Annotated in this window: 54 protein-coding genes and 1 other RNA gene (2 of these 55 cut by a window edge); 31 read left to right on the top strand and 24 right to left on the bottom strand. The window is 67.0% G+C overall.

The genetic code is table 11. The features are described from left to right. The 11 genes from ACLD0W_RS14305 to uraH all read right to left on the bottom strand — a co-directional run. Positions 1–484 carry the start of a SulP family inorganic anion transporter gene (locus tag ACLD0W_RS14305; RefSeq protein WP_410308158.1) on the bottom strand. The gene continues 1,208 nt to the left of window position 1, outside the view, so only the first 484 of its 1,692 coding nucleotides appear in the window; its start codon is at positions 482–484; its stop codon lies beyond the left edge, outside the window. 150 nt (positions 485–634) lie between these two features. Next, the gene (locus ACLD0W_RS14300; protein WP_410308157.1) at positions 635–1,114 is read right to left on the bottom strand and encodes a nucleoside deaminase; all 480 of its coding nucleotides are present in this window, start codon (positions 1,112–1,114) and stop codon (positions 635–637) included. A gap of 1 nt (position 1,115) precedes the next feature. Beyond that, positions 1,116–1,883: an ABC transporter permease gene (locus ACLD0W_RS14295; protein WP_410308156.1), complete on the bottom strand. Its 768-nt coding sequence runs from the start codon at positions 1,881–1,883 to the stop codon at positions 1,116–1,118. Between the two features lie 10 nt (positions 1,884–1,893). Continuing rightward, positions 1,894–2,697, bottom strand: a complete 804-nt coding sequence (locus ACLD0W_RS14290) for an ABC transporter ATP-binding protein (protein WP_410308155.1) — start codon at positions 2,695–2,697, stop codon at positions 1,894–1,896. Between the two features lie 4 nt (positions 2,698–2,701). Beyond that, positions 2,702–3,694: an ABC transporter substrate-binding protein gene (locus ACLD0W_RS14285; protein ID WP_410308154.1), complete on the bottom strand. Its 993-nt coding sequence runs from the start codon at positions 3,692–3,694 to the stop codon at positions 2,702–2,704. Between the two features lie 93 nt (positions 3,695–3,787). After that, entirely contained in the window at positions 3,788–4,561 is a 774-nt protein-coding gene (locus tag ACLD0W_RS14280; RefSeq protein WP_410308153.1) for an alpha/beta fold hydrolase, read from the bottom strand. Next, positions 4,548–5,534 (bottom strand): isopenicillin N synthase family dioxygenase, encoded by a 987-nt coding sequence (locus ACLD0W_RS14275; RefSeq protein WP_410308152.1) that lies wholly within the window; start codon positions 5,532–5,534, stop codon positions 4,548–4,550. Before ACLD0W_RS14275 ends, ACLD0W_RS14280 begins: the two co-directional genes overlap by 14 nt. 29 nt (positions 5,535–5,563) lie before the next feature. After that, on the bottom strand, positions 5,564–6,928 hold the full coding sequence (locus ACLD0W_RS14270) for an 8-oxoguanine deaminase (protein ID WP_410308151.1): 1,365 nt from the start codon (positions 6,926–6,928) through the stop codon (positions 5,564–5,566). Positions 6,929–7,007: 79 nt separating this feature from the next. Beyond that, positions 7,008–7,748: a GntR family transcriptional regulator gene (locus tag ACLD0W_RS14265; protein WP_410308150.1), complete on the bottom strand. Its 741-nt coding sequence runs from the start codon at positions 7,746–7,748 to the stop codon at positions 7,008–7,010. 124 nt (positions 7,749–7,872) lie between these two features. Next, positions 7,873–9,063 carry a urate hydroxylase PuuD gene (locus tag ACLD0W_RS14260; RefSeq protein ID WP_410308149.1) on the bottom strand — a complete coding sequence of 397 codons (1,191 nt, stop codon included), beginning with the start codon at positions 9,061–9,063 and terminating at the stop codon, positions 7,873–7,875. A 2-nt stretch (positions 9,064–9,065) separates the two neighbouring features. After that, the gene (gene uraH / locus ACLD0W_RS14255; RefSeq protein WP_410308148.1) at positions 9,066–9,425 is read right to left on the bottom strand and encodes a hydroxyisourate hydrolase; all 360 of its coding nucleotides are present in this window, start codon (positions 9,423–9,425) and stop codon (positions 9,066–9,068) included. Between the two features lie 112 nt (positions 9,426–9,537). Between uraH and puuE the strand changes: the two genes are divergently transcribed. After that, on the top strand, positions 9,538–10,455 hold the full coding sequence (gene puuE / locus ACLD0W_RS14250) for an allantoinase PuuE (protein ID WP_410308147.1): 918 nt from the start codon (positions 9,538–9,540) through the stop codon (positions 10,453–10,455). Beyond that, on the top strand, positions 10,448–10,978 hold the full coding sequence (gene uraD / locus ACLD0W_RS14245; protein WP_410308146.1) for a 2-oxo-4-hydroxy-4-carboxy-5-ureidoimidazoline decarboxylase: 531 nt from the start codon (positions 10,448–10,450) through the stop codon (positions 10,976–10,978). Before puuE ends, uraD begins: the two co-directional genes overlap by 8 nt. Positions 10,979–10,984: 6 nt before the next feature. On the opposite strand, the gene ACLD0W_RS14240 is transcribed toward uraD, so the two are convergent. Then, on the bottom strand, positions 10,985–12,259 hold the full coding sequence (locus ACLD0W_RS14240) for an amidohydrolase family protein (RefSeq protein WP_410308145.1): 1,275 nt from the start codon (positions 12,257–12,259) through the stop codon (positions 10,985–10,987). A gap of 249 nt (positions 12,260–12,508) precedes the next feature. On the opposite strand from ACLD0W_RS14240, the gene wrbA reads away from it, so the two are divergent. The 18 genes from wrbA to ACLD0W_RS14150 all read left to right on the top strand — a co-directional run bounded on the left by wrbA (position 12,509) and on the right by ACLD0W_RS14150 (position 31,846). Continuing rightward, positions 12,509–13,180: an NAD(P)H:quinone oxidoreductase gene (gene wrbA / locus ACLD0W_RS14235; protein WP_410308144.1), complete on the top strand. Its 672-nt coding sequence runs from the start codon at positions 12,509–12,511 to the stop codon at positions 13,178–13,180. Positions 13,181–13,429: 249 nt separating this feature from the next. Further along, positions 13,430–14,428: an ABC transporter substrate-binding protein gene (locus ACLD0W_RS14230; protein WP_410308143.1), complete on the top strand. Its 999-nt coding sequence runs from the start codon at positions 13,430–13,432 to the stop codon at positions 14,426–14,428. Between the two features lie 227 nt (positions 14,429–14,655). Beyond that, the gene (locus ACLD0W_RS14225) at positions 14,656–15,678 is read left to right on the top strand and encodes an ABC transporter substrate-binding protein (protein WP_410308142.1); all 1,023 of its coding nucleotides are present in this window, start codon (positions 14,656–14,658) and stop codon (positions 15,676–15,678) included. Next, positions 15,675–16,613 carry an isopenicillin N synthase family dioxygenase gene (locus tag ACLD0W_RS14220; RefSeq protein WP_410308141.1) on the top strand — a complete coding sequence of 313 codons (939 nt, stop codon included), beginning with the start codon at positions 15,675–15,677 and terminating at the stop codon, positions 16,611–16,613. Before ACLD0W_RS14225 ends, ACLD0W_RS14220 begins: the two co-directional genes overlap by 4 nt. A 130-nt stretch (positions 16,614–16,743) precedes the next feature. Further along, positions 16,744–17,793 carry a Rieske 2Fe-2S domain-containing protein gene (locus tag ACLD0W_RS14215; protein WP_410308140.1) on the top strand — a complete coding sequence of 350 codons (1,050 nt, stop codon included), beginning with the start codon at positions 16,744–16,746 and terminating at the stop codon, positions 17,791–17,793. Beyond that, positions 17,790–19,151: an amidohydrolase family protein gene (locus ACLD0W_RS14210; protein ID WP_410308139.1), complete on the top strand. Its 1,362-nt coding sequence runs from the start codon at positions 17,790–17,792 to the stop codon at positions 19,149–19,151. Before ACLD0W_RS14215 ends, ACLD0W_RS14210 begins: the two co-directional genes overlap by 4 nt. A gap of 31 nt (positions 19,152–19,182) precedes the next feature. Further along, positions 19,183–20,172, top strand: coding sequence for an isopenicillin N synthase family dioxygenase (locus ACLD0W_RS14205; protein WP_410308138.1), 990 nt, complete (start codon positions 19,183–19,185; stop codon positions 20,170–20,172). Further along, on the top strand, positions 20,172–21,389 hold the full coding sequence (locus ACLD0W_RS14200) for a CynX/NimT family MFS transporter (RefSeq protein WP_410308137.1): 1,218 nt from the start codon (positions 20,172–20,174) through the stop codon (positions 21,387–21,389). Before ACLD0W_RS14205 ends, ACLD0W_RS14200 begins: the two co-directional genes overlap by 1 nt. Further along, positions 21,386–22,372 (top strand): Rieske 2Fe-2S domain-containing protein, encoded by a 987-nt coding sequence (locus ACLD0W_RS14195; RefSeq protein ID WP_410308136.1) that lies wholly within the window; start codon positions 21,386–21,388, stop codon positions 22,370–22,372. Before ACLD0W_RS14200 ends, ACLD0W_RS14195 begins: the two co-directional genes overlap by 4 nt. 629 nt (positions 22,373–23,001) lie before the next feature. After that, positions 23,002–24,036 (top strand): porin, encoded by a 1,035-nt coding sequence (locus ACLD0W_RS14190; RefSeq protein ID WP_410308360.1) that lies wholly within the window; start codon positions 23,002–23,004, stop codon positions 24,034–24,036. A gap of 83 nt (positions 24,037–24,119) precedes the next feature. Beyond that, complete coding sequence (locus ACLD0W_RS14185) at positions 24,120–24,917, top strand: cysteine hydrolase family protein (protein WP_410308135.1); 798 nt, start codon at positions 24,120–24,122, stop codon at positions 24,915–24,917. Beyond that, positions 24,917–25,342 (top strand): cupin domain-containing protein, encoded by a 426-nt coding sequence (locus tag ACLD0W_RS14180; RefSeq protein WP_410308134.1) that lies wholly within the window; start codon positions 24,917–24,919, stop codon positions 25,340–25,342. Before ACLD0W_RS14185 ends, ACLD0W_RS14180 begins: the two co-directional genes overlap by 1 nt. After that, a complete protein-coding gene (locus tag ACLD0W_RS14175) occupies positions 25,339–26,970 on the top strand; it encodes a CocE/NonD family hydrolase (protein ID WP_410308133.1) in 1,632 nt (543 codons plus the stop codon). Before ACLD0W_RS14180 ends, ACLD0W_RS14175 begins: the two co-directional genes overlap by 4 nt. Further along, on the top strand, positions 26,967–27,842 hold the full coding sequence (locus ACLD0W_RS14170) for an ABC transporter ATP-binding protein (protein ID WP_410308132.1): 876 nt from the start codon (positions 26,967–26,969) through the stop codon (positions 27,840–27,842). The genes ACLD0W_RS14175 and ACLD0W_RS14170 overlap by 4 nt, the downstream gene beginning before the upstream one ends. Further along, complete coding sequence (locus ACLD0W_RS14165; RefSeq protein WP_410308131.1) at positions 27,839–28,642, top strand: ABC transporter permease; 804 nt, start codon at positions 27,839–27,841, stop codon at positions 28,640–28,642. The genes ACLD0W_RS14170 and ACLD0W_RS14165 overlap by 4 nt, the downstream gene beginning before the upstream one ends. 27 nt (positions 28,643–28,669) lie before the next feature. After that, positions 28,670–30,022: an FAD-binding oxidoreductase gene (locus tag ACLD0W_RS14160; protein ID WP_410308130.1), complete on the top strand. Its 1,353-nt coding sequence runs from the start codon at positions 28,670–28,672 to the stop codon at positions 30,020–30,022. Beyond that, the gene (locus ACLD0W_RS14155; protein WP_410308129.1) at positions 30,019–30,831 is read left to right on the top strand and encodes a creatininase family protein; all 813 of its coding nucleotides are present in this window, start codon (positions 30,019–30,021) and stop codon (positions 30,829–30,831) included. Before ACLD0W_RS14160 ends, ACLD0W_RS14155 begins: the two co-directional genes overlap by 4 nt. A 25-nt stretch (positions 30,832–30,856) precedes the next feature. Then, a complete protein-coding gene (locus ACLD0W_RS14150; RefSeq protein WP_410308128.1) occupies positions 30,857–31,846 on the top strand; it encodes an ABC transporter substrate-binding protein in 990 nt (329 codons plus the stop codon). Here ACLD0W_RS14150 and ACLD0W_RS14145 read toward each other — a convergent pair. The 9 genes from ACLD0W_RS14145 to ssrA all read right to left on the bottom strand — a co-directional run bounded on the left by ACLD0W_RS14145 (position 31,825) and on the right by ssrA (position 40,475). Next, positions 31,825–32,532, bottom strand: coding sequence for a GntR family transcriptional regulator (locus ACLD0W_RS14145; protein ID WP_410308127.1), 708 nt, complete (start codon positions 32,530–32,532; stop codon positions 31,825–31,827). The genes ACLD0W_RS14150 and ACLD0W_RS14145 overlap by 22 nt on opposite strands. Before the next feature lie 26 nt (positions 32,533–32,558). After that, positions 32,559–32,945 carry an oxalurate catabolism protein HpxZ gene (hpxZ, locus tag ACLD0W_RS14140; RefSeq protein ID WP_410308126.1) on the bottom strand — a complete coding sequence of 129 codons (387 nt, stop codon included), beginning with the start codon at positions 32,943–32,945 and terminating at the stop codon, positions 32,559–32,561. Beyond that, a complete protein-coding gene (locus tag ACLD0W_RS14135) occupies positions 32,942–34,105 on the bottom strand; it encodes an amidase (RefSeq protein ID WP_410308125.1) in 1,164 nt (387 codons plus the stop codon). Before ACLD0W_RS14135 ends, hpxZ begins: the two co-directional genes overlap by 4 nt. Before the next feature lie 32 nt (positions 34,106–34,137). Beyond that, a complete protein-coding gene (locus ACLD0W_RS14130; RefSeq protein ID WP_410308124.1) occupies positions 34,138–35,421 on the bottom strand; it encodes a TRAP transporter large permease in 1,284 nt (427 codons plus the stop codon). A gap of 4 nt (positions 35,422–35,425) precedes the next feature. Beyond that, positions 35,426–35,932 (bottom strand): TRAP transporter small permease, encoded by a 507-nt coding sequence (locus ACLD0W_RS14125; protein WP_410308123.1) that lies wholly within the window; start codon positions 35,930–35,932, stop codon positions 35,426–35,428. 22 nt (positions 35,933–35,954) lie between these two features. Beyond that, positions 35,955–36,953 carry a TRAP transporter substrate-binding protein gene (locus ACLD0W_RS14120; RefSeq protein WP_410308122.1) on the bottom strand — a complete coding sequence of 333 codons (999 nt, stop codon included), beginning with the start codon at positions 36,951–36,953 and terminating at the stop codon, positions 35,955–35,957. A 299-nt stretch (positions 36,954–37,252) separates the two neighbouring features. Continuing rightward, positions 37,253–38,845, bottom strand: a complete 1,593-nt coding sequence (locus ACLD0W_RS14115) for a gamma-glutamyltransferase family protein (RefSeq protein WP_410308121.1) — start codon at positions 38,843–38,845, stop codon at positions 37,253–37,255. A gap of 9 nt (positions 38,846–38,854) precedes the next feature. Further along, on the bottom strand, positions 38,855–39,688 hold the full coding sequence (locus tag ACLD0W_RS14110) for a sulfite exporter TauE/SafE family protein (protein ID WP_410308120.1): 834 nt from the start codon (positions 39,686–39,688) through the stop codon (positions 38,855–38,857). Positions 39,689–40,117: 429 nt separating this feature from the next. Then, positions 40,118–40,475, bottom strand: a transfer-messenger RNA (tmRNA) gene (ssrA, locus tag ACLD0W_RS14105). Positions 40,476–40,715: 240 nt separating this feature from the next. Between ssrA and ACLD0W_RS14100 the strand changes: the two genes are divergently transcribed. Continuing rightward, complete coding sequence (locus tag ACLD0W_RS14100) at positions 40,716–41,006, top strand: hypothetical protein (protein WP_410308119.1); 291 nt, start codon at positions 40,716–40,718, stop codon at positions 41,004–41,006. 95 nt (positions 41,007–41,101) lie between these two features. Here the strand turns inward: ACLD0W_RS14100 and smpB are convergent, their stop codons facing one another. Then, on the bottom strand, positions 41,102–41,578 hold the full coding sequence (gene smpB, locus ACLD0W_RS14095) for an SsrA-binding protein SmpB (protein WP_410308118.1): 477 nt from the start codon (positions 41,576–41,578) through the stop codon (positions 41,102–41,104). A gap of 167 nt (positions 41,579–41,745) precedes the next feature. Here smpB and ACLD0W_RS14090 point away from each other — a divergent pair, with 167 nt between their 5' ends. Both ACLD0W_RS14090 and ACLD0W_RS14085 read left to right on the top strand, forming a co-directional pair. Beyond that, positions 41,746–43,146 (top strand): sodium-dependent transporter, encoded by a 1,401-nt coding sequence (locus ACLD0W_RS14090; RefSeq protein ID WP_410308117.1) that lies wholly within the window; start codon positions 41,746–41,748, stop codon positions 43,144–43,146. Beyond that, positions 43,139–43,438: an RnfH family protein gene (locus tag ACLD0W_RS14085; RefSeq protein WP_410308116.1), complete on the top strand. Its 300-nt coding sequence runs from the start codon at positions 43,139–43,141 to the stop codon at positions 43,436–43,438. The genes ACLD0W_RS14090 and ACLD0W_RS14085 overlap by 8 nt, the downstream gene beginning before the upstream one ends. Before the next feature lie 64 nt (positions 43,439–43,502). On the opposite strand, the gene ACLD0W_RS14080 is transcribed toward ACLD0W_RS14085, so the two are convergent. Next, positions 43,503–44,000, bottom strand: coding sequence for an outer membrane protein assembly factor BamE (locus ACLD0W_RS14080; RefSeq protein ID WP_410308115.1), 498 nt, complete (start codon positions 43,998–44,000; stop codon positions 43,503–43,505). 109 nt (positions 44,001–44,109) lie between these two features. Here ACLD0W_RS14080 and fur point away from each other — a divergent pair, with 109 nt between their 5' ends. Further along, positions 44,110–44,520 carry a ferric iron uptake transcriptional regulator gene (gene fur / locus ACLD0W_RS14075; RefSeq protein ID WP_410308114.1) on the top strand — a complete coding sequence of 137 codons (411 nt, stop codon included), beginning with the start codon at positions 44,110–44,112 and terminating at the stop codon, positions 44,518–44,520. 107 nt (positions 44,521–44,627) lie between these two features. On the opposite strand, the gene recN is transcribed toward fur, so the two are convergent. Then, positions 44,628–46,298 (bottom strand): DNA repair protein RecN, encoded by a 1,671-nt coding sequence (gene recN, locus ACLD0W_RS14070; RefSeq protein WP_410308113.1) that lies wholly within the window; start codon positions 46,296–46,298, stop codon positions 44,628–44,630. A gap of 158 nt (positions 46,299–46,456) precedes the next feature. On the opposite strand from recN, the gene hrcA reads away from it, so the two are divergent. The 7 genes from hrcA to carB all read left to right on the top strand — a co-directional run. After that, positions 46,457–47,506: a heat-inducible transcriptional repressor HrcA gene (hrcA, locus tag ACLD0W_RS14065; protein ID WP_410308112.1), complete on the top strand. Its 1,050-nt coding sequence runs from the start codon at positions 46,457–46,459 to the stop codon at positions 47,504–47,506. A 100-nt stretch (positions 47,507–47,606) separates the two neighbouring features. After that, the gene (gene grpE / locus ACLD0W_RS14060) at positions 47,607–48,188 is read left to right on the top strand and encodes a nucleotide exchange factor GrpE (protein ID WP_410308111.1); all 582 of its coding nucleotides are present in this window, start codon (positions 47,607–47,609) and stop codon (positions 48,186–48,188) included. A gap of 156 nt (positions 48,189–48,344) precedes the next feature. Then, positions 48,345–50,270 carry a molecular chaperone DnaK gene (dnaK, locus tag ACLD0W_RS14055; protein ID WP_410308110.1) on the top strand — a complete coding sequence of 642 codons (1,926 nt, stop codon included), beginning with the start codon at positions 48,345–48,347 and terminating at the stop codon, positions 50,268–50,270. A gap of 97 nt (positions 50,271–50,367) precedes the next feature. Continuing rightward, positions 50,368–51,495, top strand: a complete 1,128-nt coding sequence (gene dnaJ, locus ACLD0W_RS14050) for a molecular chaperone DnaJ (protein ID WP_410308109.1) — start codon at positions 50,368–50,370, stop codon at positions 51,493–51,495. 9 nt (positions 51,496–51,504) lie between these two features. Next, on the top strand, positions 51,505–52,329 hold the full coding sequence (gene dapB, locus ACLD0W_RS14045) for a 4-hydroxy-tetrahydrodipicolinate reductase (protein ID WP_410308108.1): 825 nt from the start codon (positions 51,505–51,507) through the stop codon (positions 52,327–52,329). 255 nt (positions 52,330–52,584) lie between these two features. Beyond that, the gene (gene carA, locus ACLD0W_RS14040; protein ID WP_410308107.1) at positions 52,585–53,721 is read left to right on the top strand and encodes a glutamine-hydrolyzing carbamoyl-phosphate synthase small subunit; all 1,137 of its coding nucleotides are present in this window, start codon (positions 52,585–52,587) and stop codon (positions 53,719–53,721) included. Positions 53,722–53,752: 31 nt separating this feature from the next. After that, positions 53,753–56,188 carry the 5' portion of a carbamoyl-phosphate synthase large subunit gene (carB, locus tag ACLD0W_RS14035; protein WP_410308106.1) on the top strand. 783 nt of this gene lie beyond the right edge of the window, so only the first 2,436 of its 3,219 coding nucleotides appear in the window; its start codon is at positions 53,753–53,755; its stop codon lies beyond the right edge, outside the window.

Here is a 56,188-nt window from a genome sequence, read left to right as displayed (position 1 = left end):
AGCCGCCGCCGTCCAGGCCCAGCAGTGCCGGTAGCTGGGACACCAGAATGATCAGGGCGGCGGCGTTGAGAAAGCCGGTGATCACCGCGTTGGAAACGAAATTGGCGATCAGGCCCAGGCGCAGGGCGCCGAGCAAGAACTGGATCAGCCCGGCATAGATCGCCAGCCAGATCGCCAGCGTCACCCATTCGCCGCTCTCCGGCGTGGCCATGGGGCTCAGCGCCGCGAAGGTCAGCAGGCTGGTCAGGGCCACCGGCCCCACCGCCAGCAGTGGCGAGGAACCCCACAGAATTCCCACCACGCTGGGCAGCAGGGCGGCATACAGCCCGGTGACCGGCGGCATGCCGGCCAGGGTGGCGTAGGCCAGCGCCTGGGGAATCAGTACCAGGCCCACGGTGACGCCGGCGAACAGATCCTGGCGCAGGGCACGGCGAGTGGGACGGGGCCAGCTCAAAAACGGCAGCAGGCGCGTCCAGAAGGTCATCGGTTACTCCGGCGAATCAACCACGATGGCGCCCGTTCCCCCAGGGACAGGGGCACGGCGCGGGAAGGGTAAAGAAAGTGGTTATATGTTAATGCCAAAGCGTTATCGTCGCCAGGGGCGGGACGGTGGCCGTCCCGGATCGGAGGATCGCTAGGCCCCGGTGCCCGCCCAGAAACGCTGGTGCAGGGCCGCCGCTTCGTCCTCCAGCAGCGGGCCGATCACCTCCACCGGCCGCTGGCCGGCGTCGAACACCCGCCGGCAGGGCAGGTCCAGGGTGGGGTTTTCCGGGTGGTCGCCGGTGAGCGCCTTCAGACGCTTCTCGGACAGGCCGTAGACCACCCGGCCGACGCCGGTCCAGTAGACCGCGCCGGCGCACATGGCACAGGGTTCCGCCGAGGTGTACATGGTGCAGCCGGCGAGAAAGTCCGGCCCCCAGGTGGTGGAGGCGCGGGTCATCAGCACCCGTTCGGCGTGGCCGGTCATGTCATGGTCCGGCAGAAAGGCGTTTTTCTGCTCCATCAGCACCTGGCCGTCCGGCCCCACCAGCAGGGCGCCGAACGGGTGGCCGCCGTCTTCCATGGCCTGTCGGGCCACCTGGAAGGTCAGGCGCAGGTAATGTTCGTGGTTCATCCTATTGCTCCGTTTTCGGCAGGCTCCAGGGGAACAGCAGCCGCTGCGTCAGCGCCACCAGCTGGAACAGCGCCAGGCTCAGGCTGACCAGCACCACCAGGGCGGCGAACGCCTGGGGCACCTTGAAGAAGGAGGTGGAAAAGGCGATGAAAAACCCCAGGCCGTTTTCCGCCGCCACGAACTCCGCCACCACCGCGCCGATGATCGCCAGCGTTACCGAGATGCGCAGCGCCGAGAAAATGTAAGGCACCGCGAACGGCAGCTGGATGTCGCGCACCGCCCGCAGGCGGCCGGCGCCCAGCGAGCGGGACAGCTCCATCATCGCCGGCGGCGTGGCCAGCAGGCCGGTGACCGTGGACACCACGATCGGGAAGAAGGTGATCAGAAAGGTGATCACCACCCGGGGCGCGTCGCCGGCGCCCAGCACCACCACGATGATCGGCGCCACCGCCACGATCGGCGTGGACTGGATGATCACCAGTTGCGGGTACAGCGCCCGCGACAGCAGCCGGCTGTTGGCCAGGGCCACCGCCAGCGGGATGCCGATCAACACCGCCAGGGCGTAGCCCTGCAGGCTGACCCTCAGGGTCGCCCAGGTGTGGTCCAGCCAACTGCTCAGCGGCACCTGGAAGGCGCTCTGCACGATGGCGCTGGGGGTCGGCAGCAGATAGGAAGGCACCGTCAGCAGCCGGCAGGCCACCTCCCAGATCACCAGCAGGACCAGGGCGGCCAGCAGCGGCGCGGCCCGGTCCAGGGCGCTCAGCAGCATCCGGCGCCGGTCAGGCCAGCGCCCCGGGCCGGAAGACCTGGGCGCGGATGTGGTTGGCGAGGTCATGGAAGCGCGGCTCCGACAGCGTTTGCATCGAACGTGGCCGGGCCAGGCCCACGTCGATGATTTCCCGCACCCGGCCGGGTCGCGCCGACATCACCAGGATGCGGTCGGCGAGCAGCAGGGCCTCGGGGATCGAATGGGTGATGAACAGCACCGTCTTGGGCCGCTCGGCCCAGATGCGCAGCAGCTCGAAGCTCATCTCGTCGCGGGTCAGGGCGTCCAGCGCCGAGAACGGTTCGTCCATCAGCAGAATGTCCGGGTCGTGCAGCAGCGCCCGGGCGATGCCCACCCGCTGCTGCATGCCGCCGGACAGTTCGTCCGGGCGTTTGTGGGCGAAGTCGCGCAGCCCGACCATCTCCAGCAACTCATCGGCGCGGGCCTTCTCGGCGGCGCTGACCCGGCCGTGTTTGTGCTTCATGGGGAAGGTCACGTTGTCGCGCACCTTGAGCCAGGGCAGCAGGGTGGGCTGCTGGAACACGATGCCCACTTCCTCCCGGGGGCCGGTGACCGGCAGGCCATAGATTTCCGCCTGGCCGTCGGTGGGCCGCACCAGCCCGGCGATGATCCGCAGCAGGGTGGATTTGCCGCAGCCGGACGGGCCGATCACCGCCACGAACTCGTGGCGGCGCAGGGTGAAGCTGACGTCGTCCAGGGCGGTGACGCGGCTGCCGTCGGAGGAGGTGAACACCTGGCCGACCCGGTCGAAACGGATCGCCGGGCGTTCGCCGCCGGGCTCCATGCGGGTGGTCATCGGCTTACTCCGGAATGAACTCGCGGGTCACCGCGTGTTCCGGATCCAGCGCGTCCTCCGGCAGGTCCTGGGCCTTGGCCACCCAGGTCCAGGTCTCCTTGAGCAGTGCCGGCTCAAAGGCGCCCAGGCCGTCCTGCTTGGCGATGTCGGTATTGATCAGTTGCGTGGAGACGGCGAATTCCTCGGCGGCGATGTCCGCGTCGATGTCCGGCACCATGGCCTTGAGGGCGGCGCCGGCCTTGGCGGGATCGGCCATGGCCATCTCCAGGGCCTGCTTGTAGACCGCCACGAATTTCTTCACCAGCGCCGGGTTCTCCTTGATCAGGCGGTCGGAAGCGAACATGGACAGGCCGTAACCGTTGAAGCCGTATTCCGACCAGGGCAGCACCTTGACGCCCTTGCCGGCGTCCTGGGCCAGGGCCTCGAAGGCGGGCAGCTTGGTGATCCAGTTGATGGTGCCGTCCACCCGGCCGGTGGCGAACATGGGGCCCATGGCGCCCGGGTCCACCTTGAGCACCTTGACCGCGTCCGGGGCCATGCCGTTGGCTTCCAGCACCAGCGGCCAGGTCACGTTGGAGGCCGAGAAAGTGGCGGTGGCCAGGGTTTTGCCCTTCAGGTCCTTGAGGCTGTCGATGCCGGCGCCCTCGGCGACGAACACCGCGTCCGGCTGCTTGGTGTAGATCGACATCACCGCGGTCACCGGCACCTCGGCGCCGGCCTTGGCCTGCATCAGCGCCGACAGGCCGCCGGAGCCCATGTCGCCGGCGCCGGTGCCGAGCTTGGTGACCACGTCGCTGGATCCGCGACCGGTCATGATCTCCACCTCGATGCCGGCGTCCTCGAACAGCCCTTCCTGCACGCCCAGATAGATCACCGCCTTGTCGCCGGCGGGCAGCCAGTCGTTGAGCCAGCGGATTTTATCGGCGGCCTGGGCGGTGGCCGCCAGGGTGCTTACCCCCAAGGCAAACAGAATGGATCGCAGGGCACGAGCCTTCATAGCGTCACTCCTCGATAGTGATGGTGGTCAGAGCCTGTTGGCAAAACCTGTATATCGAGTTGTATGCAATGGCCGTGCCGTTTCAGGCCGCTGTCAGCCGGTCCCCGCCGGGGGCTGGAAAAAGTCCGCAAGTACTTCCGCCAGCGCCGCCGGCGCGGCCACCTGGGGCGCGTGGCCGGTGTCCAGGGACACCACCCGGGCACCGGGCACCAGGGCTTGCATGCGGCGCTGGGCGGCGGGCACCACCGAGCGGTCGCGCAGGGCCTCCACGTACAGGCGCGGCACCCGGCCGAACCGTTCGGCGCTCCACACCGGCACCGCCGCGCGGGCCTTTTCCGGTTGCGGGGTGAGGCGCCCGGCGGCGTGCCGCGCGGCGGCCTCGGGCAGGTCCTGGAAGAAGAAGCGCCGGGCGGCGTCCGGCGGCACCCGGCTGGCACTGCGTGCCTCGTTCCAGAGCAGGTGCGGCACGATGCCGGCGGCGGCCGGATCGTCGGCCTTGAGGGGGGCGGTGAGGTCGGCGAAGCCGGTGCCGGAGGGCAGCATCATGCCGGCCACGAAGGCCACGCCGGCGATCCGCTCCGGCGCCCGTTCCGCCACCCGCGTGGCGGTGACGCCGCCGCCGGAATGGGCCACCAGCCCCACCGGGCCGGGCAGGGTGTCGAGCAGCGCCAGCACGGTGCGCTCGTAATCGTCGAGGCCGGCGTCCTGGTCGCCGTGGGCGCCGTGGCCGTTGCCCGGCAACTCCACCGCATGGGGCCGGAAGCCGGCCTGGCGCAGTGGCGCCAGCAGATCGTCCCAGACCCAGGCGGCGGCCCAGGCACCGTGGATCAGAATCAGGTCGCGGGCGGCAAGATCAGGCGGATGCATAGGTCCGCCGATACATTTCGATGATGTGCTGCTCCACCGTCACCGGCGGGTACTTGGGCTGTTCGCCTTGCGCCAGGCAACCGGGCAGGCAGCGCACCTCATGGTCCGGGTTGCCGGAATAGAAGAACGGCACCGAGTAGCGCTCCCGGCCGGAAATATTCACCACCCGATGCACCGTGGAGCGATAACGGTCGTTGGTCCAGCGGGCGATCATGTCGCCCAGGTTGACCACGTAGGTGCCGGGGATCGGATCGGCGTGCAGCCAGCCGCCGCCGGCCTCGTCCCAAACCTGCAGACCGGCGTTCTCGTCCTGCAGCAGCAGCGTGATGCCGCCGAAGTCGGTGTGCGCGCCACAGCCCTTTTCGTTGGGCGCCGGATTGGCCGGCTGCGGCGGGTAGTGCAGCAGGCGGACGATGGCCTGGGGCTCCACGCAGAAGTCCGCGAAGAAGTCCTCCTCCAGGTCCAGGGACAGGGCCAGGCCGGCCATGATCCGCTCACTGAGAGCGCTCATGGCCCGGTAGTAGGCTTCCATGGCCGGGCGGAAGTCCGGCACCTCGCCGGGCCATTGGTTGGCGCCGTGGTTGAACTTGCCGGCGCGCACCTTGGGGTCGTCCGGGCCGCGCTCCTCGCCGATGTAATAGCTCTCCTTCAGGTCCGGCGGGGCACCGGCTTCCAGGGTCTGGCCGCGCAACGGGTCGTAGCCCCGGTTGGCCGGGGAGTGCGCCATGTCCACCCGACGCTTGTGGTCCATGGGCAGGCTGAAGAACGCCCGGGACGCTTCGAACACGCGGGCCTGCAGGGCCGGGTCTATGCCGTGTTCGCGGATGTAGAAGAAGCCCTTGTCGGTGCAGGCGGCGCGCAGCGCCAGGCCCACGGCCCGCCGCTCTTCGGCGTGCGGCGAGCGCAGCCCGGAGATGTCGATGATCGGCAGGGCGTCCTGGCCGACCCGGAGGGCGTCGAAATCGGTGCTCATGGATTGTCTCCCGGGGTGGGCCGGCGCCCTCAGGCGCCGATCAATTGCCGTGACAGGCGGTTGTGGTTTTCCACCAGGCGGGGCAGGTCGACGGTGGCCAGTTGCCCCCGGTCCACCACCTTGCGGCCGTTGATAAAGCTGTAGCTGACCCGGCGCGGCGCCGAGAACAGCAGGGACGCCAGCGGGTCGATCTGGCCGCCGGCATAGGCGATGTCGTTCAGGTCGAAGGCGATCAGGTCGGCGCAATAGCCCGGCGCCAGCCGGCCGATGGCGTGGTCCCGGCCGAGCACCCGGGCGCCGCCCCGGGTGGCCAGCCACAGTGCTTCGCGGGCGCTCATGGCGGTGGGGTCCTCATGGCGCACCCGGGCCACCAGCATCGCCTGGCGGGCTTCGCCGAGCAGGTCGTTGCCGTCGTTGGAGGCGGTGCCGTCCACGCCCAGGCCCACCTTGACGCCGTGGTCGAGCATTTTGCGGATCGGCGCGATGCCGGAAGCCAGGCGCATGTTGGAGCAGGGGCAATGGGCCACGCCGGTGCCGGTGCGGCCGAACAGGTCGATACCGTGGTCGTCCAGGTGCACGCAGTGGGCGTGCCAGACGTCCTCGCCGACCCAGCCGGTGTGCTCGGCGAACTGCGCCGGGGTCATGCCGTAGCGCTCCTGGCTGAAGGCCAGGTCCTTGCTGTTCTCGGCGGTGTGGGTGTGCATCAGCACGCCCAGGTCGCGGGCCAGCAGGGCGCTTTGCCGCATCAGGTCGGGGGTTACCGTGAACGGCGACGAGGGGCCCAGGGCCACCTGGATCATGGCGTCGTCGGCGCGCTGATGGTGGGTCTCCACCACCCGCTGCATTTCCTTGAGCACCGCGTCCTCGTCCTGCTCCACCACCTGATCCGGCGGCAGGCCACCCTGGCTCTGGCCCAGGGTGATCGCCCCGCGCACGCCGTGGTAGCGCAGCCCCACCGCGTGGGCCGCCTCCAGGTTGTCTTCCAGGCGCGAGCCGTTGACGTACAGATAGGCGTGGTCCGCCGCCGTGGTGCAGCCGGACAGCACCAGCTCCGCCATGGAGGTGGTGGCCGAGGCGGTCATCATTTCCGGGGTGATGTTGCCCCACACCGGAAACAGGGCGCTGAGCCAGTCGAACAGCTCCGCGTTCTGCGCCGCCGGCAGTGCCCGGGTGAGCGACTGGAACATATGATGGTGGGTGTTCACTAACCCGGGAATCACCACATGGCCGCGCAGATCGATCACCTCATCGGCGCTGTGCGGCAGATCCGCGGTGGCGCCCACGGCGCTGATGCGGTTGTCGGTAATCAGCACGGCGCCGTCGGCGATCTCACCGTGGTCGTCGTCCAGGGTGGCGACCAGGGTGGCGTTCTTCAGCAGCAGGGTGCGGGGCATGCGTGGCTCCTTGGGGTGCAGGGATCGGACTGTATACAGAAATCGGGATCACTGACGACAAGCAGGAGCCGTGCCGGAATCAGGAAGGGGGGCGCAGAATACTGGCCAGGTCGATGGGACGACTGTCGTCGTTGAGGTCGAGCAGATTCTCCAGCGCCAGCAAGTGGTCGTGGGCCAGGGCCGCCGCCGCCTGACCGTCGCCCTTGGCGATCAGCGTCGCCAGCCGGCCGTGGTCGTCGCCCAGAAAACAGGCGGTGATGCCGGGGGATTTGTACAGGGCAATGACGATGGAGGTGCGCAAAACCAGGTCACGCATCATCCGCCCGAGCACCTGATTGGGGCAGTGCCGGGCCAGGAAACGATGCACTTCCATGGAGCAATGCACCCGGTCCTGATCGCGGCCGCTGTCGTGGGCGGCCTTCTCATCCTTCACCAGTTTGCGCAGTTCCTGCACCCGCGCCTTGCTCAGGGTGCCGGCGGTGAGGCGCATCACCTCGCTTTCCACCAGACGCCGGGCGGCGAAAATCTGGCGGGTTTCCTCCACGTCCGGGCGCGCCACCATGGCCATCTGGTTGGGGCGTTGTTCGATCACATGGTCGGAGGTCAGGCGGGTCAGCGCCTTGCGTACGATGGAGCGGCTCACGCCGAACATCTCGCTGAGCGCCACCTCCGGCAGCCGCGAGCCCGGCGGCAGCCGCTGGGTGAGCACCGCCTCGTAGATCGAATCGTAGATGGTCTGGTCACTGGCTTTGCGTGCTCCCCGGGCGGGAGCCAGGGTGGCGGCGGAGGGAAACTTGCCGGAGTCGGGAGCCGTGGCCATGAAAGGAAACCTCTGGGTCGAACCCGAAATGCGTCGAGCCCGAAATGTATACACCTTGCCCGGGCCGCGCAAGGCGGACGCCTTGCCGGCGGCCACCTGGCGGTACGTGAAAATAAGCGGCCCGTCAGGGCGCCGTCTGCTTCAGCCAGCGTTCCAGCAGCGCGCGCTCCTGGTCGGTGATGCCGGTAATGTTGCCCGGCGGCATGATGTGGGTGCGCACCGCCACCTGACCGATCTGCTGGCGGTGCTGGTGGATGGCGTCGTCGTCGTCCAGGCGGATGCCCTTGGGCGGCGCCGCGAAGCCACCGAAGGAGGGCCGGGCCGCGTGGCACACCGCGCAACGTTGCTCGATCACCGGGCGCACCTGGGCCAGCGGCACCGCCGGGCCGGCGCTGTCGCCGCCGTCTTTCCGGAACGCCACCGGCGCGGTGGCCGCCACGATCACCACCAGGCCGGCCAGGGCCAGCACCGGCAATGGCCAGTGACGGCCGGGCAGGTGGCGCACGTTGAAAAAGAGGCGGATGACGATGCCCACCAGCGCCAGCGCCACCAGGATCAGCCAGTTCCAGCTGCTGCCGTAGGTGCCGGGAAAATGGTTGCTGATCATGATGAACAGCACCGGCAGGGTCAGGTAATTGTTGTGCCGGGAGCGCAGCGCGCCGGCCCGGCCCCGGGCGCCGTCCGGGGCGCGACCGGCCTGCATGGCCGCCACCATGGCGCGCTGGCCGGGAATGATCACGAAGAACACGTTGGCCACCATGCAGGTGCCGATGGCGGCGCCCACATGGATGTAGGCGCCCCGCCCGCTGAACAGCTGGCTCAACCCCCAGGCCAGCAGCACCAGCAGCGCGAACAGCACGGTGGCCAGCGCCACCGGTTTGCGCCCCAGCGGTGAGCGGCAAAGGCCATCGTAGACCAGCCAGCTCGTCGCCAGGGTGGCCAGGCCGATCAGGCTGGCGGTGAGCGGTGACAGGTCGGCCACCGACGGGTCGATCAGGTTGGTGCGGGCGTTCAGATAATAGACCACCGCCAGCAGCAGGAAGCCGCTGATCCAGGTGTAGTAGGCCTCCCATTTGAACCAGTGCAGCCGCTCCGGCAACCGGGCCGGGGCCACCTGGAATTTCTGAAGATGGTAGAAGCCGCCGCCGTGGATCGCCCACAGGGTGCCTTCCACGCCCTGCGGCTTGTGGCCGTCGCGCTCCAGCTGATTTTCCAGCCAGTTGAAGTAGAACGAGGCGCCGATCCAGGCCACGCCCACGGTGATGTGCAGCCAGCGGATCAGCAGGTTCGCCCACTCATAGAGGTGCCCTTCCATGCTCAGGACCCCCGGTAGGTGCTGTAACCGTAGGGCGACAGCAGCAGCGGCACATGGTAGTGGCGGTCGGCGTCGGCGACCCCGAAACGCACGATTACCTCGTCCAGGAACGCCGGCTCCGGCAAGGCGGCCGCCGGGTTCAGGCCGCGAAAATAGTCGCCGGCGTGGAACAGCAGCTGGTAACGCCCGGGTGTGAACGCCTCGCCTTCCAGCAGCGGCGACGGGCAGCGGCCGTCGGCATCGGTTTTGCATTGTCCGATCAGGGACAGTCGTCCGTCGTCCAGGCGCCACAGTTCCAGGGCCAGGCCGGTGGCGGGCCGCCCGCTGGCGGTGTCGAGCACGTGCGTGGTGAGACGCCCCATGGGTCGCTCCTCGATATTGTGTTTTTCACTGTCGACAATAAAACCACAAAGATGTATACAGGTGCAATTCGATCCGGCCAGTGAAATCCGGCCAGTGAAAGGAGACAGGCAGATGGCGGCACAGCAGCGGGCGGGCGGTTACCCCCGTGATTTGATCGGCTACGGCCCCACGCCTCCGGACCCGCGCTGGCCCGGCGGCGCCCGGCTGGCGGTGCAGTTCGTGCTCAATTACGAAGAGGGCGGCGAGAACTGCGTGCTGCACGGCGACCCGGCCTCGGAATCCTTTCTTTCGGAAATGGTGGGCACCGAGGCACGCCCCGACGTGCGCCATATGAGCATGGAGTCCCTGTACGAGTACGGCAGCCGCGCTGGCGTCTGGCGTCTGCTGCGCCTGTTCCGGCGCTACCGGCTGCCGCTGACCGCGTTCGCCGTGGGCATGGCCGCGGAACGCCATCCGGAGGTGATTCGCGCCCTGGTCGACGAGGGCCACGAAATCTGCAGCCACGGCTATCGCTGGATCGACTATCAGTACGTGCCGGAGGCGGTGGAGGCGGAACACATCGGCCGCGCCGTGGAGGCGCTCACCCGCGCCGCCGGCCATCGGCCCCTGGGCTGGTACACCGGCCGCACCAGCCCCAACACCCGGCGGCTGGTGGTGGAACACGGCGGTTTTCTTTACGACGCCGATGACTACAACGACGATCTGCCGTTCTGGGCCCGGGTGGCGGACCAGCGTCATCTGGTGGTGCCTTACACCCTGGACGTGAACGACATGCGCTTCGCCTCGCCGGCGGGGTTCGGCGACGGCGAACCGTTCTTCCGCTATCTGCGCGACACCTTCGATTATCTGTACCAGGAGGGCGCGGAGGCGCCGCGCATGATGTCGGTGGGGCTGCATTGCCGGCTGGCGGGCCGCCCGGGGCGCGCCGCCGCCCTGGAGCGGTTTCTGCGCCACCTGCGCGCCCACCCGGATGTCTGGGTGGCCCGGCGCATCGACATCGCCCGACACTGGATGGAGCACCATGGCTGATACCGAGCGGCTGTCGCCGCGCCCCAGCGCGCTGGACGAGGACGCCTTCGTGGCCTGCTACGGCGACGTCTATGAACACTCCCCCTGGATCGCCCGCCAGGCCCACCGGGCCGGCCTGAGCGCGCGGGACGATATCGCCACGGCCCTGGCGGCGCGGCTGGCGGCGGTGTTCGACGCCGCCGAGGCAAGCGCGCAACTGGCGGTGCTGCGCGCCCACCCGGACCTGGCCGGCAAGCTGGCGGTGGGCGAGGCGCTCACCGCCGATTCCAGTGCCGAACAGGCCGGCGCCGGGCTGGACCAGTGCACGGTGGAAGAGTTCGAGCGGTTCCAGGCGCTCAACGCGGCCTATCGGGCGCGCTTTGATTTCCCCTTTATCGTGGCGGTACGCGGCCTGCACCGGCGCGAGATCCTGCAGGCTTTCGAGGCGCGGCTGAGCAACGACGCGGAGACCGAACGCACCACCGCCGTGGCCCAGGTCAACCGCATCGCGCGGCTGCGTCTGCTCGCCCGCGCCGGCGGCTGACCGGCCTCAATCCCAGTCCGGGGACGGCCAGTCGTCGTCCTCGTCGTCGAATTCCGTTTCCATGGGGCGCCCCTCGATCCAGGTGCGCAACGGGCGCTCTTCCAGATCCCGGGCTTCGCCGGCCAGCAGGGATTCAAACCAGCGGTCCGGCCCGCCGCCGCCGTCGGGCAGCGGCAACTCCACGAAGTCGGCCCGCTTGCCCGGCGCGAAGCTGCCGGCCCGGTCGCCCCGGCCGAGGCATTCGGCGCCGGCCAGGGTGGCATGGTAAAGCGCTTCCCGGGCGTTCACGTCCACGCCGGCGTCGCGGTGCTGGGCCAGAAAGCGCTGCATCACGTGCAGCATGCTGTGGCTGGGCCCGGCGCCCACGTCCGAGGCCAGGGCGTAGCGGATGCCGTGGCGGCGCACCGCCTGCAGGTCCATGCGGCCGCTGTCCAGCGCCTCGTTGGACGAGGGGCAATGGGCGATCCAGGCGCCGCGCCGGGCCAGGGTCTGGTGTTCCCGGGTGCTGAGATGAATGCAGTGGCCGAGCACCGAGCGCGGGCCTAGCAGGCCGGCCCGGTCGTACACGTCGGTATAGTCCTGGGCTTCGGGAAACGCCTCGCGGATTTCGCGGACTTCGTTCACCGATTCCGAGAGGTGGGTCTGTACCAGGGCGTTTTCCCGTCGGGCCAGATCGCCCAGCTCGCGCATCAGGCCGGCGCTGCAATTGAGCGCGAAGCGCGGCGTCACCGCGTAATGTTCCCGGCCCAGTTTTTTCAGCAGCGACGCCACCTGGTCGGCGTTGTCCGGGCTGGCCCGGCAGAGCGGCTCCGGCGCCGCCTTTTCCATGATCGCGTTGCCCAGCACCCAGTCGCCGATGGCTTCGCTGGCGGCGATTTCCAGGGCGCGCGCATGGGGGCTGGAATAGGCCATGCCCAGGGTGGTGCCGGCACGTACCGTGTCGTAGAAAAAATTCTGCGCGTGGCGGCGCGCGAACAGTTCATTGTCGAAGCCCATTTCCTCGGGCCAGATGTGGTTGCGCAGCCAGTCCATCAGGTCCCTTTGAAAACGCCCGCGCACGTGATGCTGCACCCAGTGGATGTGCACGTCCACGAACCCCGGCACCAGCAGGCTGTCCAGTTCCAGCATGGCGCCCACCGGCTGCTGGCGGAATTCGCTCATCGAGCCGACGCCGAGGATGCGACCTTCATGCACCAGCACGCCGCCGTCCCGGTAGAAGACCCAATGGTCGGCGTCCACCGGATTGAGCAGGCTGGCACGGATCAGAAGGGGCTGCGCCATCGCGACCTCTTGTTTGGGGGAATGTATACACCTTTTTAGTCGCTCTGCCGGCGTGCGGCAAGCCTTGCCGGAGTGGGGCCGGCGTGGTGCGAAACGGCGTTTCAATGCGCCGGGGTGGTGCGTGCCGCCGGGGTGGGTCAGGGGGTGATGGTACGGTGCTTTGCGCCGCCCGGTCGTGGCACGGCGCTTGCCTGTATACAGCATCAGGCTCCAATTCGGGGCAATTCCTGGAGCAAACCGGAGACGCTCATGTCCGAACCGCGACTTTCCCAACCGCAGCGTGTTTGTGTGATCTGTGATTCCCGCTATGGCAGCACCCTGGAACTGGCCCGCGCGGTGGTGCGCGGGGCCGAAGCGGCGGGGGCGGAGGTGCGCTTGCGGCGTGTCGGGATCGAGCCGCCGGAATACAGCGTGGATGCGCAGCGGGAGGATTTCCAGGCGGCGCAGGCGGAGTACCGGGCGTTGCCGAGGGCCGGCCAGGAGGATCTGGTTTGGGCGCGGGGGATCGTGTGGGGGGCGCCGACCCGGTACGGGTTGATGAGTACGCCGTTGCGGGCCTTTATCGATGAGGTGGCGCCGTTGTGGCGGCAGGGGGCGTTGATCGGCAAGTTGGGCGCGGCCTTTACCTCCACCGGGGGGATGCATTCCGGTAATGAGGTGACCTTGATTACGTTGCTTTTGCCGTTCTTTCAGCACGGCATGCTTCTGGTGGGGGTGCCGCATAGCGTGCCGGAGTTGGTGCGGACCACGAAGGGTGGGTCGCCTTACGGGGCGTCGGCGGTGACCGGGTTTGATGGGACGCGGGGGGTGGACGATAACGAGCGGGCGATTGCGTTTGCGTTGGGGGCTCGGGTGGGGCGGTTGACGGGGCAGGTGGTGCCGGAGCCCGGGTCGGTGGAGTTGGCGGCGTATGGGGAGTGAAGGGTTTTTCTCCATCGGGGCCGCCGTGTGACCGGTGTCGCCCTCCCCGGACACGCCGTGAATACGTCCTTGTAGGCTCGCGTTGGCCATCCCTGGCCAACGACGGTCCGGGAAAGGCGTCACCAACGTCACGGCTTTGGGGTGTGCACCGTTTTAGGGAGAGGGTGGTGTCGGTGGGTGGGCATGAAGGTTGCTTGTATACGAAAGGAGAGTCCGAAGCGAACGTAAGCAATCTGACGGAGAACACCGATGCGCGTGATGTTGAAGAGTGGTTTTTGCCGACGCCTGGGGGCGGCGGTTGTGGCGGTGCTGGGGTTGGCCGGCGCGGGTGCGGCGGGGGCCGTGGAGAAGGTGACGGTGGGGACCAGCTGGTACGCCCAGGCCGAGCATGGCGGGTTTTATCAGGCCAAGGCCACCGGGATTTATGAGAAGTACGGGTTGGATGTGACCATCAAGATGGGCGGGCCGCAGGTGAATGGTCTGCAGTTGTTGTTGGCGGGTCAGTACGATTTCACCATGGGTTATCCGTTGCGGAACATCAACGCGGTGGGTGAGGGGTTGCCGGTGGTGAGCGTGGCGGCGTGTTTTCAGAAGGATCCGCAGGGTTTGATCGCGCATCCGCAGGTGAAGGATCTGCAGTCGGTGGGTGATCGCACGGTGCTGATTTCCACGTCGGCGCGTTCCACCTATTGGCCGTGGTTGCAGGCGGAGTACGGGTTCAAGGACAGCCAGGCGAAGCCGTATACGTTCAGCCTGGGGCCGTTCCTGGCGGATAAGGAGCTGGTGCAGCAGGCCTATGTGAGTTCCGAGCCGTTCGCCGCCGAGAAGGGTGGGGTGAAGCCGAATTTCTTCCTGTTCGCGGATTACGGTTACCCGCCCTACGCGGCCACCCTGGAGACCCGTCGTGAGCTGGTGGAGGAGAAGCCGGAGATGGTGCGTAAGTTCGTGCAGGCCACGCTGGAAGGGTGGAAGAGCTACCTGAACGATCCGGCGCCGGGCAATGCGCTGATCCAGAAGGACAATCCGGAGATGACCGATGAGCAGTTGGCCTATGGTCTGGCCAAGCTCAAGGAGTACGGCATCGTCACCGGCGGTGACGCCGGCGAGGAGGGCATCGGTTATATGAACGACGCGCGCTGGGAGAAGACCTTCGAGTTCATGGTCAAGGCGGGGCTGGTGTCCGACGACGTGGACTATAAAAAAGCCTATACCCTGGAATTCCTGCCCGAGGAGCCGGTACTGCCCTGAACCGGCCGCCGTGCACAAGGTCGCCATGGGCGCGATCTTGTGCACAAAGACGGTACGGGCGCGCCACCCCGGTGCGTCCGTCTCCCCTCCGCCCTCTGTTCCTTTCCGCCGCCAGGCCCCGTGTCGCAAGGCTTCCGGCGATACCCACAAAGATGGCACAGCCTTTGCCTCTTTTCTGACATCTGAGTCTGGATACCAAGCTGTATACATTTTATACGGAGCGCACCATGACAAAGGCACGGGGAAATCAGTTCGAAGGGCGGTGGAAGTGGGGGCGGCGCCTTGCGGCCAGTCTGACGCTGGGGGCGGGTTTGCTGTCGGCGGCGCTGGCCGGGGCGGCGGAGCCCGACAAGGTGGTGTTCGGCACCAACTGGTTCGCCCAGGCGGAGCACGGCGGTTTCTATCAGGCCAAGGCCACCGGTATTTATGAGAAGTACGGCCTGGACGTGGACATCGAGATGGGCGGGCCGCAGGTCAATAACGTTCAGTTGCTGCTGGCCGGCAAGCAGAACATCACCATGGGCTACCCGATCCGCAACATCAAATCCCTGGTGCAGGACCTGCCGGTGGTGACCATCGCCGCGCCGTTCCAGAGCGATCCGCAGGCGCTGCTGGCCCATCCGCACGTGAAATCCCTGGAACAGATCAAGGGCAAACCGGTGTACGTGTTCTCCGGGGCCAAGCAGACCTTCTGGCCGTGGCTGGAGGCCAACTACGGCTACACCGACGACATGATCCGACCCTATACCTTCAGCGTGCAGCCGTTTCTGGCCGACAAGTCGGTGGTGCAGCAAGGCTATGTGACTTCCGAGCCGTTCGCCATGGAGAAGGGCGGCGTGACACCGTCGGTGTTCCTGTTCGCCGAATACGGCTACCCGCCGTACGCGCAGACCCTGGAGACCACCCGGGAGTGGGTGGAGGAGAAGCCCGAGGTGCTGCGCCGCTTCGTGCAGGCGTCCATGGAAGGCTGGAAAAGCTATTTCCAGAATCCGGCGCCGGCCAATAAGTTGATCAAAGAGGACAACCCGCAGATGACCGATGAGCAGATCGCCTTCGGCATCGAGAAGATGAAGGAGTACGGCCTGGTGGCCGGCGGTGACGCCAAAACCAAGGGGCTCGGCGTAATGACCGACGCGCGCTGGAAAGCGACCTTCGATTTCATGGCCAAGGCCGGCATGGTGCCGGAGGACCTGGACTACAAAAAGGCCTACACCCTGGAATTCCTGCCCGAGGAGCCGGTGCTGCCATGAGCGCGACCCGGGTGCCGGTGATCGATTTCGCCCCTTTTCTCGACGGCGATCAGGGCGAGCGGGCCGCGGTGGTCACGGCCATCGACCGCGCCGCCCGCGACGTGGGCTTTATGTGTCTGGTGGGCCACGGTCTGCCGGACGATCAGCTCAAGGCGCTGTTCCAGGCCCAGCGGGATTTTTTCGCGCTACCGGACGCGCTCAAGGCGGAAGCGGCCTTCGCCTATGACGACACCGATGCCAACACCGGCTATGTGGCGGTGGGCAAGGAGCGTCTGGATGTGAAGCGCGCGCCGGACCTGAAGGAAAGTTTTCAGATCCGTGAGCCCGCTCTGTACGGCCGGGTGAATCGCTGGCCGGCGGGCCAGCAGGCGTTCCGCGCCACCGTGGAGGATTTTTTCGCGGCGGTGTCGGATCTGTCCATGAAGGTGCTGGAGGCGTTCGAGCTGGGGCTGGGCACCGAACCCGGTTACTTCCGTGACCGCCATCGCACCCACAGCCAGATTCTGCGGCTGCTGCATTACCCGCCGTTGCCGCCGGCGTTCCAGGCCGAGCGTGGCCAGGCACGGGCCGGCGGGCACACCGATTACGGCAGCGTGACCTTGCTGTTCCAGGACGACATCGGCGGCCTGGAAGTGCGCGACGCCGACGGTAAATGGGTACCGGTGGATCCGGTGCCCGGCGGCGTGGTGATCAATACCGGCGACATCATGGCCCGCTGGACCAACGATGTGTACCGCTCCACCTTGCACCGCGTGCGTCTGCCCGAGCACGCCGGCGGCGGCCGCGCCCGCTATTCGGTGGCCTTTTTCAACGACCCGGACAACGAGGCGGAAATCCGTGTGCTGGATCAGTGCGTGAGCGACGACAACGCCTGTCGCTACGCGCCGATCCTGACCGGCGACTATCTGGTGAGCCGACGCGCCGCGTCCTATTGATGTCCGGCGCGGGTCCGAATGGCGGAGGCCCGCGCCGCGTTCAACCTTCCGCCAACAGTGAGGAAAAGCCGGCCTTAAAGAGCGCGAACAGGCTCTCGGCGGGGGCTGCCTCGTCCATAGGAGATGAGCCATGCTAGTAACCCAACAACCCGTCCTGCGCCGCTTCTGGTATCCCGTGATTCCGATGGCGCAACTTGATGATGGTCCGAAACCGTTCCGCCTGCTCAACCAGGACCTGGTGCTGTGGCTGGACAGCCAGGGCAAGCCGCAAGCCGCCGAGGATCGCTGCGCCCACCGCAGCGCCAGACTGTCCCTGGGCTGGGTGGAGGGCGACAACATCGTCTGCCCGTACCACGGCTGGAACTACGACGGCACCGGCGCCTGCAAGAAAATCCCGCAGACCCCGGACCGCCCCGCCGGCCGCGCCAAGGTGCCGGCCTTCAAGGCCGAGGAGCGCTACGGCTACGTCTGGGTGTGCCTGGGCGAGCCGCTCACCGACATTCCCGATATGCCGGAGGCCAGGGAGCCGGGCTATCGCATGTTCCATCAGTTCCATGAGGTGTGGCGCACCGCCGGTCTGCGGCTGATGGAGAACTCCTTCGACAACGCTCACTTCAGCTTCGTGCACCGGGAAAGCTTCGGGCAGTTCGACAAGCCGATCCCCGCCGACCTGAACATCAAGGAAGGGGAGTACGGTTTCCACTTCGAAACCAAGGCGCCGGTGAACAATCCCGAGTCCCAGAAAAAGCTGCTGCAAATGGACAGCGACACCACCGTGCGTCACATGACCAGCAACTGGTACATGCCGTTCGGGCGCCGGCTGAACATTCGTTACCCCAACGGTCTGGTGCACTCCATCGTCACCTATGCCACGCCCATCGATGACGAGCATTCGATGATCTGCCAGTGGGCGTTCCGCAGCGATACGGAAGAAGAAGCGCCGGAGGCGGAGATCATCGCCTTTGATCGCCAGGTCACCGAGGAAGACAAGCGGGTGCTGGAAAGCACCGATTACGACGTGCCCCTGGACACCGCCAGCGGTGAAGAAAAACACATGCCCTCGGACCAGCCCGGCATGGTCATGCGCAAGATGATGAAGGCGCTGCTGGAGCGGTTCGGCGAAAGCGAAGCGCGCAGCGATCACGCGCGCATTCCGGTGAAACAGGAGAAGGCGTCGTGACCGACCTGCTGATCCAGGGCGCGGACGCGGTGATGACCGGCCGGGCGGGCGACGCCGCCCGCGCCGGCGCGGTGGACGTCCGCGTGCGTGACGGCCTGATCACGGAAATGGCCGCCGGGTTGATCCCGGCGGCCGGCGAGGAGGTGCTGGATGCCCGCGGCTGCGTGGTCTATCCGGGCTGGGTGAACACCCACCACCACCTGTTCCAAAGCGTGCTCAAGGCGGTGCCGGAGGGCATCAACGAGCCGCTGTTCGGCTGGCTGGGCGTGGTGCCCTATCCACGCCTGACGCGGATCCGCGACCGCCATCTGGAAGTGGCGGCGGAGGTCGGGCTGGCGGAGCTGCTGTTGTCCGGCACCAGCACCTGTGCGGACCATCATTACATCTACTACGGCGGCCTCGACAGTGAGATGGGCGATGTGCTGTTCGAGGTGGCGGAGCGGCTCGGCCTGCGTTTCACCCTGTGTCGGGGCGGCGCCACCGAACAGGGCCGCCACCCCGGTTACCCCAATGACCTGCGGTCGGAAACCCTGGACCAGTACGTGGCCGACGTGGAACGACTGACGGCGCGCTACCACCAGAGCGGCCCGCGCGCCATGCGGCAGGTGGTGATGGCGCCCACCACGCCGACCTTCTCGGTGGACCCGGCGACCCTGCGCGAACTGGCCCGGGCCGGCCGTGCCCTGGGGCTGCGCCTGCACAGTCACCTGTCGGAAACCTTCAACTATGTGGAGTACTGCCGCGACGTGCACAACATGACGCCGGTGGAATTCTGCGGCGAAAACGAATGGCTCGGCGAGGACGTGTGGTTCGCGCACATGGTGCACGTGGCCGATTCGGAACTGCCGATCCTGGCGGAAACCGGCACCGGCATCGCCCATTGTCCGCAAAGCAACTGCCGGCTGGGCAGCGGCATTGCCCGGGTGCCGGAGATGGCCGCCCGGGGCATTCCGATTTCCCTGGCGGTGGACGGCGCCGCCTCCAACGAGGCCGCCGACATGATCCAGGAAGCGCACACCACCTGGATGATCCATCGCGCCCTGGGCGGCGCCGACGCGGTTACCGTGGAGGACGTGATCCATTGGGGCACGTCCGGCGGCGCCCGCGTGCTCGGCCTCGACCAGGTGGGTGAACTGGCCCCGGGCAAGGCCGCCGATCTGGCGGTCTACGATCTGAATCAGCCGCGCTACTTCGGCATGCACGACCCGGCCATCGCGCCGGTGGCCGGCGGCGGCAGCGCCTCCGTGCGCCACCTGCTGGTGGACGGCCGGGTACGGGTGCGCGATGGCGCCATCCCGGGCCTGGACCTGGCCGGCCTGCGCGCCCGCGCCGCCGAAACGGTGGCGGAACTTCATTGAGGACGGGGCCCGGTGCCCCAGGGAGTGCCCTATGGAAACCTTGCAAGAATCCACCGCCCGGCGCACCGATGCCGGCGCGATTCCGGTGATCGACTTCGGCCCCTTTCTGCACGGTGGCGCCGGGGACCGCAAGGCGGTGGCCGCCGCCATGCGTCAGGCCAGCGCCGATTGGGGGTTTTTCTATCTGGCCAACCACGGCGTGCCGGAGCCCCTTCTGGATCGATCCTTCCAGGCGTCCGAACGGTTCTTCGCCTTGCCCTATGAAGACAAGATGAGCGTCGCCTGGCAGAACGCCAGCAGCAACCGGGGCTATGTGGCGGTGCGCCGGGAGCGGCTCGACGCCAGCAAGCCCGGTGATCTGAAAGAGGCGTTCAACGCCGGGCCGGAGCCGGCGGCGGGCAGCCTCGCCGAGGAAGAGCGGCCCTACCGGGAAAACCGCTGGCCGGCCAGCCCCTCGGACTTCCGCCCCACGGTGCTGGATTTGATGGACGGCTGCGTGGCCGCCGCCAACCGGGTGCTGGAAGCGTTCGCGGTGGCCCTGGATCTGCCCGATGGCTTTTTTATCGATACCCACGACCAGCTGCACCACACCCTGCGGCTGTTGCACTACCCGCCGCTGCCCAAGGGTTACACCCCCCAGGCCGGCGAGAAGCGCGCCGGCGCGCACACCGACTACGGCAGCATTACGCTGCTGTTCCAGCACGGCGTGGCCGGGCTCGAGGTGCGTACCCGCGCTGGCGAGTGGATCACCGCGCCGCCGATCCCCGGCACCGTGGTGGTCAACACCGGCGACCTGATGCAGCGCTGGACCAACGACGTGTTCTGTTCCACGCCGCACCGGGTCTCGCCGTTTGTCAGCGGTGATTCGCCGGGCCGCTATTCCATCGCCTTTTTCTGCCATCCCAACCCGGACGCGGAAATCCGCTGCATCGAAAGCTGCGCGGACGCGGATCGGCCGCCGCGCTATCCGTCGATTCTGGCCGGCGAGCATCTGATGGAAAAACTCAATGCCACCTACTGATGGCCGCTGAACCCTCACCGGCGGCGCCGTCGGTGGCCGGCCCGGCGAGCCCGGCCTCGGTGGGGCTGGGCTGGATCGCGGTGATGATCGCCGTGGCCGGGCTCAACCTGCGACCGCTGCTGACCTCGCTGGGGGTCAGCCTGGAGGCGGTGCGCCTGGATCTGGGCCTGAGCAGCGCCGCCGCTGGCCTGCTGGCGGCGGTGCCCACCTTCTGCATGGGCGCGGTGGCGCTGGTGGGCGGCTGGCTGATCGGCCGTCTCGGCAGCGGCGTCGGTCTGCGTGTGGCGTTGCTGCTGGTGGCGGCGGGTTGCGCCGCCCGCTGGGCCGGCCTGACCCCCACGGTGATGTTCGCCGCCACCCTGGTGGGCGGGTTGGGCATCGCCTGCGGCCAGGTACTGATCCCGGTGGTGATCAAACAGTATTTCCCCGACCGGGCGGCGCTGATGATGGGCATGTTCACCACCGCCATGAACCTGGGCGCGGCCCTCGGCGCCGCCGCCACGCCGGCGCTGATGGACGGCGCCGGTGGCGACTGGCGTCTGGCCCTGGGCATCTGGGCGGTGCCGGCGCTGGTGGCCGCCCTGTTGTGGCCGGTGAACCTGGCGCGGCCGCGCGGCGACGACGCCCGCGCCTTGCCCTGGCGCGACGCCCGGGCCTGGCGCATGGCCCTGTTTCTGGGCTCCGGCTCCATCGCCTATATGTCGCTGCTGGCCTGGCTGGTGCCGTTCTATGTGGCCCAGGGGCACAGCCAGGCCCAGGGCGCGGCGCTGCTCACCGTGTTCACCGGTGCGCAGATCGCCGCCGCCTTGCTGGTGCCGCCGCTGGCCGGCTTTTCCCGGGACCGGCGCCCGGCGCTGGCGGTGACCCTGCTGCTGTTGATGGTCGGCGTGGCCGGGCTGTGGTGGTCGCCGGAGCCCGGCGGCGTGCTGTGGGCGGTGATCGCCGGTGTCGGCCTGGGCGGCTCGTTTCCGCTGGCCCTGACCCTGCCGTTGGATTACAGCGCCACGCCCACCGAGGCCGGTCGCCTGTCGGCGCTGGTGCAGGGGCTGGCCATGTTGATGGGCGCGCTGGGACCGCTGGTGTTCGGGGTGCTGCGCGACGGCTTCGGATTTTCCGCGGCCATGCTGTTTCTGTTGCTGGCGGTGGCGGTGTCGTTCCTGCTGGGGCTGACGTTTCGTCCGCCGCCGCTGAATCCGTTCGAGGAGGACGCCCGATGAATGTGATGGATCATCCCGTGTTTCGCCGCTTCTGGTACCCGGTGATGCCGCTTGATCAGCTGCGTGACGGCCCGCGCGGCTTCGTGCTGCTGGGCCAGCCGCTGGTGTTGTTCGTGGACGAGGAGGGCGCGCCGGCGGCTTTGGAAGACCGCTGTTGCCACCGCACCGCGCAACTGTCCCTGGGCGATGTGTGTGACGGCAAGGTGGCGTGCCCCTACCACGGCTGGCGGTACGACCGGGCCGGCCAGTGTGTGCACATTCCGCAGATGCCGGATCGCGACCCCGGGCCGCGCCGCCGGGTGGCGGCTTACCACTGCGCCAGCCGCTATGGTTACGCCTGGGTGGCGCTGGACACGCCCCTGTTCGATATCCCCGCCATTCCGGAGGCCGCCGAGCCGGACTTCGAACTGATTCAGGAATTCTACGAGGAGTGGCGGGTGGCCGGGCTGCGGGTGATGGAGAACGAACTGGACATGGCGCACCCCAGCTATGTGCATCTGGGGACCTTCGGCAGCCCCGAGCATCTGGTGGCCGAGGACGCGGAAATCACCGAATTCGAAGGCGGCTTCCATTACACCGGACGCCTGGGCGTGACCCAGGCCCACCACGCCCAGCAGGACCGCAACGAACGATTTCTGGATTGCTCCTGGTACGCGCCCTTCGTGTGCCGGCTGCGCATCGATTACGCCGACGGCGGCCCCGCCCACGTGATCGTCAACTGCCAGGTGCCCATCGACCATGGGCGTTCCCAGGTGGTGCAGTTCTGCTTGCAGCAGGACGACGGCAGCGGCTTCGACCGCGAGGCGCTGCTGGCGTTTGATCGCAAGGTCACGCTGGAGGACAAACGAATACTGGAAAGCACCGATCCGGACATGCCGCTGGATCCGCGCGGCGAAAAGCATATGGAGTCGGATAAACCGGGATTGGTAATGCGCCGCATGATGCAGCGTCTGCTCGATGAGCACGCCCTGGCCGACGCCTGAACGACCTTTTGTATACAAAATGGCGGCGGGACCGTGACGACGGCCCGCCGCTTTTTTTGTCCGGCGAAGCGCGCCCGTTAGCGGTTTCCGCCGGGATAACGAACCTTTCGTTGCCGGCGTCCGCGCGCTTTTTGCCGCTGCTGTGCGCCATTCTTGTATTTCCGTCGCGCCCGGATAGGGCGAGCGGGTTCGGATCGCCCCAAAACCGGGCAGGGTGACACCGACCCGATCCGCCGGCCTGGCTTTCTTTGACGGCCCTTTCACCTGTTTCCCGCCTTTAACGCGCCTGATGGCACCTCTGGCACGCATCTTGAAAGTGTCACCGTACCGTGTATGCAAGGCCGGCCATTGCCGGTCCGGTGCACAGGACCACGAACGGGACGTTTGCCTGATCGTCCCGTTCGAACAGCCGCCGTCGCGGGATGCGTCGGCGACGTAGTTAAAGAGGGTTTCGTGGCCGGTTGGGAAGACGGCGCGAATCCGGGGGACACCGGCTGTACCGGTGGCACGGGCACTCGAAGGCGGACGCGACTGAAGGCGCCGCCGGCGGACTGCCCCCCACTTTTCAGAGAGGAAAACCTGTGAAACTGAACAGAAAGGTTGCGACGACTTTGGGGGCCGCCACGCTGATGGGCGCGAGCGGCATGGCCAACGCTGACGTCAACGTGGACTTCTACGGTCTGCTCGACGTGTTCGCCGGCAGCCGGGAAGCACCGGGCGCCGCCGACGATTCCAAGGTTCTGGATGCCGGTGGCATGACCACCTCCTTCGTGGGCTTCACCGCCACCGCCGACATCAATGAAAGCACCACCGCCTTCGCCAAGGCGGAAATGTTCCTGCGCCCGGACACCGGTGAAGACGGCCGCTACAACGGCGACGAGTTCTTTGCCCGCGCCGCCCAGGTGGGCTTCAACGGCGACCTGGGGCAGATCGCCTTCGGCCGCGTCGGCGCCCCCATGTTCCTGCCGGTGATTTTCTCCAACCCGTTCGGCGGTTCCTTCGTGTTCTCCCCGGCGATCCTGCACTCCTTCCAGGGCGGCAACTACGGCGCCACCGTGGGTGACTCCGGCTGGAGCAACGGTATCTCCTACGTAACGCCGAAGATGGGCGGGCTGACCGCTAACGTGGTGTACGCCTTCGGCGAGGAATCCGGTGAAGACTCCGAAAACAAATTCGGCGGCAACCTGGTGTACCGCGCCGGCGGTCTGATGCTGACCGCGGCCGCTCACTCCGTGAAGCAGGGCGCGCTGAACAGCGGCGACAGCCCGGGCTTCGGTGAAGGTGGCGGCCTGGCGGCCATCGGTGGCGGCGTCTTTTCCGTGACCGACCAGGACGCCTACCTGGTGGGCGCCAGCTACGACTTCCAGGTGGTCAAGGTGTACGGCATGTACCACAGCCTGGAGACCGACACCACCGTCGGTGACGTGGACGTGGACACCTACCAGGGTGGCGTCAGCGTACCGGCGGGCCCGGGTTCCATTCTGGCCGCCTACGCCAAGTCCGAGTTCGACGGCGAAGTCGATGCCGAGCGTAAAACCTGGACCGTGGGTTACGACTGGGTGATCAACGACCAGCTCGACATCTACGCCAACTACATGAACGACGACATCGACACCCTCGGTGACGGCGACAGCTACGGCGTCGGTACCCGCCTGAAGTTCTGATTGACCCATCGGCCCCGGCGGCGGCGCCCCTCTGCGCCGCCGTCCGGAGGCCGCCCTGATTCCGGAAGAGGCCGAGCCGAACCATGACGGACCGTTTCTCCGACCCGAATACCGCCCTGCACCCGATGGGCACCCGCCCCGGCAGTCAGTGGGGCGTCAACGGCGAACTCGCCGATCTCAGCCGCCCGGCACCGGCTCCCCGTGCCGTCTCTTTTTCCGCGCAGCCCAAGTCGCTGCGTCTCGATCTCAATCGTCTGGCCGTGATCGTGGTGGATATGCAGAACGATTTCTGCACCCCCGGCGGCTGGCTCGATCACATCGGCGTGGACACCACGCCGGCGCGTCGCCCGCTGGCGCCGCTGCAAACCCTGTTGCCCGCGCTGCGCGCCGCCGACGTGCCGGTGGTGTGGGTGAACTGGGGCAACCGCCGGGACCTGATGAACATTTCCCCGGCCCTGCGCCATGTCTACAACGGCAGCGGCGAGGACGTGGGGCTGGGCGATCCGGTGCCCGCCTCCGGCGCGCCGGTGCTGGAAAAAGACAGCTGGGGCGCCGCCGTCATCGATGAACTGACGGTGGCCGATAGCGATGTGCGCGTGGACAAATTCCGCATGAGCGGCTTCTGGGATACGCCGCTGGATTCCATCCTTCGTAATCTTGGTGTCAGCACCTGCCTGTTCGCCGGCGTCAACGCCGACCAGTGCGTGCTGCACACCCTGGCGGACGCCAACTTCCTCGGCTACGACACCGTGCTGCTGGAAGACTGCACCGCCACCACTTCCCCGGCGTTCTGCTGGGACGCGACGCTCTATAACGCGCGGCAGATCTTCGGCTTCACGGCGCTGTCCTCCGATCTGATCGCCGCCCTGGAGGCCCGTTGATGCTGCCTTTTTTCAAACGCCCCGACCAGTTCGAAGCCTTCCGCATCAAGGCGGGGGAAAGCAACCGTCTGGTGGTGATGTTCGACTCCATCAAGGAGAAGCTGGATTTCATCGCCTGCGTGGAAATCTTCGACGAGGGCGGCCTGACGCCGCCCAACACCCACAAGGCCGCCGATGAATTGTTCTTCGTGCTGGAAGGCGAAGGCCGCGCCCGCTGCGACGACAGCTGGGTGGAACTGCGCAAGGGCGACGCCATGGTGGTGCCCGCCGGCGCCGAGCACGTGGTGGAGAACACCGGTGCCGGGCGCCTCTACACGCTCACCGTGATGGTGCCCGACGAGCATTTCGCCGAGCTGATTCGTAACGGCGTTCCCGACCGTCTGGACGACGAGGATATGCGGGTGCTGCGCGGGGTGGGCGCATGAAGGCGCCGATGCCGGAAGTGGTCTCCATGCGCACCCGCGATGGCGTGCGGCTGGACGCGGACCTCTATGTGCCCGAGGGCGAGGGCCCGTTCCCGGCGCTGCTGATGCGCCAGCCCTACGGTCGCCGCATCGCCTCCACCGTCACCTACGCCCATCCGTCCTGGTACGCCGCCCAGGGGTACCTGGTGGTGATCCAGGACGTGCGTGGGCGCGGCACCTCCGAGGGCCGCTTCGAACCCTTTATCAACGAACAACGGGACGGCGAGGACACCTTGGAATGGCTGGCGTCGCTGCCGTCCTGCAACGGCCGGGTGGGCATGTACGGCTTCTCCTACCAGGGCGTTACCCAGCTGTTCGCCGCCGCCAGCGGCCATCCGGCCTTGAAAGCCATCGCCCCGGCCATGACCGGTTTTCGTCTCGACCGGGACTGGGCCTATGAAGGCGGTGCCTTCCGGCTGCAGAACAGCCTGTCCTGGGCGGCCCAGCTGGGCGCCGAAAGCGACCGCCGCGACGGCAACCATGAGCGCTTCGCGCAACGCTACCGCCTGGGCCACGGGCCCGCCGCCGACGAACTGATCGACCCGGCCTCGCCGGCGGTGCGCGACCTGCTCGGCGGCACCTTTTACGGGGACTGGCTGGACCGCTCCCTGGACAGTGATTATTGGGAAGAACGCTCGGTGGCCGGCTGCCTGCCGGTGGTGGACCTGCCGGCCCTGCACGTGGGCGGCTGGTTCGACAGCTTTCTCACCGGCACCTTCGCCACCTTCGAGCATCTGCGCGCCGGCGGCGGCCACCAGCGTCTGGTGATCGGCCCCTGGACTCATCTGCCGTGGACGCCGGCGGTGGGGCAGGCGTGGCTGGGCGACGCCGCCCAGTCCACCATCGACACCCTGCAACTGCGCTGGTTCGATCATTTTCTCAAAGGCCACGACACCGGCGTGGACCGCGACCCCACGGTGCAGCTCTACGACCTGCGCGCCAATCGCTGGCGCGCCTACGCCGACTACCCGCCGGCGCCTGGCACGCGCCTGCCGCTGGCCAGCGACGGCAGCGCCGGCTTCGACATCGGCGGTGGTCGCCTGGGCGAAACCGGCGAGCCGGTGGTGGACACTTTTATCCACGATCCCTGGCGGCCGGTGCCGGCGGTGGGTGGGCACCTGGCGCCGTCCCCGGGCATCCACGACCGCACCGTGGTGGACGCCCGTCCGGACGTGCTGACCTACACCGGCGCGGCCCTGCAGACCGATCACCAACTGGCTGGTCCGGTGAGCGTGACGCTCAACGCCGCCGCCGACGCCGACAGCTTCGATCTGTGCGCGGTGCTGTCGGTGGTGGACGCGGACGGCCGCGCCCGCAACCTGACCCAGGGCTACGTTCGCACCCGTGGCAACGGCCCGGTGACCGTGGACCTGCGCGGCACCTGCGCGCTGCTGCGCGCCGGCGAGCGGCTGCGCCTCAGCGTCAGTGGCGCCTGCTACCCCGCCTATGCCCTGAACGACGGCAGCGGCCGCGCCCCCGGCGCGATGCGCGCCGCCGACCTGCGCATTCTGACCCTCAGCGTGAACACCCAGGGGTCCTGGGTTGAGCTGCCCGCTCAATCCCTGGCCATGAAGGAGGAAAACCCGTGACACACGTGAAAGCAATCCGCCCCGAGGTGGTCGTGGCCGGGCAGGACCCGGACACCGCCGGTACGCCGCAGAGCAACAGCCGCGCCGGCCGTCCCATCGTCGACGTACACGGCGTGGACAAGGTCTACAACAACGGCACCGTGGCCCTCAAGGACGTGGAACTGACCGTCAAGGAAGGGGAGTTCGTCAGCCTGCTGGGACCCAGCGGCTGCGGCAAATCCACCCTGCTGCGGCTGATGGCCGGCCTCGGCGACGTCACCCGCGGTGAAGTGAAATGGTGGGAGCAGGGCTACGACGTGGTCGGCCAGAAAGGCCGCAAGCTGGCCTTCGTATTCCAGAACGCCACCCTGATGCCGTGGGCGCGGGTGCGCAAGAACGTGCGCCTGCCCCTGGACCTGAACCGGGAGAAGGGCCCGGAGACCGAGCAGCGCATCGACCAGGCCCTGGAGATGGTGGGCCTGAGCAAATTCGGTGGCGCCTATCCCCGGGAGCTGTCCGGCGGCATGCAGATGCGCGTGTCCATCGCCCGCGCCATGGTCACCGAACCCAACCTGCTGTTGATGGACGAGCCGTTCGGCGCCCTCGACGAAATGACCCGCAACAAACTCAACGACGACCTGCTGCGGCTGTGGAAGGCCAACGGCTGGACCGTGGTGTTCGTCACCCACTCGGTGTACGAGGCGGTGTATCTGTCCAATCGGGTGGTGGTGATGGCGGCGCGTCCGGGCCGGGTGATCGAGGACGTGCCCATCGAAGCCCCCTATCCGCGCGGTCAGGAATTCCGCGTATCCACTGAGTTCGCCGGTTACTGCCGGCGTGTGTCCGAAGCGCTGGAAGTGGCCAGCCGCCAGGGTGAGGAGGCCAGCTCATGAAATCGCCGTTACTGGAAAATGAACGCTTCGTGCAGATTGCCGCGCCGGTGTTTGTCGGCGTGGTGTTTCTGCTGCTCTGGGAAGCGGTGGTACGCGCCACCGGCACGCCGGTGTACATCCTGCCCGGGCCGGTGGACATCGGTAAGGCGTTCGTGGAGGACTGGGGCGTGCTGTTCCACAGTCTGCTGATGACGCTCAAGGTGACCCTGATGGCGTTCGCCATCTCGGTGGTGCTGGGCACCGCCGCCTCGTTGCTGTTCGTGCAGAGCCGCTGGATCGAGGTCAGCCTGTTCCCCTACGCGGTGCTGATGCAGGTGACGCCGATCGTGGCGATCGCGCCGCTGATCATCATCTGGGTGGACGACACCACCTGGGCACTCACCGTGTGCGCGGTGATCATCGCCATCTTCCCGATTATTTCCAACACCACCCTGGGGCTGCGCAGCGTCGATCCGAATCTGCTCAGCATGTTCCGCATGTACCGCACCGGGCGGTTGCAACAGCTGGTCCGGCTGCGCATTCCCAGTGCCCTGCCGTACTTCTTCGGCGGCATGCGCATCAGCACCGGCCTGGCGCTGATCGGCGCGGTGGTGGCCGAGTTCGTGGCCGGCACCGGCGGCACCCAGGCGGGGCTGGCCTATCTGATTCTGCAGTCCGGCTACAACCTGAATATTCCCCGCATGTTCGCGGCGCTGGGGCTGATCACCCTGACCGGGATCATCCTGTTCGCCCTGATGGTTTGGCTTTCCGACCGGGTGCTGCGCAATTGGCACGAAAGCGCGCTCAAGGTCGAGCATTAAGTGGAGAGTAAAAGAATGGAGAGCACGATGACCGACAACGACACCCTGCAACAGCTTTGCGCCGACCTGGACGGGCTCGAAATGAGCACCGAGGACCGCGCGTTGCAGCGTTACTCCAAGGACTTCGCCTGGTTCAGCCCGGTGCTGGTGGAGCAGCTGCGCGGCAAGCAGGCGGAGCTGGTGGTGAAGCCGTCCAGCGAGGACGAGGTGAAGCGCGTGGCGGCGGCCTGCTCGAAACACGGCATCCCGCTCACCCTGCGCGGCAGCGGCACCGGTAATTACGGCCAGAGCACGCCGCTGCACGGCGGCGTGCTGATGGACATGAGCGGCCTGAACCAGATTCTCTGGATCAAGGACGGCGTGGCCCGGGTGCAGGCCGGCGCCCGGCTGGTGGACATCGACAAGGCCGCCCGTGAGCACGGCTGGGAACTGCGCCTGATGCCCTCCACCTACCGGCTGGCCACCGCCGGCGGCTTTTTCTGCGGCGGCTTCGGCGGCGTCGGCTCGATCACCTACGGTTCCATCGGCGACCCGGGCAATGTGCTCGGCGTGCGCGCTCTGAGCATGGCGGAGGAACCGCAAGCGGAAGAATTGCGCGGCGCCGAGGCCCGCGATCTTTACCACGCCTATGGCGTCAACGGCCTGATCACCGAACTGGAGTTCGCCCTGGCCCCGGCCCTGGACTGGCGCGAGAACCTGCTCAGCTTTCCGGATTTCATGCAGGCGGTGAAGTTCTGTCAGGCCCTGGGCAGCACCTGCGGCACCATGAAAAAGCTGCTGACGCTGCTGGCGGACCCGCTGCCACAAATGTGCGGCCTGGAAGACAAAATCGGCGCCGGTCACACCGCGGTGGTGGCCATCGTCAACCGGCCGGGCATGGACGCGCTCCATGAGCTGCGCGAGAAATTCGGCGGTGAGCTGGTGGAAGAGCAGTCCCACGCGGAGGTGTTCGGCACCACCAAAAGCATGATCGAACACAGCTGGAACCACACCACCCTGCACATCTTCCGCAAGCACAAGGACATCACCTACCTGCAGAGCGGCTTCCGCCCCTGGGAGAACGTGGAGAAGGTGGAAGAGATGCACCGCCACTTCGGTGAAGAGGTAATGCTGCATCTGGAATTTCTGCGCGCGGACGGCGCGGTGACCTGCAGCGGCCTGCAGGTGATCCGCTATTCCGGTGAGGAACGGCTGAACGAGATCATCCAGTTCCATCGCGACAACGGCGTGTTCGTCAGCAACCCGCACACCTACATTCTCGAGGACGGCGGCAAGCTCACCGTGGACCCGGGGCAGCTGGCCATGAAGCGGCGCCTGGATCCCCAGGGACTGCTCAATCCGGGCAAGATGCGCACCTGGGACGAGGAGGCCGCGGCATGACCCAGCTCCACGGCGCGGTACCGCCTTCCCGTTTCCTGCCTTACTTCACCGCCCCGGCCATCGAGGCGCTGCCGGACAAGGAAAACTCGGTGATCGTGCTGCCCATCGGCGCCATCGAGCAGCACGGGCCGCACCTGCCGGTGTGCACCGATACCGCCATCGCCACGGAACTGACCGGCCGCGCCCTGGCGGCGCTGCCGCCGTCGATTCCGGCCTTCGCGTTGCCGCCGGTGTGGTGCGGAAAGTCCAACGAACACATTAATTTCTCCGGCACCGTGATTCTCAAGGCGGAAACGCTGATGCGGATTCTCTGGGACATCGGTGAAAGCGTTTACCGCATGGGCTTTCGCAAGCTGGTGCTGCTCAACGGCCACGGCGGTCAGCCCCAGGTGGTGGAGATCATCGCCCGGGACCTGCGCGCCGAGTATCAGGACTTCTGTCTGTTCCCGGTGTTCTCCTGGGCGGTGCCCCACTGCGCCAGTGAGTTTCTGTCCACCAGGGAACTGGAAGAAGGCATCCACGCCGGTCGTTCCGAGACCAGCCTGATGATGGCGCTGGCCGAAGAGCACGTGCACCCGGACCGGGCGGTGGGCGAGTACCCGCCGCCGCATCAGGGCCTGCTGACGCCGGAGGGGCGTTTCCGCTATGCCTGGCTGACCCATGACCTGAGCAAAAGCGGGGTGGTGGGCGACCCGGCCGGTTCCTGCCGGGAAGAGGGCGACAAGATGCTCGCCTCCCTGATCGAAGGCTGGGTGCGCGCCTTCGAGGAAATCCATCATTTCCGGATGCCCGGCCAGGGGGCCGGCTGATCCTTTTTCGACTGTGGAGGTCGTGATGAAACCTTGGAAGCACGCGCGCGGGGCGCTGGCCGGAGTACTGGTGGGCGGTGTGGTCGCCGTCAGCCAGGCCGCCGACCTGACACCGGTGACGGTGAGCACCACCTGGTACGCCCAGGCGGAACATGGCGGCATCTACGCCGCCAAGGCCCTGGGGCTTTATGAGCAGGAAGGGCTGGACGTGACCATCAAGATGGGCGGCCCGCAGGTCAACAATGTGCAGCTGCTGCTGGGCGGCGCCACCGATTTCAGCATGGGCTACAGCCTGCAGTCGCTGAACGCGGTGAAGCAGGGCCTGCCGCTGGTGACGGTGGCGGCCTTCTTCCAGAAGGACCCGCAATCGCTGATGGTCCATGAAGGGCAGGGCTATGACGACATCGCCGACCTCAAGGGCGCCGGCATCCGCATTCCCACCGCCGGCCGGGTGGCCTACTGGCCCTGGCTGAAAGCGCAATACGGCTTCACCGACGATCAGCTGCGCCCCTACGATTACACCATCGGGCCCTTTATCGCCGACAAACGCATCGCCCAGCAGGGCTACATCACCAATGACGGTTACTTCCTGGGCAAGGAGAAGGTGGCCGCCAAAAGCCTGCTGCTGGCGGACGCCGGCTGGGGCGCCTACGCGGGCACGCTGGATACCACTCAAGAGATGATCGACGAGCATCCGGAGGTGGTGCAGGCCATGGTGGACGCCACCGCCAAGGGTTGGGCGGCCTACTTCGAGAATCCCGGTCCCGCCAATACGCTGATCCAGGCCCACAACCCGGAAATGGCGGACGCCCTGATCGCCTACAGCATCAAGGAAATGCAGGCGCAGAACCTGCTGCTGGCCTCCGACGCGGAAGGCGGCCGTTACGGCATGATGAGTGATGAGCGCTGGAAGGACTTCTACCAGGACATGGTCGAGGCCGGCACCCTGCCCGAGGGGCTGGATTACCGGAAAGCCTACGACCTGCGGTTCATTCAGGAAACCTGGGACGACTGATCGTCCTCTTCCCGGGGCGCCCGGCGCCCCAGGTAGTTCTGTGAGGTGCGGTGGGCGCTGAGCACGTGGTCGCGGATCTGTTCCGCGGCGTGCTCGCTCTCACCCCGCACGATGGCCATGACGATACCGCTGTGTTCGGCGAACGAGGTGGAAAGCCGGTCGCCCACGGTGAACTGCACGCGCCGGTAGGCCAGCACCCGGGAACGGGCGGCCATGGCGGCCTCGAACAGATAGCTGTTGTGGCAACCGCTGAACAGCCGCTCGTGGAAGCGCAGGTTGGCGGCGTCGTAGGCGTCCACGTCCTCGTTGACCACGTGCACATGGCTGTCCAGGTGCACCGCCAGCAGTTCCTCGCGCTCGGCCCGGGTCATCTTGGTCGCCGCCATGCGCGCGCACACCGCTTCCATTTCCGCGGCGTACTCGAACATTTCCGTCAGTCGCTGGTCGGGGATCTCGATCACGAACACGCCGCGCCGGTGCTGGTGTTCCACCAGGCCGGCGGAGGCCATCTCCCGCAACGCCTCGCGCACCGGGGTGCGCGACACGTCGAAACGGCGCGCCAGGGCGATCTCGTCCAGCCGGGTGCCCGGCGGCAGGGCGCCGCCGAGAATTTCATCGGACAGTGCCCGGCGGATCTGCTCCGCCAGGGGGCGGTCGGTGTCCACCGGCAACGGTACGGCGGACACGGGAGATGACTGCTCGCTCATTGTTTTTAGCCCTCGTCCATGAACGATACATGGGCGGCCACGACGCGCCAGCCCTCGGGGCGGCGCGCCCAAACCTGGCTTTGTCGTCCGGTGCGGGAGTTACCCGGCCGGGTGAACTCGGTCCAGACCGTGGCCAGGTCGCGACCATGGGTGGTGATACGGGTGTTATGCAGGGTGCGGGCCAGATTGTTGCCTGGCCGGGCGGCACGGAACGCCTGAATCTGGTCGTAGCCGTACAGGTTTTCGCCGGCGCCGTAGCGCACCACCCTGGAATCTTCCCAGAATAACCGATCCAGTACCGCCACGTCGTTATTGACCAGTGCGTTTTCGTATTCCTCGAAGGCGGCGTGTACTTCCGCCACCACCTCCGGCAGATCCAGCTCCATGCTCATTGTGTCTGCTCCCACTTCACCGCCAGGTCAAGGAGCGCCCGGTCGCTGCCCGGCGGGCCGATCAGCGACAGACCCACCGGGCCGCGCGCGTCGCGCAGCAGCGGCAGGCTCAGCTGCGGCAGGCCGGCGGTGCCGGCCACGGCGGTCATGCACAGGGTGCGAAAGCGTACTTCGTCCACTTCCTGGTCGCTGGCGTCCAGCGGGATCGCCGAGGTGGGCGTGGTGGGCAGGCACAGCACGGTGCCATCGCTCACCAGTTGCCGCACCCGCCGGCGCAGGGCGTCACAGGTGGCGCGGGCCTCGGCGGCCTGCTCCGGGGTGATGGCGGCGGCGGCGGCGAAGCGCTCACGGATGCCGGGGCCGAACTCCGGCCGGTGCGTGGTGATCCACTCGCCGAAATACTGCCAGGCCTCGAACGCCTGGGCCGGGCGGAACGCCTGGAAAAAGGCGTCCAGCGGGCCCACCGTGGCGTCCTCGTCCAGGCGCAGCCCGGCGAAGCCGCCGGCGGTGAGGTCGCGCAGCTGGTCGACGACGGTCTCGTCGGCCATGTCCAGGCCCTCGCGCAGCAGGCGCAGTGCCACCGGGGCCGGGCCGGCGTCCGGCGTCATCAGCACCTTGCCCACCGCCGCCATGGTGGCGGCGTCGGCGGCGAACCAGCCGAGGGTGTCGAAGCTTTTGGCCAGGTGCGCGGTGTACCGGTCGTCCACCCGCCCGTGGGTGGGGCGCAGGCCGTACACGCCGCAGTAGCTGGCCGGCACCCGCACCGAGCCGCCGGTGTCGCTGCCCAGGGCGAAGTCCACCAGGCCGGCGGCCACCACCGAGGCGGAGCCGCTGGACGAGCCGCCGGGGATGCCGTCCGGCACCGCCGGGTTGGGCGGCGTGCCGTAGTGCACGTTCTGGCCGGCCAGGCTGTAGGTGAGCTCGTCGGTGTGGGTTTTGCCGACCAGCTCGGCGCCGGCGGCCAGCAGCGCTTCCACCAGCGGCGAGGTGTGGTCGGCGGGGGAGTGGGTTTCACGATAGAGAGGATGACCGATGCCGGTGACGGTGCCGGCGATGTCGTACACGTCCTTCACCGCGAAGCGCCGGCCGTCCAGCGTACCGCGGCCGGTGGGGTGAAGGTGGACCGGGTCGAAGTCCAGAAAGCCGTTTTCCAGTTTCACGAAAGTCTCCATTTCCGATGACGGGGCCCCGGCTACATGCCCGAGACCACGGTGCGGGGCAGCCATAGGCTGATTTCAGGGAACACATTGACGATCAGCAGCGCCAGCATCGCCAGCCACACCAGCGGCAGGGCGCCGCGCACCGCCTCGGAGTAACGCACATTGCCGAGGCCGCTGGCGACGAACAGGTTCATGCCGAAGGGTGGGGTGAACATGCCGATGGCACAGTTCACGCACAGGATCACGCCCAGATGCACCAGATCGATGCCCACCGCCCGGGCCACGTTGACGATCAACGGCACCAGGATAATGACGATGGAATTGGGGTCCAGGAACATGCCCGCGATCAGCACCACCACATTGATCAACAGCAGCAGGGTCCAGGGGCTGTCGCTGAGCGCCAGCAGGCCGCCGGCGATGGTCTCGGTGATGCCGGTGGAGGTGAGGTACCAGGAAAACGCCGCCGCCGCCGAGATGATGATCATCACCTGGGCGGTGATCACGGCGCTGTCCACGCACACCTCCCACAGCGAAGCCAGGTCCAGCTCCCGGTACACGAACAGGCCGACGAAGGCGGCGTAGGCCACCGCCACCGCCGCCGCCTCGGTGGGCGTGAACACGCCGCCGTAAATGCCGCCCAGGATCAGCACCGGAATCGCCAGCCCCCAGATCGCCTCGCGCACCGCCGCCATCAGCTCGCCCAGGCCCGGCCAGGGCTGTGGCTCCAGCCCGTCGCGGCGGGCCCGGTACCAGCAATAACCGAAGAACACCGCGCCGTAGACCAGGCCGGCGCCGATGCCGGCCATGAACAGGGCGCCGATGGACACCCCGGCCACGGCGCCGTAGACGATCATGAAAATGCTCGGCGGAATGATGATGCCGAGGGCGCCGGTGGCCATCAGCAGTCCCAGGGTGAACTTCTTGTCGTAGCCCTGCTCGGTCATGGTCGGCAGCATCATGCGGCCGATGGAGACCACGGTGGCCGGGCTGGAGCCGGAGATGGCGCCGAAGAACATGGAGCCGGTGACCGTGGTCATGGCCAGCCCGCCGCGCATCGGCCCCACCAGCAGCATGGCCACGCGCAGGATGCGCTGGGACAGGCCGCCGGTGCTCATCAGATTGCCGGCCAGGATAAACAGCGGAATCGCCATCAGCGGAAAGCTGTCCAGGCCGGAGAACATGCGCTGAATGATCAGCATCAGCGGCGTGCCGTTTTCCAGATGCAGGCCGATGAACACCGCCAGGGTCAGCGCCACGAAGATCGGCAGGCCCACGGTGAGCAGGCCGGATACCATCACGAAGAAACCCGCGCCCATATCGTTACCCCGCCAGAACCGGGGCCGGCTCCCGGGCCGGCCGTGGGTGCAGTATGCGCACCAGGGATTCCGCCAGGCGGATCAGCATCAGCACGCCGCTGACCGGGATCGCCAGGTAGAACCAGTACATCGGTGCCTCCATGGCCGGCGACACCTGCCCGAAGCGGTGCAGGGTCTGCACCATGGCGCCGCCGTACCACACCAGCAGCCCGGCCAGCGCCGCGCAGGCCAGGGTGATCAGCACTTCCAGGGTCTTGCGGGCCGGGCCGGGGAGAATCTGGCGCAGCACGTCGATGCTGATGTGCGCGTCCTTGCGAAACGCCAGGCCGCAGGACAGGAACACCATCCAGATGATGGCGTAGCGCACGCTTTCCTCGGCCCAGCTGAACGAGAAGTTGAACAGGGCGCGGGCGCTGATCTGCACGCACAGCATGAGCGCGGCGAACAGGATCAGACTGCCCACCGCCGCCGCCTCCAGTTTGGCGAGACCGTCGCTGAATCGTTGCCACATGATGATTGCTCCCCGCCGACCGTTACTGGCCGGCGCTCAGACGCTCGAGTTCCTGGCGGGTGGCCTGCATCAGGTCCGCGCCGAGAATGCCGCCGAATTCTTCGTAGACCGGGTCCATGGCGTCGCGGAAGGCCTGCTTCTGCGCGTCGGTGAGTTCGATCACTTCGGTACCGCCGGCGGCCTTGATGCCGTCCAGGTAGCCCTGTTCGCGGGCGGCGGAGCGCTCGCGCTGATACTCACCGGCCTCGCGGGCGGCGGCCATCAGGATGTCCTGCTGGTCCTTGGGCAGGCCGTCGAACCACACCTTGCTGAAGATGAAGGCGGTGCCCAGGTAGCCGTGGTTGGAAAGCATCAGGTAGTCCTGCACCTCGTAGAACTTCATCTGCGAGATCGACACCAGCGGGTTTTCCTGGCAGTCCACCACGCCCTGCTGCAGGGCGGTGTAGGTTTCCGAGAAGGCGATCGGCACCGGGTTGGCGCCCACCGCTTTGTACTGGGCGATCAGCAGCGGACTTTCCATGACCCGGAACTTGGTGCCTTTCAGGTCGGCGGGCTGGTGCACCGCTCGGTCGCAGGTCATCTGCTTGAAGCCGCTTTCCCAGAACATGGCGGGTTCGAAGCCGGCGTTACGCAGGCCGCTCAGCACCTGGTCGCCCACCGGGCCGTCCAGGAACTCATAGGCCACCTCCCGGGAGGGGAACAGGAACGGCAGGTCGATCAGCTGCAGCTGCTTGTTGAAGCCGCTCAGTTTGGCGGTGGGAATGGGCGCCGCCTGCACCGCGCCGAACTGCATCTGTTGCGCCACCTGCACGTCATCGCCGAGGGCGTTGTTGGGGTAGATCTTCACCTCGATGGCGCCGCCGCTGCGGTCTTCCACCAGTTCCTTGAAGCGCACCGCGCCCTCTTGCTGGGCGCTGTCCTCGGTGAGGTCGTGGTGCAGTTTGACGACGGTGGCCGCCTGGGCGCCCAGGCCGAGCAGGCACAGCGCCACGAGGGTGAGCGAACGGGTAATACGGATCATGGAAGGTCTCCTGCCGAAAGGGAGTAAGGACAGGAGGAACAGAGCAGACTTTGTGCCAAAACCATTTCTTCTTATTCAACAAGGGGTTAGGTATTTATTGAGGACAATAAATGTCTCTCGATGGTGCACGGTGCCCCGAATGTATACACGACAGTCGGCGGATAGGGGCGGAGTAAAAACGTTCATCGCGCCCTGAGCCGCTGAGCAGTGAGCTTCGGCGCGATGAAACAAAAAAAGGCGACGGCCGGGGGGCCGGACCGTCGCCGAGGGGGTTGCTCTTTAAAGTGAGGCGGGGCGCGTCAGAGGGTCGCCACCACGCCGTCGCTGCGCGGATCGCTGGCGCCTTCGATGACGCCGTCCGGATGGCGCACCACGGCGCCGGCATGGCCCATGGTGTCGCTGAAGTCCTGGTCCAGCACTTCCACCTGGTGGCCGGCGTCGCGCAGTTGTTGAACCAGTTGCGCCTCGAAGCGGGCCTCCAGCTTCAGGCTGGTGCTTTCCTCGCCCCAGGTGCGGCCCAGCAGCCAGCGCGGCGCGGTGACCGCCTGCTGCAGCGGCTGGTTGAACAGGCCGTAGCGGCTGAACACCGCCGCCTGGGTTTGCGGTTGCCCTTCGCCGCCCATGGTGCCGTACACCATGGTGCGGCCGTCGTCGAAGCGGGCCATGGCCGGGTTCAGGGTGTGGAACGGCTTGCGGCCCGGTTTCAGGGCCTGGGGCGCGTCCGGGTCCAGGGAGAAACTGATGCCCCGGTTCTGCCACAGCACCCCGGAGGAGGGCAGCACCACGCCGCTGCCGAATTCCCAGTAAATGCTCTGGATAAAGCTGGCGCTGCGACCTTCCCGGTCGATGCAGCCCATCCAGATGGTGTCGCCGGGCAGCGCCGGTTGCGGCCAGGGCAGGGCGGTGGCCGGGTCGATGCGGGCGGCCCGTTCGGCCAGGTCGGTGTCGGTGAGGAAATCCGCCGGGTCCACGTCCATGTAGGCCGGGTCGGTGCAGTGCCGGTCGCGGATCAGGAACGCCTGCTTGGTGGCTTCCACCAGACCGTGCAGGTGCTCGAAGCCCTCCGCCTCGGTGACGCCGAGCCGGTCGAACAGGCCCAGAATCATCAGCGATGCCATGCCCTGGGTGGGCGGCGGCTGGTTGTAGAGGGTGGCGGTGCGCAGCCGGGTGGAGAGCGGCTCCACCACCCGCGCGTGATAGGCGGCCAGGTCGTCGCGGCTCACCGGGCTGCCCACCCGGGCCAAGTCCTCGGCCATGGCGGCGGCCAGCTCGCCGCGATAGAAATCGTCCAGCCCGGCCCGGCCCAGGCGCTCCAGGGTATCGGCCAGCCGCGCCTGGCGCAGAACGCGGCCCTCGGCGGGCACCTGGCCGTCCAGCAGGTAGGTGTCGGCGAAGCCGGGCACCTGGCCCAGTTCCGGCAGCTTGGCGGCGGTCAGGGCGGCCTGGCTCGGGGTCACGGCGATGCCGTCCCGGGCATGGCGCTGGGCGTCTTCCAGCAGCCGGGGCAGGGGCAGGCGGCCGCCCCATTGGCCGGCGATTTCCCGGGCCCGCTCCCAACCGCTGATGGTGCCGGCCACGGTGAGGGCGGCCAGGGGCCCCCGGGAAGGGATCACGTCGTGGCCCCGGCTCCGGTAGAAGTCCGCGTCGGCGGCGGCCGCCGCCGGCCCGCAGGCCTCGATGGCGCGCGGCGCCTGGCCGGGTTCGGCCAGCAGCCAGAAGCCGTCGCCGCCGATGGCGTTCATGTGCGGGTAGACCACGGCGATGGCGGCGGCGGCGGCGATCATCGCCTCGGCGGCGTTACCGCCCTCGCGGAGCACGTCCCGGCCGGCCTGGGCGGCCAGATGATGGGGGGCGACGAAGACGCCGCCCAGGGCGCGTTTGGTGTGCAGCATGTCGTTTCCTCAGAGCAGCCCGTAGAACATCCGCAGGGACGTAATGAACAGGAACAGCGCGAACGCCTGGCGCAGGCGGGTGGCGTTGATGGCATGGGCCAGCCGCGCGCCCACCGGGGCCATCAGCATGGTCATCGGCACGATCAGGATAAAGCCGACCAGGTTCACGTAGCCCACCGTGAACGGCGGCCGGCCCGGATCGTCCATGCCGTGCAGCAGGAAGCCGATGGCGCCGGGCACGCTGATGAACAGGCCGATGGCGGCGGCGGTGCCCACCGCCTTGTGGATCGGGTAATTGAACAGGGTCAGGATCGGCACCGTCAGGGTGCCGCCGCCGATGCCCATCAGGGTGGAGAAGCCGCCGATCACGGTGCCGATCAACTGCTTGAACGGGGTCGGGGGCAGCGATTCCGCCAGGGCGCCGCCCTGGGTGCGGAACGCCATGTTGGCGGCCACCAGCAGCGCCACGGCGGCGAAGATGGCGGTCAGGGCGGTGCCCCCCAGGTAACCGCTCAGCCAGGTGCCGATCAGCACGCCGATCACCAGCGCCGGGCCCAGGGTCTTGAGCAGCGAGGCGTCCAGGTTGCCCTTGGCCGCGTGGGCCCGGGCCGACATGATCGAGGTGGGAATGATGGTGGCCAGGGAGGTGCCCACCGCCACGTGCATCTTCACCGACTCGTCCACGCCCAGCAGGGTGAACAGATGATAAAGCACCGGCACGATGACGATGCCGCCGCCGACCCCCAGCAGACCGGCCATGATGCCGGCGATGACACCGGTGGCCAGCAGGGCGACCACCAGGCCCGCCAGCCAGGCGGCGCTGTATTGATCCAGGAATTCCAAGAGGTGACTCCTCTGACTGCGTGTTGTAGTGCCGCCCGAGCAGCGTCGTGGGCGGTTTTAGGGCTTGGAGCAAGTTATGTGCCGTTCTTGTATACACGGGAATTGGTAAGAAAGTGAAGGGTTTAGGGGTATTCAGGTGGTGAATGTTGGGGCTTCATGAGATTGATGCACTTTTTTGGTGCGAATTTGGGGGTGGGTGGGTGGTTTGGGGGCAGGTGGGAGGTGGCGGACCGGCGGGGGGAAGGTGGCCGGATCGCTTTTGGCGATTCGGCCATCCCGGCCTTTGGCCGGGACCGTCCCCGCGGGGCGGGGACGTCCTGCGCGAAGCGGTGCTTCGCTTGTCGAACCCGGACTTCTGATCTCATCCGACCACCTCAACCGCGCAAAGAAAAAGGGGCACCCCAATGGGGTGCCCCTTTTTCTTTGCGTTGGTGGAGGCGGCGGGAATCGAACCCGCGTCCGCCAGCAATCCGCCTGTGGATCTACATGTTTAGTCTAGTCTATTGATTTAAGTGGCTGCGGCCCGACCGACAGGGCGCAGTCACCGAGTCCCTGAGAGTTTTAACGGCGCCGTCCGGGACGGACTTTGCCGCGAGCCTGTGTAGCGATGCTCGCCGCACTTCCCCACAGGCTGGGTCGTTTGGCGATAAGCGGGGTTTAAGCCGCTAGTGCGTAAGTATCGTCGTTTGCGATTACTTTAGTATGCCACAAGGGATTTACGAGCATTGTGACCCTACTCGACATGCACCACAGGTTTCTTTACCGGCGTCGAAGCCATGTCGCCCCCTGTGATCGGGCTATTGTAGGAGATGGGGGTGGTGCGGGGAAAGGCAAGGGGGCGGTTCCGCGAAGAAAAAGTGCCGGAAAAAGAGCGGCTTAACGCGCTTTTACATTGATTGTCCAACAATCGGACCTGATTGCCATGGAATCGTCACGACCCGGGCGCATCATGGTTCTTACAGCGTGCCCCCGAATTCCGATGATAAAGCCGGCCGCTGATCCCGATCGTTTAATGAGGAGCAAGATGATGAAAGCGATCCTTCGATCAGCTGGAGAGGTTGCCGAGAAAATGCTGGCGCCGGTGACGGCCCATCCGTTGCTGGCCCATACCCTGGGTCTGCTGCTGACGGTGGCCTTGTACGCCGGCGGCCTCGCGGCGGTGGTGGCGGTGAGCGGCGAGGCGCGGATTCCCGTGCTGCTGTTCGCGGTGTACTTCCTGCCGGCGGTGCTGCGTGCCTGGCTGCAGCTGTACTGGCTGGTGCGCGACGACGTGCGCGGCTGGCGCCGGCGGCACGGACGCACCGGCAAGGCGTTCTAGCGGACCCTTGGCGGCAACGGTGGAAACGGAAAGGGCCGCCCGAGGGCGGCCCTTTTCCTTGTCCGGGCGGGCGTCGTGGAACGCGGCGGCCTGGCTCAGTTCTGCCGCAAGATGCGCTGCTTCTGGCGGTTCCAGTCCCGTTCGCGCTCGGTGGCGCGTTTGTCGTGCTTCTGCTTGCCCTTGGCCAGGGCGATGTCCAACTTCACCAGACCCCGTTTCCAGTGCAGGTTCACCGGCACGCAGGTGAAGCCCTGCTTCTGCACGCCACTGAACACCTTGGCCAGCTCCTTGCGGTGCAGCAGCAGCTTGCGGCTGCGCTGCGGGTCCGGCACGAAGTGGGTGCTGGCGGCGGGCAGGGGCTCGAAGCGGGCGCCAAACAGAAAGGCCTCGCCGTCCTTGAGGAGGATATAGGACTCCGTCAGGTTGCCTTTGCCGGCGCGCAGGGATTTCACTTCCCAGCCTTCCAGCGCCAGACCGGCTTCGAAGAACTCTTCCAGGTGATAGTCGAAGCGCGCCTTGCGGTTCTGCGCAATGGCGTTGCTGCTCGACGTTTGTTTTTTCGCTTTGCCCATGGGGCGGCGATTATAGAGAGTGGCCGGCCCCGTGGCGAGCGCGGCGGCGGTGAACTTGTTAAACCTTGTCTTAACCGTGGTCAAAGGGTAAGTGGTCGCCCACTTCCCTTGAGGGGCCCCGGGAAAATCAAGACAATGGCGGCACTGCGTCGAGGGGTTGTGATCCGATGAACGAAACGAACAAGCCGGTCCACGGCATGTGGACCAGCCGGTGGGTGTTTATTCTGGCGGCCACCGGGTCCGCGGTGGGGCTGGGCAACATCTGGCGGTTTCCCTACATCACCGGGGAGTACGGCGGCGGCGCCTTCGTGCTGCTGTATCTGGCCTGCATCGCCCTGATCGGGGTGCCGATCATGATCGCCGAGGTGACCCTGGGCCGGCGCGGCGGGCTCAGCCCGATCCATTCCATGGGGCGGCTGGCGGAGCAGAGCAAGGTGAGCCGGCGCTGGAAGGGTATCGGCTATCTGGGCGCGTTGTCCGGTTTTCTGATTCTGTCGTTCTATTCGGTGGTGGCCAGCTGGGCGCTGATCTATGTGTGGGAGGCGGTGAGCGGCCTGTTCCGGGGCATGACCGCGGTGCAGTCCCAGGCCAATTTCGAGGCCATGCAGGCCAACCCCTGGCTGATGCTGGGCTCGCACAGTCTGTTCATGGTGCTGACCATGGGCGTGGTGGCGCTGGGCGTGAAGCGCGGCCTGGAGCGGGCGGTGGAAGTGCTGATGCCGCTGCTGTTCGTGCTGCTGCTGGTGCTGATCGGCTACGCCGCCACCACCCCGGGCTTCGCCGAGGGGGTGGCTTTCCTGTTCGCCTTCGATTTCTCCAAGCTGTCCGGGGAGGCGGTGGTGATCGCCCTGGGGCAGGCGTTCTTCACCTTGAGCCTGGGCATGGGCGCGATCATGGCCTATGGCGCCTACATGCCCCGTGAGATCAAGGACAAGAAGACCGGACGTGCCCGTCCGGTGTCGATCGGCTCGTCGGTGGTGATCATCGCCGCCCTGGATACGCTGGTGGCGCTGGGTGCCGGTCTGGCCATGTTCCCGTTGCTGTTCACCGGCAACCTGGAGCCGGCCCAGGGGCCGGGCATGATGTTCGTGACCCTGCCGCTGGCGTTCGGCCAGATGCCCGGTGGCGTGCTGTTCGGCTCCCTGTTCTTCGTGCTGGTGGTGTGCGCCGCCTGGACCTCGTCGATTTCCCTGGGCGAGCCGATGGTGGCCTGGCTGGTGGAGCGCGGCAAAAGCCGCTGGGCCGCGTCGCTGCTGGTGGGCGGCGCCGCCTGGGTGCTGGGCGTGGGGTCGGTGCTGTCGTTCAACCTGTGGAAGGAGCATACCTTCCTGATGGGCACCTTCTTCGACAATATCGAATTCCTGTCCACCAGTATCCTGCTGCCCCTGGGCGGGCTGCTGATCGCCCTGTTCGCCGGCTGGGTGATGAAAGAGACCCAGGTGCGCAAGGAGCTGGCCATGAAGAGCTTCGCGCTGTACATGGTGTGGCGGGCGCTGGTACGGATCTTCTCGCCGCTTGCGATGATCGCGGTGATCGCCTATGCCCTGTGGTCCGCCACCAGTGGCTGACACCCTCCGCGTGGAAGTGGTGTTCGCGCTGCCGGACCGGCAGCGCCTGATCGCCCTGGACGTGGCGCCGGGCACCACCATGCTGGAGGCCGCCCGTCAGTCCGGCATCGCCGGGCAGTTCGAGGGTCTGGAGCTGGAGACGGCGTCCATGGGGATCTTCGGCAAGGCGGAACCGCACCCGGCGGAACGGGTGCTGGCGGAGGGGGAGCGGGTGGAAATCTACCGGCCGCTGCAGGTGGACCCGAAGGCGGCGCGGCGGGCCCGCGCCGCGCGGGGGCGCCGCGACGGCTGAGCGTCCGGCGCGCTATCGGGCTGTCAGCGCGGCAGCGGCCTTCTACGATCTGGGCAGCGGCTTACTATGACCGGGGCAGCGGCACCGTGGTCGCTTCCGGGGTGCTCGGCGGCGCGCCCGGGTCCGGTTCCGGGTCGTTGAGCGGCTCCTGATCGACGGTGCCGCCGTCACGACGGCGGTCCTCGGCGCGCAGTTCCAGTTCACGGTCGCGGCGGCCGGAAGTGCGTTCACGCACGTCGGCCAGCGCCTGGCCTTCGTAACGGCTGTAGCGGCCCCCTTCGAAATACACCACCACCTGCTGCTTCACGGTGTCCGCCTTGCCGGGCTGGTAATGCAGCAGGTAGAGCCAGGTATCCGGGGTGAACGGGTCGGTGAGGGTGGGCGGCCCCAGTACGAAACGCACCTGTTCCGGGGTCATGCCGGGCTCCAGCTCGGCCAGCATGTCCTGGGAGACCACATTCCCCTGAGGGATATCAATGCGGTACACCCCGGGGAATCGCAGGGAACTGCAGCCGGCCAGCAGGGCGGCGAACAACAGGGAAACGAGAATGGTCCTTGGCATGATGTTTCGACTTGGCATAATGTCCGGGCGATAATACAGACTTGTCTAAGGGGAACAAGGTTCCTCACGGAATCGGGAATCCCCGCTGGCGGCATACGGAGCAATTATTTTGGATAATCAGGATCTTAGGAAAGCGGGCTTGAAGGTGACCCTGCCACGGATGAAAATCCTGCAGCAGCTGGAATCCTCCAAGGAACGGCATCTCAGCGCCGAGGACATCTACAAATCGCTGATGGACTCCGGGGAGGACGTGGGCCTGGCCACCGTCTACCGGGTGCTCACCCAGTTCGAGCAGGCCGGCATCGTGCTGCGCCACAACTTCGAAGGCGGGTCGGCGGTGTTCGAGCTGGCCGACGAGGAGCACCATGATCATATGGTGTGCATGGAGTCCGGCGAGGTGATCGAATTCCTGGACGAGGAAATCGAGAAACGCCAGCACCGCATCGCCGAGCAGCACGGTTACGAGATCGTCGATCACTCCCTGGTGCTGTACGTCCGGCCCAAAGCCGGCAAGAAGTAAGCCCCTCTTCAGCCCCGCCAGCCTGTGCCGCGGTGTCCGCCGTGGCGCGCCGCCAGCCTTGCCCTGAATCGCCCGACCCGCCCGCCGGCGGGCCGGGTTTTGGCGTTTCAGGCCACGCGCTGGCCCTTGTCGAGCATTTCCCGGGCATGGGCACGGGTGGAAGCGGTGATCTCCACGCCGCCGAGCATGCGCGCCACTTCCTCCACCCGGGCGCCCTCGTCCAGGGGCTGAATGCGGGTGTGGGTGGTGTCCTTGCCCTGCAGCTTGTGCACCTGCCAGTGCTGATGGCCCTGGGCGGCCACCTGGGGCTGGTGGGTGATGCACAGCACCTGGGCATGGCCGCCCAGTTCGCGCAGCAGGCGGCCGACGATTTCCGCCACGCCGCCGCCCACGCCCACGTCCACCTCGTCGAACACCAGGCTGGGCACGGTCAGGTTGCGCGCGCAGATCACCTGGATCGCCAGGCTCACCCGTGACAGCTCGCCGCCGGAGGCCACCTTGGCCAGCGGCCGGGGTGGCTGGCCCGGGTTGGCGGAGAAGCGGAATTCCACCTCTTCCAGACCGTCCGGCCCGGGTTTGCCTTCCTCGACCACGGTCTCCAGACGGGCGGCCTTCATGCCCAGGGCCTTGAGCTGCTTCTGCACCTCCCGGGTCAGGGTGGTGGCGGCGTCACGGCGGCGCCGGCCCAGCGCCTGGGCGTGGCCCAGGTAGGTGTCGTGGGCGGCCCGCTCGGCGCTGGCCAGGGCCTCCAGGTGCTCGTCGAAATGCTCCAGGGTGTCCGCTTCGCCGGCCAGCTTGCGGTGGTGCTCCACCAGCTCCTCCGGGCGCAGCCGGTGCTTGCGGGCCAGGCTGTAGGCCTGGCCCAGGCGCTCTTCCACCTGGTTGAGGCGTTCCGGGTCCAGGTCCAGCTTTTCCAGATAATGACGCAGGTCCTCGGCGGCCGCCTCCACCTGCAGGCGGGCGGATTCCACCGTGTCGAACACGCCGGCCAGGGCGTCGTCACTGGCGCGGGCTTCCTCCACCCAGTGGCTGACCTGGCCCAGATGGTCGTTGATGGTGTTGTCCTCGCCATCGTACAGGGCGGTGACCGCCTGCTGGCACAGGCGGATCAGCGCTTCGGCGTTGCCCAGGCGCTGCTGTTCCTGCTCCAGCTCGGCCAGTTCACCCTCCGCCAGGGCCAGGGCGTCCAGCTCTTCCAGCTGGAAGCGCAACAGCTCCTGGCGCTCGCTCTGCTCGCGGGCGCTGGCCAGGGCGTCGTCGTGGGCGCGCCGGGCCCGCTGCCAGTGGCGCCAGGCCTCGCGCACCTCGGCGGCCAGATCGCCGGCCTCCGCCAGGCTGTCCAGCAGCGCCCGGTGGGTGTCCTTGCGCAGCAGGGCCTGGTGTTCGTGCTGGCTGTGGATGCTGATCAGATGCTCGCCCAGCTCGCGCACCTCGGTGAGCGGCGTGGGGGTGCCGTTGATGTAGGCCCGCGAGCGACCGTCGGCGCGCACCGTGCGGCGCAGCAGGCACTCGTCGCCGTCGTCCAGCTCGCGTTCGGCGAGCCAGGCGCGGGCGGACGGGTTGTCGCCCAGGTGGAAGGTGGCCAGCACCTCGGCCCGTTCGCAGCCCGGGCGCACCACGGCGCTGTCCGCCCGTTCGCCGAGGGTCAGCGACAGAGCATCGATGATCACCGATTTGCCGGCGCCGGTTTCGCCGCTGATCACGGTCAGGCCGGTCTCCGGCTCCAGCTCGAGCTGGTCCACGGTGGCGAAATGGCGAACACTGAGATGGGTCAGCATGGACTGTCCTTCTGGCCAGTATTGTCGGGATGCTAGTCGATTCCCGGCGCCAGTGTAAGCCCCCGGCGCCGGATCGACGGTGCCGGGTGCGTAATGCGCGCCGGGTGCGTAGACTGAACGCCGCGTTATACTGAGACGTCTTTCCTGGTATTTGAAGTATGGCCCGGCTGGAACTGAACGAACGCAAGCAACGACTGTTGATGGCCCTGGTGGAGCGGCATATTCGCCACGGCCAGCCCGTGGGCTCGAAAAGCCTGGCCGGCGGCGGCGGCCTGCAGGTCAGCCCGGCGACCATCCGCAATATCATGGCCGAGCTCGAGGACATGGGGCTGCTGACCAGCCCGCACACCTCCGCCGGGCGTATTCCCACCGAGCGGGGCTACCGTCTGTACGTGGACACCCTGCTGGCGTCCACCACCATGGAGAACCCGGATAACGCCCGCCTGCGCGACGAACTGCGCCAGTTGCTGGCGCCGGACCAGTCGCACCAGGCGCTGGTCTCCCAGGCTTCCCGGACCCTGGCCGAACTGACCCGCATGGCCGGGCTGGTGGCGGTGCCGCGCCGCGAGGTGACCACCCTGCGCCAGGTGGAGTTTCTGCCACTGTCCGGCCAGCGGGTGCTGGTGGTGCTGGTGGTGAACCGCTCCGAGGTGCAGAACCGCATCATCCAGACCAGCCGCGAATACGGCGAGGTGGAGCTGCGCCAGGCCGCCAATTACATTAATCACACCTACGCCGGCTGCGATCTGGACAGCATCTGCGAGGGGCTGCTCAGCACCATGGACGCGGACCGCGCCCAGCTCGACGAACTGATGCAGACCACCGTGGACATCGCCGGCAAGGCGCTGCGGCCGGAGCAAAAGGACTCCGATTACGTGGTGTCCGGCGAGTCCAACCTGCTCGACAGCGCCGAGGCCGGCGGCATCGGCAAGCTGCGCGATCTGTTCGAGGCGTTCAACCGCAAGCGCGACATCCTTCATTTGCTCGAACGCAGCGTCAAAGCCGATGGCGTGCAGATCTTCATCGGCCGGGAATCCGGCTACCAGCCGTTCGAGGAATATTCCCTGGTGTCCGCCCCCTACAAGGTCGATAACGGCCCGATGGGCGTGCTCGCCGTGGTCGGCCCCACCCGCATGGACTACGAACGGGTGATCCCCACCGTGGACATCACCGCGCGCATTCTGTCCGCCGCCCTGACCCAGCTGTAACAACGGCGCCACCGCCGGTTCCCGCCACGGCCCTTGAATCCCGCCGGGCCGTTCCCATATCTTTGCTCGCTTTCCCGCAACCGGGGACTTTGGAGTGGATATGAGTGATCAGGACAAACAAAAGCAGGGCGACGATCAGCCCGAGGTGAACGAGCAGGCCCCCCACGAGGAGCCGGAGATCGTCGAGGAGGACGCCCAGGCGTCCACCGCCGAGCAGGAGCTGGCCGAGGCCCGTGAGCGCGTGGCCCGCCTGGAAAAGGCGCTGGCCGAGGCGGATTTGCGCGCCCAGGCGGAAATGCAGAACGTGCGTCGCCGCGCCGAGCGGGACGTGGAGAGCGCCCACAAGTTCGCGCTGGAGAAGTTCGCCGGCGATCTGCTGCCGGTGGCCGACAGCCTGGAACGGGGCCTGTCCACCCTGGACGCGGACGACCCGACCCTGCAGCCCGCCCGCGAGGGCCTGGAGCTGACCCTGAAAGTGCTGCTCGACGTGTTCGCCAGGTACAACCTGGAACAGATCGATCCCCAGGGGCAGCCGTTCAACCCGGAACACCACGAAGCGATGACCATGGTGCCGGCGCCGAACGCCGAGCCCAACAGCGTCATCGAGGTGCTGGAGAAGGGCTATCTGCTCAACGGCCGTCTGATTCGCCCGGCCCGGGTGGTGGTCAGCAAGGCCGGTTGAACGCCCCGTGGCGCCGCGCCGCCGAACTCCCCGGAGCCCCGGCCGCGGCACTCTTGAAAAGCGCAAGCCAGCCGCCATATAGCTGGCAAGTCAATAAGGTTCAGCTGTCCGGGCGGCCTGAAGGGGTCCGGACCGTGTGAAGGAGAATGGAGCATTATGGGTAAGATCATTGGTATCGACCTTGGCACCACCAACAGCTGTGTCGCTGTCATGGAAGGGGACAAAACCAAGGTAATCGAAAACGCCGAGGGCGCGCGCACCACGCCGTCCATCATCGCCTACACCGAGGACAACGAAATCCTCGTCGGTCAGGCCGCCAAGCGTCAGGCGGTGACCAACCCCACCAACACCCTGTACGCGGTCAAGCGTCTGATCGGCCGTCGTTTTGAAGACGACGTGGTGCAGAAGGACATCAAGATGGTGCCCTACAAGATCACCAAGGCCGACAACGGTGACGCCTGGGTGGAAGTGAAAGGCGAGAAGATGGCGCCGCCGCAGATTTCCGCGCAGGTCCTCAAGAAAATGAAGAAGACCGCGGAAGACTATCTCGGCGAGGAAGTCACCGAGGCGGTGATCACCGTGCCCGCCTACTTCAACGACTCCCAGCGTCAGGCCACCAAGGACGCCGGCCGCATCGCCGGCCTCGAGGTGAAGCGCATCATCAACGAGCCCACCGCCGCGGCCCTGGCCTATGGCCTGGACAAGAAAGGCGGCGACCGCACCATCGCGGTCTACGACCTGGGTGGCGGTACCTTCGACATCTCCATCATCGAGATCGCCGAGGTGGACGGTGAGCATCAGTTCGAGGTGCTGGCCACCAACGGTGACACCTTCCTGGGTGGCGAGGACTTCGACCTGGCGATCATTAATTTCCTGGCCGACCAGTTCAAGAAGGACTCCGGCATCGACCTGGGCGGCGACGCCCTGGCCATGCAGCGCCTCAAGGAAGCCGCCGAGAAAGCCAAGATCGAGCTGTCTTCCGCGGAGCAGACCGAGGTCAACCTGCCGTACATCACCGCCGACCAGACCGGTCCCAAGCACCTGGTGGTGAAGCTGACCCGCGCCAAGCTGGAATCCCTGGTGGAGCAGCTGGTGACCCGCTCCCTGGAGCCGTGCAAGACCGCGCTCACCGATGCCGGCGTGAAAGCCGCCGACATCACCGACGTGATCCTGGTGGGCGGCCAGACCCGCATGCCCATGGTGCAGAAGAAAGTGGCCGACTTCTTCGGCAAGGACGCCCGCAAGGACGTCAACCCGGATGAAGCCGTGGCCATCGGCGCCGCCATTCAGGGCGCGGTGCTGGCCGGCGACGTCAAGGACGTGCTGCTGCTCGACGTGACCCCGCTGACCCTGGGTATTGAAACCATGGGCGGCGTGATGACGCCGATCATCGAGAAGAACACCACCATCCCGACCAACGCGTCGCAGGTGTTCTCCACCGCCGAGGACAACCAGACCGCGGTGACCGTGCACGTGCTGCAGGGCGAGCGTAAACAGGCCGGGCAGAACAAGTCCCTGGGCCAGTTCAACCTGGAAGACATTCCGCCGGCGCCGCGCGGCGTGCCGCAGATCGAGGTGACCTTCGACATCGACGCCAACGGCATCCTGCACGTGGGCGCCAAGGACAAGGCCACCGGCAAGGAGCAGTCGATCCAGATCAAGGCTTCCTCCGGTCTGTCCGACGACGAGATCGATCAAATGGTCAAGGACGCCGAGGCCCACGCCGACGAGGACAAGAAGTTCGAGGAGCTGGTGCAGGCCCGTAACCAGGGCGACCATCTGGTGCACGCCACCCGCAAGACCCTGGAAGAGGCGGGTGACAAGGCCAGCGACGAGGAGAAGGAAGCCATCAACACGGCGATCTCCGACCTGGAGCAGGCGCTCAAGGGCAGTGACAAGGACGATATCGAGGCCAAGACCAAGGCACTCACCGAGGCCTCCGGGTCCCTGGCGCAGAAGATGTATGCCGAAGCCCAGCAGGCCGAGCAGGGCGGCGCCGACGCCGGCCAGCAGCAGAAGGCCTCCGGTGACGATGTCGTTGACGCCGAGTTCGAGGAAGTCGACGACGATAAGAAGAAGTAAGCGTCGGACGTCAGACGTCTGACGTCGGACCAGCAGCGCCGGGCCCCAGGGCCCGGCGTCTTCGCTTAAAGTCGACGTAAAAAAGCAGCCCTTAATTATGTCCAAACGTGATTATTACGAAGTGCTGGGGGTGGGCAAGGACGCCGGCCAGCAGGATCTGAAAAAGGCCTACCGACGCCTGGCCATGAAGTACCATCCGGACCGCAATCCGGATGACCAGGAGGCGGTGGCCAAGTTCAAGGAGGCCAAGGAAGCCTACGAGGTGCTCTCCGACGAGCAGAAGCGCGCCGCCTACGACCAGTTCGGCCATGCCGGGGTCAACGGCCAGGGCGGCTTCGGCGGCGGTGGCGCCGGCGGCTTCGGTGGCGGCGGCTTCGGCGATATCTTCGGTGACATCTTCGGCGATATCTTCGGCGGCGGTGGCCGTCGCGGCCCGGCCCGGGGCGCCGACCTGCGCTATACCCTGGAGCTGACCCTGGAGCAGGCGGTACGCGGTTGCGAGGAAAAGATCCGCGTGCCCAGCTGGGACAGCTGCGAGGTGTGCGACGGCAGCGGCGCCCAGGCCGGCGAGCAGCCGGTGACCTGCCCGACCTGTAACGGCATGGGCCAGGTGCGCATGCAGCAGGGCTTTTTCACGGTGCAGCAGGCCTGCCCCACCTGCCACGGCGAAGGCCGGGTGGTGGAGAACCCCTGTGGCCACTGCGGTGGCCAGGGCCGGGTGCAGACCACGCGCACCCTGTCGGTGAAGATCCCCGCCGGCGTCGATACCGGCGACCGCATCCGTCTGGCCGGCAAGGGCGAGGCGGGCATGAACGGCGCCCCGCCCGGTGATCTGTACGTGCAGGTGGCGGTCCGTGAGCACGACATCTTCAAGCGCGACGGCGAGAACCTGCACGTGGAGGTGCCGCTCAGCTTCGTGGACGCGGCCCTGGGCGGCGAGCTGGATGTGCCGACCCTGAACGGCCAGGTCAAATTGAAGGTGCCGCCGGAGACCCAGACCGGCAAACTGTTCCGGCTGCGCGGCAAGGGCGTCACCCCGGTACGGGGCGGGCCGCCCGGCGACCTGCTGTGCAAGGTGGTGGTGGAGACCCCGGTGAAGCTGTCCGGGGACCAGAAAGACCTGCTGCGCCAACTCCAGGACTCCCTGGAAAAGGGCGGCGAGCGCCACAATCCCCGCCGCACCAGCTGGTTCGAGGGCGTCAAGCGGTTCTTCGAAGGGCTCTGAGGAAACACTATGAAAGTAGGCATCATCGGCGCCGCCGGGCGCATGGGCCGGATTCTGATGGAGGCCACCCTGGCCAATCCGGACACCGAGCTGGCCGCCGCCGTGGACGTGCCGGGCTCCAGCCTGATCGGCGTGGACGCCGGCGAGCTGCTGGGCCGTAAGGCCCTGGGCGTGGTCCTGGCGGACGACCTGGAGAAGGTGGTGCGCGACGCGGAGGTGTTCATCGACTTCACCGTGCCCGAGGCCACCGCCCGCCACATCCAGGTGTGCCGCGCCGCCGGCACCCGCCTGGTGATCGGCACCACCGGCCTGGACGATGAACAGACGGCGCTGCTGCGCGACGCCAGCGAGGACATCGCCATCTGCTTCGCGCCCAACTACTCGATTGGCGTGAACCTGTGCTTCAAGCTGCTGGAAACCGCCGCCGCGGTGCTCGGCGACGAGGTGGATATCGAAGTGATCGAGGCCCACCACCGGCACAAGATCGACGCCCCCTCCGGCACCGCCCTGCGCATGGGCGAAGTGGTGGCCCAGACCCTCGGCCGGGACCTGAAGGAATGCGCGGTGTACGGTCGCGAGGGCCGCACCGGTGAGCGCGACCGTCGCACCATCGGCTTCGAGACCATCCGCGCCGGCGACATCGTCGGCGACCACACGGTGATGTTCGCCGCCGAGGGCGAGCGGGTGGAAATCACCCACAAGGCGTCCAGCCGCATGTCCTTCGGCCGGGGCGCGGTGCGCGCGGCCCAGTGGCTGGGCGGCCATGATCGCGGCCTGTTCGATATGCAGGACGTGCTCGGCCTGACCGGCGACAGCGCCGGCTGGGGCCGCTAACAGCGCTTATCGCGGCTTTCAGCCGCGATTGCCGCGAATCCGGGCGTGTGACGTGACACCGGGACGGTTACGTCCTAAAATACCGCCTGCCCAAGATGGGCGAGCGGGTGGCCGTGTGAAACCGGGTGTTTTTCCCTCAGAACGCGTTTCCTGAAAGCGAGGTGGAGCAATCCATCTCGCTTTTTTGCGAACCTCGCAAGGGGTTCCGGCCCCCGCCACCGATCTCCACAAGTCCCTATCCGCCAGGAGGTTGCGTTGACGGTACCCGCCATACTTGCTCTGGAAGACGGTAGTCTCTTTCGGGGTGTCGCGATTGGCGCCACGGGTGAAACCGTGGGTGAAGTGGTGTTCAACACCGCCATGACCGGCTATCAGGAAATTCTCACCGATCCGTCCTATGCCAAGCAGATCGTGACCCTGACCTATCCGCATATCGGCAATACCGGGGTGAACCCGGAGGACGAAGAGTCCGCGCGCGTCTGGGCCGCCGGCCTGGTGATCCGCGATCTGACCCTGACGGTAAGCAGCTGGCGCGCCCGGCAGTCCCTGCCGGAATACCTGAAGGAACGCGGCATCGTCGCCATCGCCGACATCGATACCCGCCGCCTGACCCGTATTCTGCGCGACAAGGGCGCGCAAAACGGCTGCATCCTGGCCGGCGACGACATCGATGAAGAGAAAGCGCTGGCCGCCGCCCGTGCCTTCCCCGGTCTCAAGGGCATGGACCTGGCCCGGGAAGTGAGCGTCAAGGAGCGTTACCAGTGGTCCGAGGGCACCTGGGAACGCACCACCGGTCACCGCCCCGGCGGTGAGCCACGCTTCAAGGTGGTGGCCTACGATTACGGCTGCAAGCGCAATATTCTGCGCATGCTCGCCGATCGCGGCTGCGACCTCACCGTGGTGCCGGCGCGGACCCCGGCCGCCGAAGTGCTGGCCATGCAGCCGGACGGCGTGTTCCTGGCCAACGGCCCCGGCGACCCGGAGCCCTGCGATTACGCCATCGATGCGATCCGCGAGATCGTCGCCACCGGGCTGCCCACCTTCGGCATCTGCCTGGGGCACCAGCTGCTCGGCCTGGCCAGTGGCGCGCGCACGGTGAAGATGAAGAACGGCCACCACGGCGCCAACCACCCGGTCAAGAACCTGGACGACGGCACGGTGATGATCACCAGCCAGAACCACGGTTTCGCGGTGGACGCCGAGACCCTGCCGGACAACGTCAAGGTGACCCATGTGTCCCTGTTCGACGGCACCCTGCAGGGGATTCACCGCACCGACCAGCCGGCCTTCAGCTTCCAGGGTCACCCGGAAGCCAGCCCCGGCCCGCACGACTGCGCGCCGCTGTTCGATCATTTCATCGAGCTGATGGAGGCCCACGGGGCCGATCGCTGAACACCGAATTCACGCCTGACGGTTAGCACCTATGCCCAAGAGAACCGATATACAGAGCATCCTCATCATTGGCGCCGGCCCGATCGTCATTGGTCAGGCCTGCGAGTTCGACTATTCCGGTGCCCAGGCCTGCAAGGCCCTGCGCGAGGAAGGTTTCCGGGTGATCCTGGTGAACTCCAACCCGGCCACCATCATGACCGACCCGGCCATGGCGGACGCCACCTACATTGAGCCCATCACCTGGGAGACGGTGGCCAAGATCATCGAGAAGGAGCGCCCGGACGCGCTGCTGCCCACCATGGGCGGCCAGACCGCGCTCAACTGCGCCCTGGATCTGGAGCGCCACGGCGTGCTGGCGAAGTTCGGCGTGGAGATGATCGGCGCCAACGCGGACACCATCGACAAGGCCGAGAACCGGGACCGCTTCGACAAGGCGATGCGCAACATCGGCCTGGAGTGCCCGCGTGCCAAGGTCGCCCGCACCATGGAGCAGGCCTGGGAAATCCAGGCCGAGCTGGGCTTTCCCTCGATCATCCGGCCGTCGTTCACCATGGGCGGCTCCGGCGGCGGTGTGGCGTACAACAAGGAAGAGTTCGAGGAAATCTGCACCCGCGGTTTCGATCTCTCGCCGACCCATGAGCTGCTGATCGACGAATCGCTGCTGGGCTGGAAGGAATACGAGATGGAGGTCGTTCGCGACAAGAACGACAACTGCATCATCGTCTGCGCCATCGAGAACTTCGATCCGATGGGCGTGCACACCGGCGATTCCATCACCGTGGCCCCGGCGCAAACGCTCACCGACAAGGAATACCAGGTGATGCGCGATGCCTCCCTGGCGGTGCTGCGCGAAATCGGCGTGGAAACCGGCGGCTCCAACGTGCAGTTCGGCATGTGCCCGGACACAGGCCGCATGGTGGTGATCGAGATGAACCCGCGGGTATCGCGGTCCTCGGCGCTGGCCTCCAAGGCCACCGGCTTCCCGATCGCCAAGGTGGCCGCCAAGCTGGCGGTGGGCTACACCCTCGACGAGCTGCAGAACGAGATCACCGGTGGTGCCACCCCGGCGTCCTTCGAGCCGTCCATCGATTACGTGGTCACCAAGATTCCGCGCTTCAACTTCGAGAAGTTCGCCGCCGCCGATCCGGTGCTCACCACCCAGATGAAGTCCGTGGGCGAGGTGATGTCCATCGGCCGCAACTTCCAGGAATCCCTGCACAAGGCCCTGCGCGGCCTGGAAACCGATTCCGTCGGTTTCGACCCGCACATCGATCTGGACGCGCCGGACGCCGCCGAGCGCATTGCCCAACTGCTGTCCACGCCCGGGCCGGAGCGGATCTGGATCGTCGGCGACGCCTTCCGCAGCGGGATGAGCGTCGACGACGTGTTCAACATCACCCAGATAGATCGCTGGTTCCTGGTGCAGATCGCCGACCTGATCAACGAAGAGAAGGCGGTGGCCGCCGGGACCTTCAGCGATCTGGGCAAAACGCGGCTCTATCAGCTCAAGCGCAAGGGCTTTTCCGACGCGCGCCTGGCGCAGCTGCTGGGCGTCAAGGAAGTGGACGTGCGCCTCAAGCGCCGCGAACTGGACGTGATGCCGGTGTTCAAGCGGGTCGACACCTGCGCGGCGGAATTCGCCACCAGCACCGCCTACATGTACTCCAGCTACGACGAGGAGTGCGAGTCGAACCCCTCCGACCGTGACAAGATCATGGTGATCGGCGGCGGGCCGAACCGTATCGGCCAGGGCATCGAGTTCGACTATTGTTGTGTCCACGCCGCCTTCGCCATGAAGGACGACGGCTACGAGACCATCATGGTCAACTGCAACCCGGAAACCGTGTCCACCGACTACGACACCTCCGACCGGCTCTACTTCGAGCCGATCACCCTGGAAGACGTGCTGGCCATCGTCGACAAGGAAAAGCCCAAGGGCGTGATTGTCCAGTATGGCGGCCAGACGCCGCTGAAACTGGCTCGCGACCTGCAGGCGTTCGGCGTGCCGATCATCGGTACCAGCCCGGACGCCATCGACGAGGCCGAGGACCGCGAGCGCTTTCAGCAGATGGTCAACAAGCTTGGCCTCAAGCAGCCGCCCAACCGTACCGCGCGCTCCATGGACGAGGGCATCAAGCTGGCCGAGGAAATCGGCTATCCGCTGGTGGTCCGGCCCTCCTACGTGCTCGGTGGCCGGGCCATGGAGATCGTCTATAACGAGGCGGAACTGCGCAGCTACATGAACAACGCGGTGAGCGTGTCCAACGATTCACCGGTGCTGCTCGATCGCTTCCTGGACGACGCCATCGAGGTGGACGTGGACGCCATCTGTGACGGCAAGCAGGTGGTGATCGGCGGCATCATGCAGCACATCGAACAGGCCGGCGTGCACTCCGGTGACTCGGCCTGCTCCCTGCCGCCGTACTCCCTGGACAAGGCGGTGCAGGACGTGATGCGCGAACAGGCC

It is taken from the genome of Alloalcanivorax sp. C16-1 (genome assembly GCF_046507805.1).
In the GTDB taxonomy this organism is placed as follows: domain Bacteria; phylum Pseudomonadota; class Gammaproteobacteria; order Pseudomonadales; family Alcanivoracaceae; genus Alloalcanivorax.
The sequence above is the reverse complement of the archived record's forward strand: the minus strand, read 5'-3'. Positions and strand labels throughout refer to the sequence as shown.

Excerpts from the sequence above, each read along its gene's own strand:
- ACLD0W_RS14300 (WP_410308157.1), bottom strand. The coding sequence starts at position 1,114 with ATGAACCACGAACATTACCTGCGCCTGACCTTCCAGGTGGCCCGACAG.
- ACLD0W_RS14295 (WP_410308156.1), bottom strand. The coding sequence starts at position 1,883 with ATGCTGCTGAGCGCCCTGGACCGGGCCGCGCCGCTGCTGGCCGCCCTG.
- ACLD0W_RS14290 (WP_410308155.1), bottom strand. The coding sequence starts at position 2,697 with ATGACCACCCGCATGGAGCCCGGCGGCGAACGCCCGGCGATCCGTTTC.
- ACLD0W_RS14285 (WP_410308154.1), bottom strand. The coding sequence starts at position 3,694 with ATGAAGGCTCGTGCCCTGCGATCCATTCTGTTTGCCTTGGGGGTAAGC.
- ACLD0W_RS14280 (WP_410308153.1), bottom strand. The coding sequence starts at position 4,561 with ATGCATCCGCCTGATCTTGCCGCCCGCGACCTGATTCTGATCCACGGT.
- ACLD0W_RS14275 (WP_410308152.1), bottom strand. The coding sequence starts at position 5,534 with ATGAGCACCGATTTCGACGCCCTCCGGGTCGGCCAGGACGCCCTGCCG.
- ACLD0W_RS14270 (WP_410308151.1), bottom strand. The coding sequence starts at position 6,928 with ATGCCCCGCACCCTGCTGCTGAAGAACGCCACCCTGGTCGCCACCCTG.
- ACLD0W_RS14265 (WP_410308150.1), bottom strand. The coding sequence starts at position 7,748 with ATGGCCACGGCTCCCGACTCCGGCAAGTTTCCCTCCGCCGCCACCCTG.
- ACLD0W_RS14260 (WP_410308149.1), bottom strand. The coding sequence starts at position 9,063 with ATGGAAGGGCACCTCTATGAGTGGGCGAACCTGCTGATCCGCTGGCTG.
- uraH (WP_410308148.1), bottom strand. The coding sequence starts at position 9,425 with ATGGGGCGTCTCACCACGCACGTGCTCGACACCGCCAGCGGGCGGCCC.
- puuE (WP_410308147.1), top strand. The coding sequence starts at position 9,538 with ATGGCGGCACAGCAGCGGGCGGGCGGTTACCCCCGTGATTTGATCGGC.
- uraD (WP_410308146.1), top strand. The coding sequence starts at position 10,448 with ATGGCTGATACCGAGCGGCTGTCGCCGCGCCCCAGCGCGCTGGACGAG.
- ACLD0W_RS14240 (WP_410308145.1), bottom strand. The coding sequence starts at position 12,259 with ATGGCGCAGCCCCTTCTGATCCGTGCCAGCCTGCTCAATCCGGTGGAC.
- wrbA (WP_410308144.1), top strand. The coding sequence starts at position 12,509 with ATGTCCGAACCGCGACTTTCCCAACCGCAGCGTGTTTGTGTGATCTGT.
- ACLD0W_RS14230 (WP_410308143.1), top strand. The coding sequence starts at position 13,430 with ATGCGCGTGATGTTGAAGAGTGGTTTTTGCCGACGCCTGGGGGCGGCG.
- ACLD0W_RS14225 (WP_410308142.1), top strand. The coding sequence starts at position 14,656 with ATGACAAAGGCACGGGGAAATCAGTTCGAAGGGCGGTGGAAGTGGGGG.
- ACLD0W_RS14220 (WP_410308141.1), top strand. The coding sequence starts at position 15,675 with ATGAGCGCGACCCGGGTGCCGGTGATCGATTTCGCCCCTTTTCTCGAC.
- ACLD0W_RS14215 (WP_410308140.1), top strand. The coding sequence starts at position 16,744 with ATGCTAGTAACCCAACAACCCGTCCTGCGCCGCTTCTGGTATCCCGTG.
- ACLD0W_RS14205 (WP_410308138.1), top strand. The coding sequence starts at position 19,183 with ATGGAAACCTTGCAAGAATCCACCGCCCGGCGCACCGATGCCGGCGCG.
- ACLD0W_RS14200 (WP_410308137.1), top strand. The coding sequence starts at position 20,172 with ATGGCCGCTGAACCCTCACCGGCGGCGCCGTCGGTGGCCGGCCCGGCG.
- ACLD0W_RS14195 (WP_410308136.1), top strand. The coding sequence starts at position 21,386 with ATGAATGTGATGGATCATCCCGTGTTTCGCCGCTTCTGGTACCCGGTG.
- ACLD0W_RS14190 (WP_410308360.1), top strand. The coding sequence starts at position 23,002 with ATGGGCGCGAGCGGCATGGCCAACGCTGACGTCAACGTGGACTTCTAC.
- ACLD0W_RS14185 (WP_410308135.1), top strand. The coding sequence starts at position 24,120 with ATGACGGACCGTTTCTCCGACCCGAATACCGCCCTGCACCCGATGGGC.
- ACLD0W_RS14180 (WP_410308134.1), top strand. The coding sequence starts at position 24,917 with ATGCTGCCTTTTTTCAAACGCCCCGACCAGTTCGAAGCCTTCCGCATC.
- ACLD0W_RS14175 (WP_410308133.1), top strand. The coding sequence starts at position 25,339 with ATGAAGGCGCCGATGCCGGAAGTGGTCTCCATGCGCACCCGCGATGGC.
- ACLD0W_RS14165 (WP_410308131.1), top strand. The coding sequence starts at position 27,839 with ATGAAATCGCCGTTACTGGAAAATGAACGCTTCGTGCAGATTGCCGCG.
- ACLD0W_RS14160 (WP_410308130.1), top strand. The coding sequence starts at position 28,670 with ATGACCGACAACGACACCCTGCAACAGCTTTGCGCCGACCTGGACGGG.
- ACLD0W_RS14155 (WP_410308129.1), top strand. The coding sequence starts at position 30,019 with ATGACCCAGCTCCACGGCGCGGTACCGCCTTCCCGTTTCCTGCCTTAC.
- ACLD0W_RS14150 (WP_410308128.1), top strand. The coding sequence starts at position 30,857 with ATGAAACCTTGGAAGCACGCGCGCGGGGCGCTGGCCGGAGTACTGGTG.
- hpxZ (WP_410308126.1), bottom strand. The coding sequence starts at position 32,945 with ATGAGCATGGAGCTGGATCTGCCGGAGGTGGTGGCGGAAGTACACGCC.
- ACLD0W_RS14130 (WP_410308124.1), bottom strand. The coding sequence starts at position 35,421 with ATGGGCGCGGGTTTCTTCGTGATGGTATCCGGCCTGCTCACCGTGGGC.
- ACLD0W_RS14125 (WP_410308123.1), bottom strand. The coding sequence starts at position 35,932 with ATGTGGCAACGATTCAGCGACGGTCTCGCCAAACTGGAGGCGGCGGCG.
- ACLD0W_RS14120 (WP_410308122.1), bottom strand. The coding sequence starts at position 36,953 with ATGATCCGTATTACCCGTTCGCTCACCCTCGTGGCGCTGTGCCTGCTC.
- ACLD0W_RS14115 (WP_410308121.1), bottom strand. The coding sequence starts at position 38,845 with ATGCTGCACACCAAACGCGCCCTGGGCGGCGTCTTCGTCGCCCCCCAT.
- ACLD0W_RS14100 (WP_410308119.1), top strand. The coding sequence starts at position 40,716 with ATGAAAGCGATCCTTCGATCAGCTGGAGAGGTTGCCGAGAAAATGCTG.
- smpB (WP_410308118.1), bottom strand. The coding sequence starts at position 41,578 with ATGGGCAAAGCGAAAAAACAAACGTCGAGCAGCAACGCCATTGCGCAG.
- ACLD0W_RS14090 (WP_410308117.1), top strand. The coding sequence starts at position 41,746 with ATGAACGAAACGAACAAGCCGGTCCACGGCATGTGGACCAGCCGGTGG.
- ACLD0W_RS14080 (WP_410308115.1), bottom strand. The coding sequence starts at position 44,000 with ATGCCAAGGACCATTCTCGTTTCCCTGTTGTTCGCCGCCCTGCTGGCC.
- recN (WP_410308113.1), bottom strand. The coding sequence starts at position 46,298 with ATGCTGACCCATCTCAGTGTTCGCCATTTCGCCACCGTGGACCAGCTC.
- hrcA (WP_410308112.1), top strand. The coding sequence starts at position 46,457 with ATGGCCCGGCTGGAACTGAACGAACGCAAGCAACGACTGTTGATGGCC.
- grpE (WP_410308111.1), top strand. The coding sequence starts at position 47,607 with ATGAGTGATCAGGACAAACAAAAGCAGGGCGACGATCAGCCCGAGGTG.
- dnaK (WP_410308110.1), top strand. The coding sequence starts at position 48,345 with ATGGGTAAGATCATTGGTATCGACCTTGGCACCACCAACAGCTGTGTC.
- dnaJ (WP_410308109.1), top strand. The coding sequence starts at position 50,368 with ATGTCCAAACGTGATTATTACGAAGTGCTGGGGGTGGGCAAGGACGCC.
- dapB (WP_410308108.1), top strand. The coding sequence starts at position 51,505 with ATGAAAGTAGGCATCATCGGCGCCGCCGGGCGCATGGGCCGGATTCTG.